The following is a 47,554-nucleotide window of genomic DNA, read 5'->3' as shown; positions in this document are numbered from 1 at the left end:
AGCTGGACCAGCGGATGGCGCACGTCGATCTGGTTCTCCAGGCGCGAACGACACAGCTCATCGGCAGGCAACTGCTCGGCAGCAGGACGGCGTGTCCGCATGGGCGAAAACTGCCAGAAACCAGGACGTAGCGTAACGAACACTGGCAATTCCAGCACACCGAAAACGCAGATGAAGCCTTGCAATGGATGTGGTCTGGGGGTTTTTCAGGGGCGACCAAATAAGCTCCACTGCGCCGATGAAATACCGGCCTTGGCTGCGGTATGGTCCGGATCGGCGTACTGCTGCTTTTCGGCCAGCGCTCGGATGACGTAGGTCAGTTGTCCGAAAGTCAGCTCGTGGATCTGGGTTTGGTAGCCCGGCATGATGACATCGCATGGTCGCCAGACGACGGCACTGGCGTGAAAAGAACGCGCACTGGTACAGCCGGAACCGACCGTCAAGCGCAAGAGTTGCGTGTGGCCCGTGCATGCTACGGCAAAACGATGCCCACGCTCGCTTGCACACTGCCGTGCGTGCGCGGCTTTCAGTGAGCATTTCAGCAGCAACGATGCAAAGTCGTTGGCGTAGGCAACAAGCAGTTCTCGCGGATGATGGTCATCGACGCTTTGCTGCCGAGGCGATATCGAAGACGCACTGGATGTTTCTGGCGCTCGCAATCTGCATGGAAAACACCGCAGCCGCAGCGCTTAACTCCAACGATGGCTTTACCCGCGCGTAGCCATCGCTGATCACCTTGTCGGGTGATGGCAGTGCGTTCTACATCCGTGCACTGACGCTGTGTGTCATGCCGGTTGGCATTGCCCATGTGTTGCGGTCAGGCGCAGGCATCGTGCCGACCGCTGGCGGTATGGATCCTGCATCGGCCGCAACTAGAGGCATGGCCGAGCCCGGACATGGCACTGCTCCTGGCCGGCGTGCATCTATGTGTTTTCCAGGATCCATCGCATTAGGCCGCAATGGCTGGCCCGGCCATACGGGGAAAACTCATGGATGTGACGAATCGCATCACCGGGCTCAACTAGACTGTGGTCACGGGAATGGCCCCGTGGAGAACATCACTTGAACGATCGCGTTCACGGAGAGCTACGGGCGCCTCATATCAGCGAGTCTCGCAGCCTGCCTGTCGAGAAGCATCGCTCGGACATCTTTTTTGCTGCGGTGGAGACCACGCGCATGCCGATGACGGTGACCGATCCGCATCTTCCGGATAATCCCATCGTGTTCGCCAACCGTGCGTTTCTGGAAATGACCGGGTATTCGGCCGAGGAGGTCATCGGCAACAACTGCCGCTTTCTGCAGGGTCCCGAGACCGACCCGGCCAGCATCAGCGATGTCCGTCAATCGATCGAAACCCGCAGCGAATTCGCCACCGAGGTGCTGAATTACCGCAAGGATGGCTCGTCGTTCTGGAATGCGTTGTTCGTCTCGCCGGTGTTCGACGACCATGGCAACCTGGTGTATTTCTTCGGGTCGCAGCTGGATGTGAGCCGGCGCCGCGATGCCGAAGATGCGTTGCGTCAGGCGCAGAAGATGGAAGCGCTGGGCCAGTTGACCGGCGGCATTGCGCACGATTTCAACAACCTGCTGCAGGTCATGTCCGGACATCTGGAAGTGATTCAGATGATGGCCAGTGCTGGTGCCGGTAACGCCGAGCGGATTGCCTTCAGTGCAGAACATGCGGCCGCAGCGGCGGCCAAGGCGGCCACCTTGACCCAGCAATTGCTGGCGTTTTCGCGCAAGCAGAAATTGCGCGGGCGGGTGGTCAACCTCAACGGGTTGGTGTCCGGCATGAACAATATGGCCGAGCGCGCGCTGGGCGGCGGCATCACGTTGCGTCAGTCGCTGGAAGAGGGGCTGTGGAATTGCCAGATCGACACCACGCAGGCCGAAGTGGCGCTGTTGAACGTGTTGATCAATGCACGCGACGCGATGGCGCAGGCCGAGCGCAAGGAAGTCACCGTGCAGACCCAGAACGTGGAGGTCACCACCCACGATCTGGCGATGTATCACCAGCTGGCACCGGGCCGATACGTGAGCATCGCCGTCAGCGACACGGGTTCGGGCATGCCGCCCGAGGTGGTCAGCCGGGTGATGGAGCCATTCTTCACCACCAAGGACGAAGGGCAGGGCACCGGCCTGGGCTTGTCGATGGGTATGGCTTCGTCAAACAGTCTGGCGGCACCGTGCGCATCTACAGCGAAGTGGGCGAAGGCACCACGGTACGGCTGTATTTTCCTGCATCCAGCAAATTCGAAAATGACTTGCAGGCAGCCAAAAGCCGCGCAATCGACAAGGGCGGCAACGAAACAATTCTTGTGGTGGAAGACAAGCAGGATGTGGCGGTAGTGGCGCGGATGTTTCTGGAAAATGCCGGTTACCGCATCCTGTCGGCGTCCAGCGGACGCGAGGCGGTGGAGGTATTGGGAAAGAATCCGGAGGTGGATGCACTGTTCACCGACCTGATCATGCCCGGCGGCATGAACGGTGTGATGCTTGCCCGTGAGGCGCGCCGCATGTTGCCGAAGATCAAGATCCTGCTCACCACCGGCTACGCCGACGCCAGCATTCAGCGCACCGATGTCGGTGGCGCCGAGTTCGATGTGGTCAACAAGCCCTATACGCAGAAGGAATTGCTCAAGCGCATCCGTATGCTGCTGGATGGGCCCACCGGTGTGGGTTGAGACGGGATGTTGCAGCGTGCAATGCCGCTGCTGCGGGCGGCATCGCATGGCGACTGACGTTGGATTTCAAGACTTCTTTCATCCGCCGCATCGATGCACGGACCGACCGTGGAACGTGAAGAATCCGGTTGATGCGCCTTGCAGTCGAGGCTGCCGCGGATTTGCCATTGGCTAGGTCGACTGCGCGGTGCGCAGCGTGTCGACAAAGCCACCGACGCCATCGCGGGCGGACAATACAGCGAACACTTCGCTCGATGGCCTGCCCCATCCCAGGTAATGCGTGCGGCAGGTTGATGCGCAACGGAGCATCCAGGAGCCGCAAACCGCAGGTGCGAAGCCCAACTCCCGAATCCCGGCGCTTACACTACTCCTCGCCAAGCGGCGCCACATACCCGTCGGGCTTGTCGGCATTGCGCTCAAACAGGAACTTCTGCAGCTCGGTTTCGAGAAAGGCGCGGTGCTTGGGGTCGCGCGGTGACAGCCGGTTTTCGTTGATGAGCATGGTCTGATGCGCCAGCCACGCTTGCCAGGCGGTCTTGCCGATGTGCGCGAAGATGCGCTGGCCGAGTTCGCCCGGATACGGCACGAAATCCAGGCCTTCGGCGTCGCTTTGCTGGTAGTGGCAGAACACGGTACGGGACATGCGGATTCCTTTGGGAGACACGCTTATAACGCGTCGAGCAACTTGCGGATCGGCGCCGGCAGACCCAGCGATGCAAGGTCGGTAGGCGCCACCCAGCGTAGATCGTCATTGTCGCGCACCGCGGCACGCAGTGCGACCTTGCGTAGGCGCAAGGGCTGCAGACGCAGGCGGTAATGGCTGAAGGTGTGCACGATCAACGGCATCTCTTCGGCACGCTCGTAGTCGCCTTCGATATGCGCCGCGAACCATGCGCGCATGCCGCTGTCGGTCTCGGCCTGCGGCAGCGTCCAGAGCGAAGCCCAGATGCCGGTGGGCGGGCGACGCTGTAGCAGGATGTGACCCTCGGCATTGCGCAGTAGCAGCGCGGTGGCTTCGCGTTCGGGCAGTTGTTTGCCGGGTTTAGGCGTAGGCAGTGCTTCGACCAGGCCGTCGCGGCGCGCGCTGCAATCGTGCTGCAGCGGGCACAGCACGCACGCGGGTTTGGCGCGCGTGCACAGCGTGGCGCCAAAATCCATCTGCGCTTGTGTGTAGTCGGCCAGCCGGCCGGGCGGGACGTGTGCGACATGCGCAGCGGCCAGTTGCCACAACTGTTTTTCGATCACCGGCAGGCCGGGATAGCCGCCGATACCGTGAAAGCGCGTGAGCACGCGTTTGACGTTGCCATCCATGATGGCGAAGGGATCATTCCAGGCTTGGCTCAGGATGGCGCCTGCAGTGCTCCGGCCGATGCCTGGCAACGCGAGCAGTGCATCGAAGTCGCGCGGTAATTGGCCACCATGCAGGGTGACGCATTGTTTGGCGGCAGCGTGCAGATTGCGTGCGCGGGCGTAGTAGCCCAGCCCGGCCCAATGCGCCATCACGGTGTCGTTGTCGGCTGCCGCCAGGTCGGCCAGCGCAGGGAAGCGCGCCACGAACTTGTGGAAGTACGGAATGACCACAGTGACCTGGGTCTGTTGCAGCATGATTTCCGACAGCCACACCCGATACGGCGCGCGCGGATGCTGCCAGGGCAGATCGTGACGGCCGTGGGCGTCGAACCAATGCAGCAGGCGGTCGACAAATGCGTCAGCGGAGGGTGTGGCGTGGTTGGCTGGCATGAGCGCTGTTGGCGATGAAGAGCGGCTAACAAAACGTAGCGAGCAGCTGTCAGGTGGGCATGGAGGGCGCGCTCAGAACCGGAGTGTACGACTGGTACATGCCGTTCCGAGCACCGGCCGCGCCCGCCTGGCGGCTGCGCAGTCGTTTTGTTAGCCGCGCTAAGGGCGATGGGGTCAGAACGGTGGACAGGATTTGCGGCGCGCGTCCTGTGCTGCGGTTACTCAGCGCAGCGGCAACGCGATGCCAGCCAAGTAACGTTCGCAGAAAAATCCTTCATCGCCGGGCCAATGCGGTGCGGCCGGCGCACGGTCGTACACCAACGAAGCATCGGCCCGACAGTGCTGTCGCAGGCAAGGATTGTGCGAACTCCAGCACCCGCCTTGCCTGCGACCAATCGTGTGACACCTGCCGCACCGTGCAACCTGCCTGTAGCGCCTGCGCGCACAGCCGCTGCAACTGCGGGCAGGCATCTTCCCATCAACCGCCCAATGCGTCCGGCAACAGTGCGTCGACGAAGGCAACCGGATCGAACACGCGCAGATCTTCCGGGCGTTCGCCGATGCCGGCAAAGCGGATCGGGATATTGAACTCGCGCGCCAATGCGAACACCACGCCGCCCTTGGCGGTGCCATCGAGCTTGGTCACGACCAGGCCAGTGACACCAACCGCGGCATGGAACTGTCGCAGCTGCGAAATGGCGTTCTGGCCGGTGGTGCCGTCGATGACCATCAAGACCTCGTGCGGCGCGGCAGCGTCGATCTTGCCGAGCACGCGGCGGATCTTGCCCAGCTCGTTCATCAGCCCGGTCTGGGTGTGCAGGCGGCCGGCGGTATCGGCGATCAACACGTCGGTGCCGCGTGCCTTGGCGGCCTGCAGCGCGTCGAACGCGACCGACGCGGCATCGGCGTTCTGCCCCTGCGCGATCACCGCCACGCCGTTGCGGTCGCCCCAGGCCTGCAACTGCGCTACGGCAGCGGCACGGAAAGTATCGCCCGCGGCCAGCATCAGGCTGTTGCCTTCGTCCTTGAAGCGCTTGGCCAGCTTGCCGATGGTGGTGGTCTTGCCGACGCCGTTGACGCCGACGGTGAGCACGACGAACGGCTTGCGCGCACGGTCGATGACCAGCGGCTTGGAGACCGGCTGCAGCAATGCGATGAGATCGGCGCGCAGTGCCTTGAACATCGCTTGCGCATCGACGAATTCGCGCGATTTCATGCGCTTGCGCAGGCCTTCGATCAGCGCGGTGGTAGCGCCGATGCCGACGTCGGCGGTGATCAACGCGGTTTCGATTTCATCCAGCAGATCGTCGTCGAGCTTGGGGTTGCGCGAGAACAGGCCGCCGAAGCTGCGGGCGAAGGTGCTGTTGCGCAACCGCTCGCGCCAGCCGGGTTTGCCTGCCGGCGCAGCCGGCATTGCGTCGTGCTGGCCGACGATGCTGTCGCTGTCTTGCGTGGTCGGCAGCGGCGTGTTGACGATGGCCGGTGCGGCGACCGTCGGCGCAGCGTTTGCAGGCGCTGCAGCAACCGGAGCTGCGGCAGCCGATGGAATAATAGGTGCAGGCGCTGCGACCGGAGGAGCGACGACTGGCGGCGCGGTGACCGGCGGTGCAGGCGCGGCGTCAGACGGCGTCGGTGTGGTCTGTGGCTGTCCCACTACTGGCGGCACCACCACAGTGACTGGCGTGCTCAGCGCACTGGCGGGAGTCGGGTCGGGCAGCGCCTGCAATGCGGTCGGCGGAGGCGCAGCCGGTGCTGCAGGTGTGCTCGGAACGGCAGCGATGCTCTGCGCTTGGCCAGTGCGCGCAGCAATCTCCTGCGCAAGCTGATCGGCGGGCGCGGCGGCAGGCGGCGTCGCAGCGACCGGTGCAGGCGCAGCAGCTTCGGTGCGCGCCGCAGCAGGAGTGCCTGGAGCGACAGCCGGCGCTGCGGCTGTGTCTATCCGTGGCTCGGCATGAGGCATCGCCTCGACCGGCGATGCCGGGGGGGCGGCAGACGGCGCGGTGGGGAATGCGGCTGCCAGTTCTTCCAGGCTATAGCGTGAGGTGCGCGAGCTCTCGGGCGTGGTTGGCTTGTTGCGGCGAAAAAAGCTGGCCATTGGCAACGCAAAAGGGGAAACCAGGAATTCTATCACCCGGGCCTTCCGACGCCTTGACGCGCCCTTAGCGCAGCGCGCTGGCTGAGCGCTGCGCATGCACCGCAACGCCACGTGCATGGCGAGTCGACTGCGCTCGCCAATGCGCGGCGGATCCTGCCGAATTCGGCATTTGTGCCGGCTATGTGTCAATGCGAACTTCTGTGCCTATAGCTGACCTTTCAGTGCACGGTAATCGCGTGGCGTCATGCCGACCGTGGCCTTGAACTGACGCGCAAAGGCGCTCTGGTCGGCAAAGCCGCACTGTTGCCCAATGCTGGCGATGCTGTCGTCGCCGTACAGCAGTCGCATCGCCGATTCAATACGCAACTTGGTCAACAGTTGTTGCGGGGTGACCTGAAACACGCGGCGGAAGTGGCGCTCCAACTGCGCCACCGATAGCCCCGCCAGGGCGGCCAGGCTTTGCACGCGCAGGTTGTCGCCGAAGTTGGCCTGCATGTGTTCCATCACCTGGCTCAAGCGTTCGTAAGCGGAGTGACGGCTGTCGGGCTGGCCCAGATCGCGCGAGATGCCGACCACGCCGATCACCTCATTGGCCTCGCACAACGGGCGTTTGAAGGTCAGGCACCAACCCGGCAGGCGGTTGGGATACAGATGCACTTCGAGCTGGTTATCGATGAGCTCGCCGCATAGCACGCGGCGGTCTTGCATCATGTAGCTGCCGCCCAGCGGCAAGGGGAAGACCTCCAGCGGCGAATGACCGATGATCTCGCTGCGTAGCTTGCTTCCCAGCCGGCGCACGAGGGTCAGGTTGCAGTGGGTGTAGCGGCCCTCACTGTCCTTGATGAAGAACACCACATCCGGCAGTGCGTCGAACAGCGTCTGCATTTCCAGAGCGGGCAGGTTGAGGTCCATCAGGGTCATGGTAGCGGTCACGATTAGACGGCTGCACGAATGTGCAACCCAGCGATGATCCTAGCGCAAACGCGCGGCGTTGATGGGGGTAAATTGTGCAGATTTCCGCATTTTGAATTCGCATTGGACGCTAGTCGTCCACGGGCCGGCAATGGGAGCATGCGTCATGCACATCATCGATGTCATCGACTCCCATACGGCCGGCGAGCCTACCCGTGTGGTCCTCTCCGGTTTCCCCGATCTGGGCGATGGCGACCTGGCGCAATGCCGCGATCGCTTCCGCAGCGAGTTCGACCAGTGGCGCAGCGCCATCGCCTGCGAACCGCGTGGGTCGGACACTATGGTGGGTGCCCTCTTGCTGCCGCCGCGCGACCAGAGCGCCTGCACAGGGGTGATCTTCTTCAACAACGTGGGCTACCTGGGCATGTGCGGGCACGGCACCATTGGAGTGGTACGCACGCTTGCCGAGCTGGGGCGCATCGCGCCGGGCCGACACCGGATCGAGACGCCGGTAGGCACCGTTGGAGTGGAGCTGGCCGACGACGGCACGGTGTCGGTGGATAATGTCGACAGCTATCGCTTCGCCAGCGGCGTGGAGGTCGAGGTGCCGGGGCATGGCCGGGTCCGTGGCGACGTGGCCTGGGGCGGCAACTGGTTCTTCATCAGCGAGCAAGCGCCCTGTGCGCTGGATCTGGCGCATCAGCGTGAGCTGACGGCCTATGCCGAAGCGATTCGGCTGGCGCTGGAAGCGGCCGGTATCACGGGTGAGGCCGGTGGCGAGATCGACCATATTGAAGTCAATGGCACCGCGCCCGATGGCAGCGGTGTGGCGCGCAATTTCGTGCTGTGCCCGGGTCTGGCCTATGACCGCTCGCCTTGCGGCACCGGCACCAGCGCCAAGCTGGCGTGTCTGTCGGCGGACGGCAAGCTGGGCGAAGGCGAGCGCTGGGTGCAGCAAGGCATTCTGGGCAGCGCCTTCGAAGGCAGTTATCGCCTGAGCGGACGTGGCATTGCCCCGCGGATCCGTGGGCAGGCGTACATCACCGCACGCGCGCAGTTGGTGATCGACCCGGCCGACCCGTTCGTCTGGGGCATCGTGGCCTGATGCAATCCGAGCAGCCCCCGCGGGTGCTCGTGTCGGCCACGCCGTCGGCCGATGCGGCGTCTGCTGCGATGGCCGGAGCGTCGTCGGGGCCTGCATTCGGCGTCGGTGCCGACTCCCGATCCGGCTTGGCAACGTCTGCCACTTCCACGCGACGCAGTTACGACCTGATCGTGATCGGCGCCGGCATCGTGGGCGCGGCCTGCGCCGAAGCCGCGGCGGGCGAAGGGCTGCGCGTGGCGATCGTCGAGCCGGGACCGATCGGCGGCGGTTCCACCGCAGCGGCGATGGGGCACCTGGTCGCGATGGACGACGACCCGGCCGAGCTGGCGTTGTCGGCGTATTCGCTTTACTTGTGGGAGCGCTTCGCCACGCTGAGCAACGCGGAATTCAGCCGCTGCGGCACGCTGTGGGTGGCCCGCGATGCGCACGAATTGGCGGCGGTACCGGCCAAGATCGCCCGCCTGGCGACGGCCGGCCTGCATGCCGAAGCGATCGATGCGGCGCAGCTGTACGCGCTGGAGCCGCAGCTGGTGCCCGGGCTGGCGGGCGGCATGCGCGTGCCTGACGAAGCAGTGGTGTACCCGCCACGGGTGGCGCGGCATTTGGTGGGCCTAGCCTGTACGTCCGGGGCGCGGTTATTTGCCGGCCGCAGCGTGGCCCAGCTGCAGGCACACGCGGTGCGTCTGGACGATGGGCAGGTGCTCTCGGGCCCGGTGTTGGTCGCCAGCGGCGTGTCCTTGCCGCAGTTGCTGCCCGAACTGGCGTTGCGCCCGCGCAAGGGCCACTTGGTCATCACCGACCGGCACCCGGGGTTGATCCGGCATCAGTTGCTGGAACTCGGTTATGCCGATTCGGCGCATGGTGCCGACGACACCAGCGTGGCCTTCAATGTGCAGCCGCGGCCGACCGGGCAGATGTTGATCGGCTCCTCGCGCCAATTCGGCGAGCACGATCGCGCGCTGTCGATGCCGGTGCTGCAGCAGATGTTGCAGCGCGCATTCGCGTATCTGCCGGTGCTGCGCGAGCTGCAGGCGATCCGCGTGTGGACCGGTTTGCGTCCCGCCACGCCCGATGGGCGCCCGTATCTAGGGGCGGTGCCCGGCCGTCGCGATGTGTGGGTGGCCGCCGGTCATGAGGGGCTGGGAGTCACCACGGCACTGGGGAGCGCACGGGTGATCGTGGACAGCCTGCTCGGGCGCACGCCGGCCATCGACCCGGCGCCGTATGCACCGGCGCGTGCCATGCACGGTGCGCCCGCATGAGCGCGAGGGTGCGTCTGCACGTGGATGCGCAACTGGTCGAAGTGCCGGCCGGTGCCAGCGTGGCGGCGGCCGTGGCGCAGGCCACGTTGCGGTTCCGCGAATCCAGCAGCGGGCAACCGCGCGCGCCCTTGTGCGGCATGGGCGTGTGCTTCGAATGCCGCGTGCGCATCGATGGCATCGGTCAGCAGCGCGCCTGCCTGGTGGACGCGCGCGATGGCATGCAGGTGCGCACCGATGGCTGAGCGCGTGCTGCATTTCGATGTGTTGGTCGTCGGCGCCGGCCCGGCCGGGCTGGCAGCGGCGCAGGCGGCGGCCAGCCAAGGTGTGCGCGTGGGCGTGGTGGACATGCAACCGCGTGCCGGCGGGCAGGTATGGCGCAGCGATGTGCAACACGGCGCGCCGGCCGATGCGCGCGTGCTGTTGCAGCAGGTGGCGGGCAACGCAGCGATCATGGTGTTGACGCGCACGCAGATTCTGCTCGCGCAACCGGACTGGTTACTGGCCGATGGCCCGGACGGCACGCTGCAACTGCATTACGCCGCGTTGGTGCTGGCTACCGGTGCGCGCGAACTGCTGCTGCCGTTTCCAGGGTGGACCTTGCCCGGCGTCACCGGGGCCGGCGCGGCGCAGGCGCTTGCGAAGCAGGGTTGGCCGCTGAGCGGCAAGCGCGTGCTGGTGGCTGGGAGCGGCCCCTTGCTGTTGGCCAGTGCGGCCACGTTGCAACAACATGGCGCGCAGCTACTCGGCATCCACGAGCAAACCTCGGCAGCGGCGTTGCGGCAGTTCGCGCTGCAATTGTGGCGCTGGCCGGGTAAGGCCGCACAGGCCGCGGCGTTGCGCTTTCAGCTGCGTGTAGTCGCGTATCGCGCCGGCAGCGTTGTGGTCGCCGCGCATGGCGACACGCAGCTGCGCGAAGTCGAACTCGAAGGTCCCACCGGCCGCACGCGGATCGCCTGCGATCACTTGGCGGTGGGCTACGGACTGGTACCCAACACCGAGCTTGCGCAATTGCTGGGTTGCCAGTTGCAGGCCTACGGTGCGCACCAGCAGGTGCAGGTCGATACGCTGCTGCGCACCAGCGTCACCCAGGTATTTGCCGCTGGCGAAGTTTGTGGCATCGGCGGGAGCGATTGCGCCTTGATTGAAGGTGCGATGGCCGGGCATATGGCCGCCGACGCCCCGGACGCTGCGCTGCGCCTGCAGCCACGCCGGCGCGCGGCGCGTGCGTTTGCCGATTTGCTGCAGCAGCAATTCGTGCTGGACCCGCGCATCCGCGCACTGGCGCAACCGGAGACGCTGATCTGCCGCTGCGAAGACGTGCCGCTGTGCGCACTGGACAACTTCCAGGACGCACGCGACGCCAAGCTCGCCTCGCGCTGCGGCATGGGCGCCTGCCAGGGCCGCATCTGCGGGACTGCGCTGGCCGAGCTTGGCCGTTGCCCGCCCACTCTTTCCACCGACGCCGGCCGCCGCCCGCCGTTGTTCCCGGTCCGCCTCGTGGCGCTGGCCGACTCGTTCACTTCCGACTCGCAAGGGAATCACCCATGAGCATTGCCACGTTCTGGCACGGCGTGTTGCCGGCCATCACCACCCCGTTCACCGCCAACGGCGAGATCGACCACGACTTCCTCGGCACGCACGCGAACCAGTTGGTGGATGCCGGTTGCACTGCGATCGTGCCGCTGGGCTCGTTGGGCGAGGCCGCCACCTTGAGCGTGGAGGACAAGCTGGCGATTCTGCGCACGCTGGTCACCGCCTTGAACGGCCGCGTGCCGGTGGTGCCGGGCATCGCCAGCCTCGCCACTGGCGAAGCAGTCGCGCTGGCCAAGGCGGCCAAGGACATCGGCTGCGGTGGCTTGATGGTGCTGCCGCCGTACGTGTATTCCACCGACTGGCGCGAGATGGGCGCGCATGTGCGCGCGGTGATCGCCGCGACCGATCTGCCGGTGATCCTGTACAACAACCCGGTGGCCTACAAGACCGATTTCGGTCCGGCGCAGATCGCCGAGCTGGCTGCCGAATTCCCGAACCTGCAGGCAGTGAAGGAATCCTCCGGCGATGTGCGCCGCTTCGCCGCGCTGCAGGAATTGCTGGGCGACCGCCTGGCGCTGCTGGTCGGCATGGACGATGCCATCGTCGAGGGCCTGAGCATGGGCGCCAAGGGCTGGATCGCCGGCCTGGTCAATGCATATCCGAAAGAATCGGTGCGCCTGTTCGAACTCGCTCGCGATGGCGGGTACCCGGCAGCCAAGGAGCTTTACCATTGGTTCCTGCCGCTGCTGCGCCTGGATACCGTGCCCACCTTCGTGCAGCTGATCAAATTGGTGCAGGCAAAGGTAGGCATGGGCAGCGAGCAGGTGCGTGCACCGCGGCTGGTGGTGGCCGGTGCAGAGCGCGATGCCGCGTTGAAGGTGATCGACCATGCCATTGCCACTGCGCCCAAGCTGTCGTGATGGTGCAATGACGCGGCCATCGCATGCTGTGCCTGCGGGTGCGCGCAGGATGCGGCTTCCACGAATTCGCGGCACGCGCCGTACCTGCGTGTGCTGCGATGCGTCCGCCGCTGCGGATGTGGCATCCAGTGCTGCATCCTCATCACCTTTCTGGTCGGCCGCTGGCGCACAGTGCGCAGGCCCTGCATCCCTGTCACCGAAGGTGCCGCAATGAACGATACGAACCACTCCAGTCCCACGACCACGGCAGAGATCCTGCTCGGTGGCCGATGGCAACGCAGCGGTGCCGCTACCGGCAGCTTCCGCGCCGCCAACCCGGCCACCGGCGAGCCGATCGGGCCGCATTTTCCGATCAGTGGTGCGGACGATGTGGAAGCGGCCGTCGTTGCGGCGCAGGCAGTGGCAGCGGAACTCGTGGCCGCGCCGGTCGAGCGCATCGCTGCCTTTCTGGAAAGCTACGCCGACGCGCTGGATGCCGATGCCGACGCCCTGGTTGCACTGGCGCATGCCGAGACGGCGTTGCCGGCGCCCACCCGCCTGCGTGGCAACGAACTGCCGCGCACCAGCGGGCAACTGCGTCAGGCCGCAAACGCGGTGCGGAGTTATAGCTGGACCCAGCCCATCATCGACAGCGCGGCCGATCTGCGTTCGCACCTGGCGCCGCTGGGCAAGCCGGTGCTGGTGTTCGGGCCGAACAATTTTCCGTTCGCCTTCAATGCGATTGCCGGTAGCGATTTCGCCTCGGCGATTGCCGCGCGCAATCCGGTCATCGCCAAGGCGCATCCGCTGCATCCGGTCACCAGCCAGCGCATGGCGCAGTTGGCACATCGCGCGCTGGTCGGGTCCGGTCTTCCTGCGGCAGCCGTGCAGCTGCTGTATCACTTCGACAATACGATCGGCGTGCGGCTCGCTGGCGATGCGCGACTCGGCGCGATCGGCTTTACCGGCAGCCGTGCCGGCGGGCTGACGCTGAAGGCAGCGGCAGATGTGGCCGGCGTGCCGTTCTATGCCGAGCTGTCCAGCGTCAACCCGGTGTTCCTGTTGCCCGGCGCGCTGGCCGAACGCGGCGATGCGCTTGCGCAGGAATTCTTCGCATCCTGCACGCTCGGTAGCGGCCAGTTTTGCACCAATCCCGGCGTGGTCGTGGTGCCGCATGGCGTGGCCGGCGATGCGTTTGTGGCAGCCACCAGGGCGCATTTCGAAGCGGCCATGCCGATGGTGCTGTTCTCCGCGTCCGGCGTGCATGGTGTGCAACGTGGTGTGGCGGACTTGCGTGCTGCCGGTGCCGGCATGCTGGCCGGCGGTCACACCGGCGAAGATGGCTACCGCTATGCACCCACCTTGTTGAGCGTGGATGCGCAGGCCTTCATCGCCAACCCGCAGGCGTTGCAGGCCGAAGCCTTCGGCCCGGTGAGCCTGCTGGTGCGCGCAGCCGATGTGGCGCAAATGGCAGAGGTGGCTGCCGCGTTCGAAGGCAACCTCACCGGCACGCTGTACCGCGCCGCCGACGGCAGCGACGATGCGGCATGGCAGGCCATCGCCCCGGTGCTGCGCGCGCGGGTAGGGCGGTTGATCAATAGCAAGATGCCAACCGGCGTAGCAGTGAGCGCCGCGCAGAACCATGGCGGCCCGTTCCCGAGCACGGGGCATCCGGGATTCACTGCGGTGGGTATGCCCGGTGCCATCCGCCGTTTTGCCGCCCTGCACAGTTACGACGCGGTACCCGATGCGCTGCTGCCTGCTGAATTACGTCAACGCAATCCAGGCGGCGTGGCGCGTTTGGTCGATGGGCAGTGGAGCACCGCCGATCTTGGAGCGGGCGCATGAGCAGCCAGATCGGCGGGCTGTCGCTGGAGCAGGCGCGCGCGCAGCTGGCACCGTGGACCCAACGCGCCGCGCCGATCGCCGCGGGCGAATACGAGCGCCGCATCGAGCGCGCACGTCGTTTGATGCGCGCGCATGGCGTGGATGCGCTGTTGATCGGCGCCGGCACCTCGCTGCGCTATTTCACCGGCGTGCCATGGGGGGCGAGCGAACGTCTGGTAGCGTTGCTGCTGATGCTGGACGGCGACCCGGTATTGATCTGCCCCGCATTCGAAGAAGGCTCGCTGGATGCGGTGCTGAAGATCCCGGTGGCTAAATACCTGTGGGAAGAACACGACGACCCGTACGTACTGGTGGTGCAGGCCATGAACGAGCGCCATGCGCATGCCTTGGCGCTGGACCCGGGCATTGCATTCGCCGTGCACACCGGTCTGCGCGCCCATCTGGGCAAGGCGATTCGCGATGCCGGCGTCATCATCGATGGCTGCCGCATGTGCAAGTCGCCGGCCGAGCTGGCATTGATGCAGCAGGCCTGCGAGATGACCTTGCTGGTGCAGCGGCTGGCTGCGGGCATCGCGTACGAGGGCATCGGCACCGATCAACTGGTGCGCTTCATCGATGAGGCGCATCGCGCGCTGGGCGCGGATAACGGTTCGACCTTCTGCATCGTGCAGTACGGCCATGCCACCGCGTTTCCGCACGGCATTCCCGGTGTGCAGCACCTGCGCGAAGGCGAGCTGGTGCTGATCGATACCGGCTGCACCGTGCAGGGCTACCACTCCGACATCACCCGCACCTGGATCTATGGTGCCCCCAATGATGCGCAGCGGCGCATCTGGGACCTGGAACAGGCCGCGCAGGCGGCGGCGTTTGCGGCGATACGCCCCGGCGTGGCGTGCGAGGCGGTGGATCAGGCGGCACGCACCGTATTGGAAGCTGCCGGGCTCGGCCCCGACTATCGGTTGCCCGGCCTGCCGCATCGCACCGGTCACGGTTGCGGGTTAGCGATTCACGAGGCGCCGTATCTGGTGCGCGGCAATGCGCTGCCGCTGCAGCCGGGCATGTGCGCCAGCAACGAGCCGATGATCGTGGTGCCGGAGCAGTTCGGTGTGCGCTTGGAAGACCATTTCTACGTCACCGATGCCGGCGCGCAGTGGTTCACGCCGCCGTCGGTGGCGATCGATCAACCGTTTGCCTGAATCTGCAAGGGTTCACGCGCGCGTAGGAGCGCACCCGGGCGCGACGGACATTCCCGAGTAACGCCATTCGCGCTCAGGCGCGCTCCGACCGCTGTTCTTGCATCTAGGAGTGAATGCATGAAGCACCTGCGTCCTGTCGCCATCGGTCCGGTTGTCGCCGGTTTACTCGCAGCCGCGTTGTTCACCGCCTGCAAGCCGGTGCCGCCTGCAGCGGAGCAGGCGGCTACACCTGCCTCCGCCTCGACCGGCGAGCAGGCTGCCAAGGCCTTCGACACGCTGCTGGACAAGCAGTGGCAGTACCAACTGCAGCACAACCCGGAGTTCGCCAGCATCATCGGCGACAAGCGTTACAACGACCGCTGGAGCGATGACTCGCTGGAAGCCGTGCAAGCAGATCGCACCGCAACGGCCGACCTGCTCAAGCAGTTCGAAGCAGTGGATGCCAAGACGCTGGACGAACAGCGCCAGCTCAGCCTGCAGATGATGCTGGGCCAGTTGCGCGACACGCTGGAAGGCATCGATCTGAAGACCTATGCGATGCCGCTGGAACCGATTGGCGGCATACAGCTGGCGCTGGCCGGGTATGGCGACGCATTCCCGTTCGAAAACGCCAAGGACTATCAGGATTACATCAAGCGCCTGCAGACCATTCCGACGGTGATCGACCAGGTGATCGCGGTGTCGCGCCAAGGTGCCAAGGATGGCCTCACCCAGCCGCGGTATCTGCTGGAGCGCCTGCCCGAGCAGATCGACAAGATTGCCGCGTTGACCGGCGAGTCAGATCGTCCCTCCGACTGAGCCTGACTGAGGCAATAGCTCCATCAACCATGCGAGCTCCTCTTCGTTGAATGCCGGGAAATCATCCGCTGCCCCTGCGAAGGGGGCCGCATCTTGTTCCCACATCACGGTGCTGGACGCTGCCAGGTCGGCAGCGATGGGCGTACCAGGATCCGGGAGGCCGCCCCCGATCCTGGTACGCGGGCGTTTTACCCTCCAGCTGAGGGGCAAATGCAGCGCATCGTGCTGTTCGGGAACGCGCACCTCGAAAGATTGCTGTGTGGAGGGGCCGGTGACAGCACGATCCGATCGGGACCGTTTACGGCTGCTTGCCCGCGTCTGATCTCCCTCGTGCATTGGGCTGGGCGCATCAAGGTCACGCTCCAGCGAATCGGCGAATGCATGCAAAGACGCCTGATCCGGCGTTTGAGCTGAAGTAGGGGACGGTTTGGCCCTTTTCATCCCTGATGCCTGGAGGATACGGTCCCAACGCTGCGAGGCTGGGGGGAGTGTTCCGCAGCGGGCTTCGAATTCGGTGACGCCCACTCTGCGAAAGAGCTGTACCAACCCGTGCCTGCTCATCCCGAACTGCGTCATGGCGTCATCGAATGCTTGCGCTGGGTGGGAGTGGCTCTGGAAAAAACCAAGCACGCGCACCACGTGCGCGAGGTCGGCAACGCGATGGGACGTGCGTTCGGGGAGGTCGGCAACGCGATGGGACGTGCGTTCGGGAATGCGGCGATTGATTCTTTTGATCAATTCCGGCGCGTGCGGCAATCCCTTTTTCACTGCATCCAGGGCAGGACGTCCGCCGAGGCAGGCCAAGGCGACGAGGTGGTCGTTGGTCAACGCGGCCAACGCCGGATCAGGGCGAGATAACTGGGCAACAATGCTCTCCAGCGCCTGCTTGCCGCCGCCATTGCTGGCGATGGCCACCACCTGGTCCGGGGTCAGGCCATGGTCCTGGCACAGCACCGGCAACAGCCGCTGCACCGTCTCCAGCGCCTGCTTGCCGCCAATATTGCTGGCGATGGCCACCACCTGGTCCGGGGTCAGGCCATGGTCCTGGCACAGCACCGGCAACAGCCGCTGCACCGTCTCCAGCGCCTGCTTGCCGCCGTTATTGTTGGCGATGGCCACCACCTGGGCCGGGGTCAGGCCATGGTCCTGGCACAGCACCGGCAACAGCCGCTGCACCGTCTCCAGCGCCTGCTTGCCGCCAATATTGCTGGCGATGGCCACCACCTGGTCCGGGGTCAGGCCATGGTCCTGGCACAGCACCGGCAACAGCCGCTGCACCGTCTCCAGCGCCTGCTTGCCGCCGTTATTGTTGGCGATGGCCACCACCTGGTCCGGGGTCAGGCCATGGTCCTGGCACAGCACCGGCAACAGCCGCTGCACCGTCTCCAGCGCCTGCTTGCCGCCAATATTGCTGGCGATGGCCACCACCTGGTCCGGGGTCAGGCCATGGTCCTGGCACAGCACCGGCAACAGCCGCTGCACCGTCTCCAGCGCCTGCTTGCCGCCAATATTGCTGGCGATGGCCACCACCTGGTCCGGGGTCAGGCCATGGTCCTGGCACAGCACCGGCAACAGCCGCTGCACCGTCTCCAGCGCCTGCTTGCCGCCATCGTGGCTGGCGATGGCCACCACCTGGTCCGGGGTCAGGCCATGGTCCTGGCACAGCACCGGCAACAGCCGCTGCACCGTCTCCAGCGCCTGCTTGCCGCCGCTACTGCTGGCGATGGCCACGACCTGGTCCGGGGTCAGGCCATGGTCCTGGCACAGCACCGGCAACAGCCGCTGCACCGTCTCCAGCGCCTGCTTGCCGCCGCCATTGCTGGCGATGGCCACCACCTGGTCCGGGGTCAGGCCATGGTCCTGGCACAGCACCGGCAACAGCCGCTGCACCGTCTCCAGCGCCTGCTTGCCGCCACTATTGCTGGCGATGGCCACCACTTGGGCCGGGGTCAGGCCATGGTCCTGGCACAGCACCGGCAACAGCCGCTGCACCGTCTCCAGCGCCTGCTTGCCGCCATCGTGGCTGGCGATGGCCACCACTTGGTCTGGGGTCAGGCCATGGGCCTGGCACAGCACCGGCAACAGCCGCTGCACCGTCTCCAGCGCCTGCTTGCCGCCGTTATTGCTGGCGATGGCCACCACTTGGGCCGGGGTCAGGCCATGGTCCTGGCACAGCACCGGCAACAGCCGCTGCACCGTCTCCAGCGCCTGCTTGCCGCCATCGTGGCTGGCGATGGCCACCACTTGGTCTGGGGTCAGGCCATGGGCCTGGCACAGCACCGGCAACAGCCGCTGCACCGTCTCCAGCGCCTGCTTGCCGCCACTATTGCTGGCGATGGCCACCACCTGGTCCGGGGTCAGGCCATGGTCCTGGCACAGCACCGGCAACAGCCGCTGCACCGTCTCCAGCGCCTGCTTGCCGCCAATATTGCTGGCGATGGCCACCACCTGGTCCGGGATCAGGCCATGGTCCTGGCACAGCACCGGCAACAGCCGCTGCACCGTCTCCAGCGCCTGCTTGCCGCCAATATTGCTGGCGATGGCCACCACCTGGTCCGGGGTCAGGCCATGGTCCTGGCACAGCACCGGCAACAGCCGCTGCACCGTCTCCAGCGCCTGCTTGCCGCCGCCATGGCTGGCGATGGCCACCACCTGGTCCGGGGTCAGGCCATGGTCCTGGCACAGCACCGGCAACAGCCGCTGCACCGTCTCCAGCGCCTGCTTGCCGCCAATATTGCTGGCGATGGCCACCACCTGGTCCGGGGTCAGGCCATGGGCCTGGCACAGCACCGGCAACAGCCGTTGCACCGTCTCCAGCGCCTGCTTGCCGCCATTGCTGGCGATGGCCACGACCTGGTCCGGGGTTAGGCCATGGTCCTGGCACAGCACCGGCAACAGCCGCTGCACCGTCTCCAGCGCCTGCTTGCCGCCAATATTGCTGGCGATGGCCACCACTTGGTCCGGGGTCAGGTTCAGGGGGGCACCCGTCAGTGCATTGCGCCATGCATGCACTGCCTCCACTGCGGTCACGCCTCCACGTTTTGCAATCTTGAGAAGTTGGCCTGTGTCCAACTGTAACGGCGGACCTCTCAACTCCCTCGCCTCCGTGAGCAAGGCCTCCAGGGCGCGTGCGCCGGACCACTGTTTGCCGACGCCAACGATGTCTTCGTGTGTCGCCTCTGGCAACGCCCTGATTATGTCCTGATACGTGACAGCAACGGTCCCTAACGCTGCCGGGTGTTGGCTGAGCGCAACGATGTGCGCGTGTGTAAACCCATGGCCCACCAGTGCCTCGTGGTGCTGCGCCACTGTCGAACGCACCTTCGGTTTGATCTTCTCTTGCTGCTGCTGACTGTAGCCGAGCGTGCGTAGATCCACCTGCGCGGCCGGCGAAGCGTCGGAGGGTTGCGCCGCACGCCGTCGCGGGGCCGGCTTGGCGCGCGGCGGCCGCGCGGCAGTGACAGCGACACGCACGGTGGGTGGCGGGTCATCGGCTGCACGCAGACCCGATTGCACCTCATCGCACTCTGCTGGGGCAGCCGCTGTATGCGGCGTGCCGACGGCAGGCATCGAATCAAGAAGCGATGTATCAAGAAGCGACGGATCGAACTGACGGAGCAGATCGCTGAAGCTGCCCGCCGAGAACGCAGGCGAGGGCGCAGGGGGAGATGGCAGCCGGGTCCGGGACATCGTCCGCCGAGCGGGCAAGCCATCCAGGGGGCCGCCAGCAGGCGGAGCCCCCCCCCGATCTGCAGTCGGCTGAACCCTATCCGGTTGGGGTCCGGGCAGAAGCTCGCGGGCAGGACTTGGCGTGCGCGAACGAATGGGATCCATCAAAGCCCGTTCGCCTCGCCGTTGAAAAAGCGCGGCGCCGCGGTGCCGGCCGATCAACGCGATGTGCTGCGCAAACAACTGCTCGCAGCGATCGACCAGCAGGTGCGCCCTGCCTACGGCAAGCTGGCCGCGTTCGTGCGCGAGGAATACGCCGCGCAAGGGCGCGCGCAGGAAGGCCTGTGGTCGCTGCCCGATGGCGAGCGCCGTTATCGCTATGCCATCCATACCCAGACCACCACCGATATGGCGCCGGAGGACATCCACCAGATCGGTTTGAAGGAGGTCGCGCGCATCGAAGGCGAGATGACGGTGATCGCCAAGGCACAGGGTTTTGCCGATCTGGCGAGCTTCCGCAAGTCAGTGGAGACTGACACGCGCCACTTCGCCACCTCGGGCGAGCAGATTCTGCAGCAGTACCGCCAGTACATCGCGGCGATGGAACCGGAGCTGCCCAAGCTGTTCGGTCATCTGCCCAACACCCCGCTGGACGTGCAGGCGATGCCGGCGTTCCGGCGCACCGCACCGGGCGCCGAATACTGGCAGAGCAATCCGAAAGGCACCAAGCCAGCAATCGTGAAGGTCAACACCAGCGACTTCGCCAGCCGCACGCTGATCAATATCGAAACCACGGCCTATCACGAAGGCGTGCCGGGCCATCACCTGCAGATTTCGCTCGCGCAGACGCTGCCGTTGCCGCCGTTCCGCCAGCAGGCCGGCTACAACGCCTATATCGAAGGCTGGGCGCTGTATGCCGAGCGCCTCGGCAAGGAGATCGGTTTCTTCAAGGATCCGTACAACGATTACGGGCGTCTGTCTGGAGAATTGCTGCGCGCCAATCGGCTGGTGCTCGATACCGGTGTGCATTACAAGCACTGGAATCGCCAGCAAATGGTGGATTTCTTCCACGCGCATCCGTCAGACGACGAGCCCAGCATCCAGTCCGAAACCGACCGCTACATCGTGTGGCCGGGCCAGGCGCTGGGCTACAAGCTCGGCCAGCTGCAGATCCTGGCATTGCGTGCGGAAGCGGAAAAAGAACTTGGCGAGCGCTTCGATGTGCGCGCCTTCCATGATGCGGTGCTCGGCGGCGGTGCGATGCCGCTGGCGATGCTGCAGCAACGCGTGCGGCAGTGGATTGCGCAGGCCAAGACGACACCGGAGGCAAACAAATGACGAAGGGCAGCGTATTACGTGCGAGCGCATTGAGTCTGTTGATCGCAGCCAGCCTGAGCGGTCTGGCCCTGCCGGCGCAGGCAGCCGACGCCGCTGTGGCGGCCACGCAGGCCAGCGCAGCGGCACGCTTCAAGGCCTTGTACACGCGCGAATGGCGCTGGCGGCAAGCCCAGGCGTCCGGCGCGGTGGATGAGGACAATCAGGCCACGCAGGAGCAGCAATCCGATCATCTGCCCAAGGTCGATGTCGCCACGCAGAATCTGCGCACGGCGTATTGGCAACAGGCGTTGACCGCACTGGATGCCATTCCGCAGGCGCAGTTGTCCGCCGAAGATCAGGTGAGTTACCAGGTGTATCGGCAACAGTTGCAGGTGTTGCTGGATCAGCAGCATTTTCGCGCCTGGGAAATGCCGTTCAACAGCGACTCGGCGTTCTGGAGCGATCTGGGGTTCAGCGCCGAGGCCAAGCTGCGCACGCGCGAGGATTACCAGCGTTATCTGAAGATGTTGGCCGACATCCCGCGCTATTTCACCGAACACACCGACAATATGCGCGCTGGGTTGGCGCGCGGTTTCAGCCAGCCTCGGGTCACGATGACCGGCCGCGACCAATCCATCGCCGATGTGGCGCAGGCCAACGGTGAGGCCAATCCGTTCTACGCGCCGTTCAAGCAAATGCCGGCGACGCTGCCGGCCGATGTGCAGGCGCAACTGCGCCGGCAAGCGGTCAGGGCCATCGATACGCAGGTGGTGCCGGCGTACGCCAGGTTGCTGGACTTCATCCGCAATGAGTACCAGCCGCGTGCGCGCACAACGCTGGCCGCCGAAGCTTTGCCGGACGGGCAGGCGTATTACCGCGCGCAGATTCGCGAGTTCACCACGCTGGATTTGAGCCCCGATCAGATCCATCAGATCGGCTTGCAGGAAGTGGCCAAGCTCCGCAAGCAGATGGACCAGACCATCGCGGCCAGCGGCTTCAAGCCGCCGGCCGGCCAGGCGGTGTTTCCGGCGTTTCTGCATTTCCTGCGTACCGACCCGCAGTTCTACGCCAAGACCCCGGAAGAGTTGCTCAAGCAGGCGGCCTGGATCGCCAAGCGTGTGGACGCCAAGGTGGGCGATTACATCGGCCGGCTGCCGCGCCGACGTTTTGCGATCGAACCGGTGCCGCCGGAGCTGGCACCGTTCTACACCGGTGGCCGCGGTGGGCCGGGCATCTATTTGGTCAACACCTACAACCTGCCGTCGCGGCCGCTGTACAACCTCACCGCGCTGACCTTGCATGAGTCCTCGCCAGGCCACGCATTGCAGATGCCGCTGGCGGCAGAGGCGCAAGGCTTGCCGGAGTTCCGTCGTTACGGCTTTATCTCTGCCTACGGCGAGGGTTGGGCGCTGTATTCGGAGTATCTGGGCCAGGAAATGGGCATGTACGACACGCCCTACGACCGCTTCGGTTACCTGACGTACCAGATGTGGCGCGCCTGCCGGCTGGTGATCGATACCGGCATCCATCACAAGGGCTGGACACGCGAACAGGCCCAGGCCTACCTGCGCGACAACACCGCGTTGAGCGAGCACGAAGTGACCACCGAGGTGGACCGCTATATCGCCTGGCCGGGCCAGGCGCTGTCCTACTACCTGGGCGAGCTGAAAATGCTTGAGCTGCGCCACAAGGCAGAAACTGCACTCGGCGAGAGGTTCGACCTGCGTCACTTCCACGATGCGCTGCTGCAGACCGGTTCGGTGCCGTTGCCGGTGCTGGAAGCACGCATCGACCGCTTTATCGCCGATGGTGGCGTGTCGCCGTATCCAAATGACGACGCCGCAGATGCATCGGCAGAGGCGAACGCGTCTGCCAGCGACTGACACCTGCCGGCACATCATGGCTTTCCTGCAGTAACTGCGCTTTCCACTCTTCGGGGCGACGGATGACCACACACGCTGCAACCACGCAAGGCAAGTTCCACAAGCGGCTGAGTCTGACCGACCTGACCTTTATCGGGCTGGGTTCGATCTTCGGCTCCGGGTGGTTGTTTTCGGCCAGCCACGTGTCCTCGATTGCAGGGCCGGCCGGCATCGTGTCCTGGATCCTCGGCGGCATCGCGGTGCTGCTGCTCGGGCTGGTGTATTGCGAACTCGGTGCGGCGTTACCGCGTGCGGGCGGGGTGGTGCGCTACCCGGAGTATTCGCATGGCGCCTTGCTCGGCGCGCTGACCGGCTTCATCACGCTGATCGCGTTTTCCAGCTTGATTGCGATCGAAGTGGAAGCGGCGCGGCAATACGCAGCAGCGTGGTTCCCGTCGTTGAGTCAAGCAAATAGTACGCACCCCAGCGTGTGGGGCTGGCTGGTGCAGTTGGCCTTGCTGGTGCTGTTTTTCCTGCTCAACTATTTCAGCGTCAAGACGTTCGCGTTGGCGAACAACATCGTCAGCATCTTCAAGTTTTTGGTGCCTATCCTGGTGATCGTACTGCTGATGCGGCATTTCAATGCAGATAATCTCACCGTGCATGGGGTCGCACCCTCGGGCATGGCCGGCGTGGAAGCGGCGATCTCGGCCGGCGGCATCATCTTCGCGTACCTGGGGCTGACCCCGATCGTGTCGGTGGCCAGCGAAGTACGCGATCCACAGCGCAATATTCCCATTGCGCTGATCCTGTCGGTGGCGCTGTCAACGGTGATTTACGTGCTGCTGCAGCTGGCGTTTCTGGGCAGCATTCCTGCCGGGCAAATCGCACAAGGTTGGACTGGCATCGACAAGGCCTTCTCGCTGCCGTACCACGACATCGCCTTGGCCTTGGGCATGGCGTGGCTGGCCACGCTGGTGATCTGCGATGCGGTGGTCTCGCCCAGCGGCACCGGCAATATCTACATGAATGCCACGCCGCGCGTGGTGTACGGCTGGGCGCGGAGCGGTGGGTTTTTGCCGGGCTTGACGCGGGTGCACCCGGTGTCGGGCATCCCGCGTCCTGCGTTGTGGTTGAGCCTGGGCTTGTCGATCTTCTGGACGCTGCCGTTCCCTTCGTGGGAAACGCTGATCGGCGTGGTGTCGGCCGCCTTGGTGCTGAGCTACGCGGTGGCGCCGGTCGCGGTGGCGGCGTTGCGCCGCAGTGCGCCGGCGTTGCCACGGCCATTTTTCGTGCGCGGCCTGACGGTGTTGGGGCCGCTGTCGTTCATGGTGGCGGCGTTGATCGTGTATTGGTCCACCTGGCCGACCTTGTCGTGGCTGCTCGGCTTGCAGGTGCTCGCATTCGCGCTGTACGTGCTGTATCGCTTGCCCTCGCGTGAGGGGCGCACCCGATTGTTGCGGCAGGTGTGCGCGTCGTTGTGGCTGATCGTGTTCTTCGTGCTGGTGATGCTGGTGTCGTGGGCCGGCACGTTTGGCGGACACGGCTGGATCGCGTACCCGTTCGATACGCTGAGCGTGGCAGCGATTGCGTTCTTCATTTACCACTGGGGCGCGCGCAGCGGGTTGCGCAGCGACGAGCTGGCGCTGGAGGAAGACGATGGTGAGTGATGCGCGCCGCAGCGCATCTGCGTTGTGCCGGTGGCGTGCGCTGGTTGCGTGCATCGTGGTGTGGTCGGGTGTGGCACAGGCTGCGCCTAGCGTTGCCGATTACCAACGCTCGCTGGGCCTCCGCGAACAGTGGATCACGCTGACAGAGAATGTCGCCTGGCCGGCGCAGTGGCAGGACGACGGCAGGTTCTATTACCGCAAGACAGTGCCGGGCGGCTTCGTATTCGTCAGTGCCGATGTGGCCACGCTGCAGAAGCAGCCGGCCTTCGATCAGGCACGGGTGGCACAGGGCCTGAGTGCAGCAACCGGTAAGACCTATGCGCCGCTGCGGCTGCCGTTCGAGCGGTTTTTCTTTTCAAAAGAGGGCGAACGCAGCGACGGTGCGATTATCTTTGCACTGTACGATGCGGCCTGGCGCTGCACGCTGACCACTTACCACTGCGCGCCCGATGCACGGCCGCAGGCGCAGTCACGTCCACGCGGTTTCGGCGTGGTGCGCGACCCGCTGGTGCCGGCCGACACCACGCCGTCTCGCTCGCCGGATGCCAGGTGGGAGGTGCTGGCCGATGGTTGGAACCTGATGCTGCGCCGTGTCGCCGATGGGCAGGTAACCCGGCTCAGTAGCGACGGCCGTGCCGATGATTATTTCGACCTGGAGAGTGTTGCCTGGTCGCCGGATTCGCAGCAGCTGGCGGTCTATCGCGTGCGCCCCGGGCTGGCCCGCCGTGTCACCCGCGTGGAGGCCGCACCGGCCGGTGGCGGACAACCGGTGGTGCACACCCAGCTATATCCCAAGCCAGGCGATGCGGTGGATGTGGAGCGGCCAGTGCTGTTCGCGCTGGACGGCACACGGCGCGATGTGGAAACGGACATGTTCGACAACCCGTATTCGCTGTCGCCGCTGCAGTGGCGCAGCGATGGGCGCAGTGTGGCGTTCGAGTACGTGCAACGCGGCTTCCAGCGTATGCGCGTGATTGCGGTGGATGCCCGCAGCGGGCGCGCGCATGTGGCAGTTGGCGAAGACGCCCGCACGTTCGTCTATGCCGACCGCAGTTTTCGCCACGACGTGGATGGGCGCGGCGATGAGGTGCTGTGGATTTCCGAACGCGATGGCTGGCGGCACCTGTATCTGTTCGATGGGCGTAACGGCCAGCTGAAACGCCAGCTCACCCGCGGGCCGTGGGTGGTACGCGATGTACTGCGCGTGGACGATATGCAGCGCCGCATCTGGTTCACCGCCAGCGGGATGGATGCGGGTAAAGACCCGTACTATCGGCAGCTGTACAGCGTGGATTTCGATGGCCGCCGGTTGGTGCGCCTGACCCACACCGATGCCGACCATGATGTAGCGATTGCCGATGACGGCCAGCATTACGTCGATGTCTATTCGCGTCCGGATCTGCCGCCGGTGATGGAGCTGCACGCCATCGACGGGCAACTGCTGCACACCGTGGAGCGCGGCAACATCGACAAGCTGCAGGCCGCCGGCTGGCGTGCGCCGGAGACCTTCATGGCCAAGGGTCGCGACGGCAGCACCGACATCTGGGGCATGGTGGTACGCCCGCGCGATTACGACCCGCGCAAACGCTACCCGGTGATCGAAAACATCTACGCCGGGCCGCACGATGCCTTCGTGCCCAAGACGTTCTGGCCGTTCGGTTATCACTCCGGTGGCGACAAGCAGATCGGCATGCAGGCGCAGGCCGATCTGGGTTTCATCGTGGTGATGATCGACGGCATGGGCACCGCCAATCGCTCCAAGGCGTTTCACGATGTTGCGTGGAAGAACCTGGGCGATTCCGGCTTTGCCGATCGCATCGCCTGGCATCGTGCACTGGCGGCCAAGGATCCGTCTTACGACATCAGCCGCGTGGGCATCTATGGTGCGTCGGCGGGGGGGCAGAGCACGCTGGGAGCGCTCGAACGTCATCCGGAGTTCTACAAGGTGGGCGTGGCGTTTGTGGGGTGCTACGACAACCGCATGGACAAGATCAGCTGGAACGAGCAGTGGATGGGCTGGCCGGTGGACGCGAGCTACGTGGAGGCGTCCGGCGTGGTCAATGCGAGCAAGCTGCAAGGCGACCTGCTGCTGATTGTCGGCGAGCAGGACAGCAATGTGGATCCAGCGTCCACCGCGCAGGTGGTCGATGCCTTGATCAAGGCCGGCAAGGAGTTCGATCTGCTCAATGTGCCAGGTGGCGAGCATACGGTGGGCCGCTCCAGCGGGCCGATCGATTACGTGCAACGCCGCCAGTACGACTTCTTCGTGCGCCATCTGCGCAACGAGCCCACGCCGCACTGGAATTCCCTGCCGTCGGAGGCGCAATGATGCGTTTGTTTGCTCGATTCAAGCCACAACGGCGCGGCCGGGTTGCCGGCTTTTTGTGGTTCGTCGCGCTGCTGTCGGGCAACATGCCGCTGCTTGCCATCGCAGAAGAACTGCCATGCGTCGTCACCCAGAACGGGCGCCATGCGGTCTTCGTCGATGGTGCGCCGTGCACCAGCTTGGCCGCGCAACTGCACAACTCCAGCGCATGGCCAGCGGTGTTGCCGCAAGCCCTCGACGACGTGGTGGCTCTGCATGCCAATACGCTGGAAGCACCGGTGTATTGAGCGCAATTCGAGCCGGAACAGGGGCGCTTCGACACCACGAACGTGGACGTGCTGATTGCCGGGGCCCGCAGGCGCGGCCTTGCTGTGGTTCGGCAGCTGGAAGAACGGCCAGATGCATGACGTGCCGGAATGGATCAAGCGCAACGAGGCGACGTACCCGCGCATGCGCGACGCCAACGGCGAGCCGGTGGATGTGTTGTCGCCACAGCCAACATGCAGGCCGATGCGCGCGCGTTCACTGCGTTGATGCAGCATCTGTGCAAGGTCGATGGCGACCGCCACACCGTGATTCTGGTGCAGGTGGAAAACGAGCCGGGCGCGGTCGGCACCGTGCGCGACCACGGCCCGGCCGGCGAGGCGGCGCTCGCACAACCGGTGCCGGCCGAGATTGCGCGCGCGGTGGGTAAACCGCAGGGCAGCTGGCAACAGGGGTTCGGCGCCGAGGCTGCGTAAGCCTTCAATGCACATGCAACCGCCGCGTACATCGAGCAGAGGTGGCCGCCGCCGGCAAGCGTGTGAACCCATTGCCGCTCTACGTCAACACCTGGTTGCGCTACAAGGGCAAGCGGTATCCGGGCATGGACTATCCGTCCGGCGGCACCACGGTGAACATGGTCGCGCTGTTGCGCGCGGCCACGCCGTCGATCGATTTCATCGGCACCGACATCGACACCAACGATTACAACGAAGACACCAAGGTCATCGGCCAATACGCGCGACCGGACAACCCGGCCTGGGTGTCGGAAACAGGCTTCGGCGCCGCCACCGCACCGTCCCTGTTTCATGTACTGGGGCAGGGCGGCGTCGGCTTTTCGGTATTCGGAATGGATGGCAACCCCGATAGCGAGGCCAACCGCGCAGCAAGTGCGGCCCATGCGGCAAACTTCAAACTGCTCGGCCCGATGCAGCGGATTCTGGCGCAGGCCGCCTTCGCCGGCCGTCTGCAGGCGGTCGCCGAGCAATCCGGCGCGCCGCAGCGCACGCTGCGTTTCGGCGAATGGGAGGCCAAGGTCTCGTTCGGCGCGCCCATGTGGGGCGATGCGCCGCCCATTCTGCCCGGCAACGACGACCACGCCGGCCGGTGACTGGTGGCGCAGCTTGGGCCGGAGGAATTTCTGGTGACCGGCATGGCCGCACGCATTGAATTTTCCCGCAACGCGGCCGATACCCGTCATGGACAACTGTTGCGGGTGGAGCAGGGGCGGTATGGCGACGGGCGCTGGCAGGTGCAAAAGCAGCTCAACGGCGACCAGACCGATGACGGGCTCAACTTCGGGCGTGCGCCTGCGGACGGCAATGTGCCTGTGGTGTTGCCGGTTCGGGTGGGTACTCACTGCGCCGTGCTGATCGTGTTGTTGCCGCCTTCCGCCTGTTGTCTGCAATGGGTTGAGCCTTGTTCGAAACCACTCACCGCCACACCGGAGTCACCATGAGCATCAGCAGCATCGCAAGTTCCGGAATGCAGGTCGCCGCGCTGCGTCAGCAGGTAGCCGCCAGTAATGTGGCCCGTCTGCCGGTGGACGGCAGCCAACGTCAGTCTGTCGCGGCTAGTACGCAGGCCAATGGCGGCGTGGCAGCGAACGTGGTGAATGTCAGTGCCGACCCGTCTGCGCCAGCGACCGATCTGGTCGAAGGTGTATCGGCACGCAACGATTTCCAGGCAAATGCCAATGTGTTGCGTCGCTCCGACGAGATGCTGGGTAGCTTGTTGGACGTGTTGACCTAGCCGGTTCGGCCTACACGACGACGGTCTTCGACCTGTTGCATTGGATGCATGGCGCGTTCCGCAAGCGATCAGTGCACAGCGCCCCCACTCTGCCGGTTTGCTGCAGGGGTCTTGCCCACCCACCATCGCAGGACACGCTTTTCCCGACGGTCCCCGGGTCTGGCCGATTGCCGCGATGGCTGCCGGCACGCTCTCCTTTGCCGCGCTCAGCTGGGTCGCAACACCTCGGCCAAGCGCGCACCATCGGGCGCACCCAACCCAGTATTGGCATCCCAGCCGGTACAGGCGCGGAAGCCGGCGTTGTCGCCTGCCACGATGTCGCGGAATGCGCCCGGCTGGCCGTACAGGCGCGGCAGCACGAAATGGGGCTGCATGCGGTTTGCGCCGTAGATGCGCGCAAGCAGGGCCGCCCATAATGGTGCAGCGGCACTGGTGCCGCCCATCACTGCCGGCTGCCCGTTGATCGACAGGTAGTAGCCGGTCTGCGCATCGGCGTTGGCCGCCACATCGGGAACACCACGCATGCGCAGCTGGCGTGACTGCTGCTGTGCATCGGTCAGACGCAGATCCTTCTGCCAGGCTGGTCGTGCAAAGAACCTGCTTTCTCCACCGCCGCCGTTCGCCCATGCCTGCTCGTTGGCGCTGTCCGCCGTCACCTGGAGCCGAGTGCCGCCGCAGGCGAGCACGAACGGGCTGGATGCGGGAAAGCAGACATTCAATCCTGGCTGCCCGTCGCCGGCGCCGTCGTCGCCCGCGGCAATGCACACGGTGATGCCCATCAATGCAGCGGCCTGAAACGCACAGTCGTAGGCCTGGCGCGATTGCGGCGTCCATTGCGATTCGGTGAAGCCCCAGCTGATCACGATGATTCCCGGGGCATGCTCGGTGTCGTGGATGGCGGCGTTGATCGCTTCCAGAAAGCCGTTGTCGGTGTTGGGTGCGAAATACACCACCAGTTTGGCGCCCGGTACGAGCGCCCCGGCGATCTGGATATCCATCTGCGCTTCGACATCGGCATTTGCCGTACCGTGACTGACGGTGTTGGTGGCGCCGGGCAACAGCACATCCACCAGCGTCGGCATGGGGATGCGCAGCTGCGCGAAATAGGCGGCCATCTGCTCGCGTGCATAGCCGCCGCCCAGCACGATGATGCCGATGCATTGCCCGTGACCGTCGTGCTCGGGAAAGCCGTACAACTGCGCCAGCTGCGGTGGCGTGTACTGCATGATGGGGCCATCTTCCGGCGATGCCGGCGTGGGCGGCGGCGTCGCGGTCGGCAGGGATGCGCTTGCGTCAGGCACGCTGGGCAGCGTCTGCGCCTGCGGGCGCGCGTCCAGCCCCAGCACGGCGGTGACGATACCGGTGAGTGCCTGCGGAATCGATACAGGGCCGGTGCGGCCGCGATAGCGCGATGTGCCGTGCACGTATTCGCGCAGGCAGACATGGAACGCGGCCTCGCATTGCTGCACAGTGCCTTCAAGAATGACGTTGCCACTGTCTGCATGCGAATGTTCGACCGCCAGACCATAGCTGGCGGCAAAATCGGCAACGGCCTGCAGATCTGCCGCGCTGGCGGCGAAGCGTTCGCTGAACGCCGCGCGCGTCAATGCAACCGGTAGCGTGTTGGGCTGCAGCTGCAGCAGTGCATCGGCAGCGGCATTCAACGCCGGCATCCGCACCGCGAGCAGGACACGCAGGCGTTCGTCCTGCGGCGGTTTGCCGGCCTCCAGGATGGAGGGGACGGTGTGGCGCTCACTGCCAGCGAGGACTGTGTGCATGCGGGGAGACTTCCATTTAGGTGAGTGAGCCGAGGTGGGTTGGTGCATGTCGGAATGTAGCCGTTGCATGCTGCATGAACACTGCAACAAGCACCGCTGCCAGCGCACGGCCTTCTGCATTCAATGCCATGTGCGGGTGATAGGTGCAGCCGGTGCCACGTGCGATGGACTGCAATGCGAAGCGCTGAGGCATCGATTGGTGGGCCACCGGTCAATGACACCCAACGGCAGTGGGGTGCCGCAGGATCAGCATTGCCCGCTTCCGCCTCAGATCCTGCGACAGGGTGTCGCGTGGCTTGCAGCGCTGCCGGCCCTGGCGCATCCACGGCCGCCGCGAGTACACCGTTCAGCTGCCCACGCACAGTAGCGATGTGCAGATTTCCGCATGGGTGTCTGACCGCTGTCACAAGACGCGGTGCGTGAAGGCGCGCACGATGGGCCACGATCATTCGAGGGCGCAACGATGGACCGTAGAACCTTTTTGCGTCAGGGTATGGCCGCCACTGCGGCTGTTGGTGCGGGTGCCGTCCTGGCAATGCCGGCCACAACTGCCGCAGCAGCGGCGCTGCCTGCGCCAGTGCTTCCCCGGCTGGAACCGCTGCCTTCGGCCGCGCATGTCGGCATCAGGCTGTGCAGCTTTACTCACCTGCAACAGCACTGGACGGTCTACGAGCATCTGGACGACGCGCAAGGCCAGCTCACGGTGTGGAGCGACAGCGGCATGCTGCGGCTGGACAAGCGTACCGAGCCGGCGTATCCGGCCGAGGGCAAGCCATACTTCGGGTTGCCGCTGGCCGAGGTGGCGATGGCCGACGCCGACCTGCTGGCCGACCGCCTGCTGCGCGACGGCGACCCGGATGAGGCGCAGGTGCGCGATGTGGCGCCGCCGCCGGCTTCCTTGCTCGACCCCAAGGACAACGGCGGCCGTTGGCCTTGGACCACTTTCGTCGGCACGCGCGAAAGCCTGGACACCATGCCGATCCTGCCCAATGGCCGCAGCCGCACTTCGCGGCCGGAACACGCGTTTGCCGAACTTGGCGAAACGGCGCTGATCAAACGCCGCGAAGAAGGCGTGCTCGGCGGCTGGATGCCGGCGGTGCGCAAGGTGATGCGCTGCGAGGGCGAGCCGGACAGCTGGTACGACGTGTTGGTGTTTGCCGATGTGCGGGCACGCGATCGCTTCGTGGTGCAGACCTGGCACCGCACGATGAAGGTCAAGGCCGGCGCCATCGTCGCGGTGCACTACACGCACAGCTACCCCGAATTTGCGCCATCGCGCAGCGCCGCCACGGCCGAACAGTTCTACGCGGCGTTGATCGATTTCGCGGCGTACTGGCAGCAGGCGCTGGACGGCACCGTGCAGGCGCAGCTCCCCGATGCCAGCTGGAACGACATGGCGCAGTTCGCGTTCGCGCGTGAGCTGGTGGTACGTCCCGGCGGCGATTACCCCAAGTACGGCGCGGTGGAACGCGACTATTACGGCAACGAATACGACGGTTTCCAGGACACTTTCACCAGTTCTTTCTACGCCAATCTGGAGTGGGGCCGCTTCGCACAGGCTGCGGCGGTACTCGACAATTACTTCGATGAGTTCGTGCAGGACGATGGCCTGCCGAACATGCGTGGGCCGGAAGTGGGGCAATTCGGGCTGACCTTGTCGTTGCTGGCGCGGTATCTGCGTTACACCGGCGATGCGCCACGGCTGCGTCGCTTGCTGCCCAAGATTACCGCTACCGCGCAGGTGTTGTGCGCCTTGCACGACCAGGCGCTGGCATTGCCGCGCACCGCACACGGCTATGGCCTGCTGCACGGCTGGAACGAATCCGATGCCTGCCTGTTTCCCGATCCATCGCTGTGGTGGAAGCCGTATTACGCCAACAGCGCGTTGACCATCCGCGGCTGGGAAGACATTGCACAGGGATGGAGCACGCTCGGTGGCGATGCTGGCCAGGCCACCCAGTGGCAGCGCCGCGCGAAGCAACTGCGTGCGCGGCTGGAAGCCAGCCTGCGTGCCAATGTGCGTCGCGATCTCTCGCCGCCGTATGTGGGGCCGTTGCCCGGCACCAAACTGACCTTCCGCCAATCGCTGCTGCAGGAAAAGACCAGCGAACAGCAATGGCCGCACCGTGCGTATGCCGAGCTGCTGCAGGCCGATGTGTTGCCGGACGACCTGGCCCACCTGGTGATCGATTGCGTGCGCGGCCATGGCGGCACCAGCATTGGCGTGGTCGCCAATATCGCGCCGCCGGAGCCGGGTAGCCGCGACCTGCTCGGTTTTATTTCCTACGGCTATGCGCAACAACTGCTGCGTCTGGATCGCATCGAAGAATATCTGCTGTTCGTCTACGCGCACCGCTATCAGGTGCACACGCGCGGCAGCTGGACCGCCGGCGAAGTCAGTGGCATCACCGGTGGCATGCCGTTGTTTTGCATGCCTGCGCAGATGAGCATCCCGCTGCTGCTGCGCTGGATGCTGGTCAGCGACGACAGCGCGGGCGAGCAGTTGTTCCTTGCCCGCGCGGTACCGCGCGCATGGCTGGGCAGCGGTGCGCCGGTGGGCATCACCGCTGCGCCCACGCGCTGGGGCAAGGTCACCGTGACGCTGCGCACCGACGTTGCGGCGCGGTGCATCCGTGCCGATGTGCAGTTGCCCGAGCGCGCACCCAGGCGCACCTGGCTGACGCTGCGTGCTCCGGCAGGCACACGCCTGAAGCGCGTGCTGGTCGATGGCAAGCCGGTGCGACCGCAGGGCCCGCATGCTGATCGCGTCGCCCTGCCAAGCGCTGCTGCGTTGGTGCAAGTGCAGGCGTGGTACGTGTGAGCGTCGCTGCACGATGATCAAGCGTCGCTGATGCACGGCTGCATCGCACAAGATGCGGTCGCTGTGGTGCTGCAGACATCGCGCACCACAGTGCCACAACGTCGCTCGGCCGCAATGCTGCGTTCGTTCACAAGAGACCAGGACACATCGGATGACCGCACCGGCGTGTCACTGCTCAGGCAATGCAGGCATACCCGGAAGCAGGCAAAAGTACGCGATTTTCCGCATGCGTTTCGACTAAATTCGTCAAGACGGCGCGGCGGTGTTGCCGCAAGATTTTTTTAACGTAACGCATTTATGCTAGGTTACGTTAAAAAAATCTTGCGGCATGCGCTCTCAGGGGAGAGCGGTGCCGTTGCAGTTGCCGTCCTTGCATTCGTCGACACCTGTCGTTGAACCGACAGGTCGATGCAGTCGCTGTCGTGATCGATCTCCCATCTGTCCGCTGTTCCGGCGCGGCTTGGCCGTGCGCGGTTGCGCATGAAGGTGGGCCGTTCCCTGTGTCAGCACAAGGATTTCCGATGTCGCCCAGCCGCACTGTTGTTCTTGCCCAACGACTTGCCTTACAGAGCACTACGCTCGCTACAGCGCTGATGTTCGCGCTGGCAGTCACCGCGATGCCAGCTGCCGCGCAGCAGCGCAGCGATGACGCAGACGATGCCACTCAAACGTTGGATCAGGTCAACGTCACCGGCACCCATTTGCGCCGCGTCGATGCCGAAACCGCCAGTCCGGTGGTGGTGATCGACCGCCAGCGTATCGAAGACAGCGGGCAGAGCACGCTGGGGCAACTGCTGCAGCGCTTGCCGATGATGGCCGGCTTCCAGACCGGGCCTGCGCTCAATTCCAACTTCAGTCATGGCCGCGCGCTGGTGTCGCTACGCAATCTCGGACCAGAGCGCACGCTGGTGCTTGTCAACGGCCATCGCATGGCGGGGCCTGCCAGCAGCGTGGCATCAGCACCTGGCGTGGACGTCAACGCCATCCCCGCAGCGATGGTGGAGCGGGTGGAAGTGCTCACCGACGGCGCCTCGTCGGTGTACGGCTCCGATGCAATCGGCGGCGTGGTCAATGTCATTCTCAAGGACAGGTACGACGGTTTTGCTGCCACCGTGGACTACGCGCAAAGCTCGCATGGCGATGCCAATCGGCGCACGCTCGGGCTGGAATGGGGCAAGACCTGGGACCGCGGCGGTCTGATCCTGGGGCTTAGTCGCAACTCGATGAACCCGGTGTTCAATCGCGACCGCAGTTATGCGGCCAAGGCGGTGAAATATCTCGACGGACAGGTCGGCGAGATCCGCGGCGCCAACACCCGAGCCTTCCTGACCGACGGGCGCGTGCTGACACCGGTGGGTGGCGTCGCGCCGGGACCGGTCGGCGAAGATGCCTTCCGCCCCTACAATCGCGCCACCGACAGCTACAACGTCTACGACACGCAGTATCTGATTACCCCAATCCAGCGGACCAACGCTTCGCTGCACGGCAGTTTCGACGTGACCCAGGCGGTGCAGGCTTATGTGGATGTCTTCTGGACGCGCAGCAAGACGGTCTCGCGGCTGGATGCTTACGACCTGGAAATGCAGGACGCGGTGAACAACTACTACAACCCGTTCGGCGATCAACTGGACGCCTACTATGTGCGTTCCCCGCAGGCCAATACCCGCGTCTACACCTCCACCATGTTCCAGACCAATATCGTTGCCGGCCTGCGTGGGCGCCTTGCCGATAGCAGCTGGCAGTGGGATGCGGCCGCCGGCTATGCGAACTACAAGGACACCTTGGTACGTAACGGGTTCTCGGTGACATCCAAATTGAACAATGCGGTTGGCGCGTCGTTCCTGGACAACGATGGAGTGGTCAAGTGCGGCGCGCCCGGGGCGGTGATTGCCGGCTGCACGCCGATCAACGTCTTCAATCCCAATGATCCGGCCACCATCGCCGCATTGCGAGGCACCCAGCTGGCGGTGGATCTGATCGACAAGAGCCAGATGCGTTTTGTCGAGATCAGCGCCAACGGCGACCTGTTTAAACTGCCAGCCGGCGCGGTGCAGGCCGCGGTCGGCCTGGTGTATCGCACCAACAAGTTCGTACAGGGCACGACGAGTGATGTGGCCGCCGCCGATGCCGACGGCAATTGCGACTACAACGACGGCTGCATCCTCAAACAGGGGCGCGACGAGGCGGTAAGAGAGGCCTATGCAGAACTGCTGGTGCCGCTGCTGAAGGACGTGCCGTTTGCTGAGGTCTTGAATCTGAATCTCGGCTCGCGGTATTCCACGTACGACGCTTGGGGCAACACCACCAACAGCAAAGTCGCGATCGAATGGCGGCCGATTGCGAATCTATTGGTACGCGCCACCGGCTCGCAGGTCTTCCGTGCGCCGGCGTTGGGCGATTTGTATGGCTCGCCCTACAACACTGTGTTCGACACTACCGCCGATTTTCAGGACCCGTGTACGGGCTTCACCGGTGCGCCAAACCCGGCCTGCGCGAACGTGCCCAACGATGGCAGCTTCACCAATACCGCACAGTTCAATGTGGTTACCTCCGGCGCCAACAATGTGGGATTCAAGCTCAAGCCGGAGCGTGGCCGCTCCTACAATGTCGGGTTGGTCTATGACCCGGATCGGGTGCGTGGGTTATCGCTCAATGTGGATAGCTGGCGAGTCGTGCTGGACGACATGCTGAGCGGTGTCGGCGTGCAACAAGTGGTCAATGATTGCTTCGACGGCAGTGAATCTGCGTTTTGCCCACTGATTCAACGCGATACCGCAGGCCAACTGACGCGCGTGTCGGTGCCGTTCGCGTACAACAGTGGGAAGGTCGATACTCGCGGCTACGATGCAGGCATCCATTACACGCTGGCCAATACCGCTTGGGGCGCGTTTGCGGCGGAGGTGGATGCCACGTTCTTTTCCAGCTATCGCTTTGCGGGCGATGCGCATAACTACGTTGGCGAAAATTCCAGCTGGGGCAACATGCCACGCTGGCGCGCAGTCGCCAATCTGGCATGGGACAAAGGCCCGTGGCATGCGAGCTGGAACACACGTTACTTGGGCCGTACCGTCAACGGCAGCCAGTATGAGAATTTTTGCGCCGACACCAATGCCGATGGCAGTTGCGCCTATTTCCGGATCGGCTCGGTGGTGTATCACGACGCTTCGCTGAGCCGGAAGATTGCATCGCTGCATAGCACGCTTGCCGTAGGTGTCGACAATCTGGGCGACCGTAAGCCACCACGGTTCTACAGGTACTCCAATGCGGCCAATACCGAAGCGAGCACTTACGACACCCTGGGGCGGTATTTCTGGAGCCGCCTGCGAGTGGAGTTTTAGACGCGGCTGACAAAACAGAGCGAGCAGTCGGCGTGCGGATGTCGACGGCACGCGGAGATGTTCGCTTTGCGTCGCTTTACTTCGTGTTGAGCTATGTGCTCACAGCGTAAACAACTATGGTGAGTAGCGCTGCGTTACATGGGGTGCCATGCAGCGGGCAGTACCGCCGTTGTCTATCGTCGATGCGCGCCAGCCGCCGCATCGATCGCGCTGTCTTGCACGCTAATGGGATGGATGCATGAGGGAGTTACGCTGGACGTCGTTTTGGGCTCGGCACCGGCACCGGCGCTGGTTGCGCTTGACCCGGCGCACCGGCGCTGCTGCGCTGTTGTGGACATGCATCATGCTTGGCTGGTCACTTGCGGTCGCACAGGAAGCGCCGGTCGCCCAGCCCAACGCGATGATCGGCGAGCCGCTGTTCCGTGGCCTGGACCACCCGATACCCGACAGCGCGGTGCCGTTTGCGCCGGGCGGGCAACTGGCACGGATCTACGCTGCCGATGTTGCGCATGGCGCAGGTCAGGCGCCGGGCAATGATTTCTGGATCGACCGCATGCTGGCGCGCGAGGGAACCGGCGGTGGCTTCGACGATCGCAACGACTGGCTGTTTACCCGTGGTCGCGCTGCGTATCTGACGTATCACGCGCCTGATGCGCCGGGATTCGTCGGGCAGGTGGCGTATTGGCATTCCACCGATTACGACGCGTTGTTCCACATCTACACCACGCTGGGCAAGCGTCATGTTCAATGGAAGGAGCGTTCGCTGCAGCGGCGGCAGACACCGAGTTATTTCACGACGGTGTTCGAAGATGCCGGCGCAGGCGTGCGCATGCGGCTGGTCAAGTACATCACCGAACAGAACGTGGCGGTGGCCAGTGTCGTGCTGTCCAGTCTGGATGGCGGGGCGCACACGGTATCCCTACAAGCAGTCTCCCCGATTGCCCAGCATGCCGATGGCAAGGAGCTGACCGGCGCATTCGACGCCTACAACCACATCACGACGGTATTTCCGCGTTTATCCGGCGATGGATTCCATGTCGAGGGGCAACGCCTGGTTCGCGAGGTGGACATTCCCGCCAGCGGCGAAACCGCGGCAATCAAGTTGCAGCTTGGCATGCTGACCCGCGAGTTACCCGAAGCGCGCGCCGAGTACACGCGCATTGCCTCGCAAACGCCGCAGCAGGCCTACCAGCAGCATGTGGCCAGCTACAACCACTGGTGGGTGGACAACCTGCCGTACCTGGACACGCCTGACGAGAACATCAGCAAGAGCCTGTTCTACCGTTGGTGGGTACTGCGCTTCAACTTTCTCGATGCCAACGTCCCCGGCAACGACTATCAGTTTCCGGTCGCCATCGAGGGCGTGCTCGGCTACGACAATGCCATCGTGCTGACGGCCGGGATGTTCCTGGACGATCTGAAGTACCTGCGCAATCCGCTGTACGCCTATGGCACCTGGCTCAGCGCGGGCGAAACCGCGGGCGGCGGCAAGTACACCGACAACCCGGGCTCGCCGGAGAACTGGTCCAATTCCTACGCGCAATACATCACGGCCGCCGCATGGCGGTCGATGCAGATCCACGGGGGGCCGGCGGCGCTGGTGGGCAAGTTGGCACGCTATGGCAGCGGTGACGTGGATGGTGTGTTGGCCGCCTACGATCTCAATCACAACGGCTTGATCGAATACGACTGGGCAGCGATGACCGGTAACGACGCCGATGCGGTGTCGTTCGATTGGGCCGCTCAACACGGCCAGATCCGCATGGACCGCACCGAGAGCGCCTATGTCTATGCCAATGCGCAGGCGGCAGCGCAGGCCGCGGTGCTCGCAGGCGATACCGCCACTGCGCAGCGCATGCAGGCCACCGCGCGCCGCATCCGCAAGGCCACGCTTGAGGTGTTATGGCAGGATCACAGCGACACGCCCGATTCGGTCGGGCTCTATGGCGATCTGCTCAAGCATCGCCAGGCCGACGGTCCGCGGCTAGCGGTCGATTGGAAGGAAACCAACAACTACTATCCCTTCAGCGTGGGCTTGATGCCCAAGCACGGCGATAGCGACTACGACCCCAAGTATGTGCGCGCATTGCGGCTGTTCGCCGACGCAGCGCAATACCCGTTGTTTCCGTTCTACACCGCCAACCAGGTGGACATGCAGGCGCGCGGCAGCGGCACCGATGTGGGCAGCAATAATTTTTCCACCATCAATGCAACCGTGGCGTTTCGCCTGTTGGGCTCGGCCTTGCGCGATTATCCCAGCCCATATTTGAACGCGCAGAGCTATCGCAAATTGCTGTACTGGAACGCGTGGGCGCCCTTTATCAATGGCGACAACCGCTATCCGGACCAGAACGAATTCTGGGCCAAGGGCAGTGCCAGGAACGGCGGCAAGATCGGCTACCGCTCGTGGATCCACCATACCCAGCTGGGCGCGACCAACTTCACCATGATCGAGGATGCGATGGGCTTTCGCCCGCGCAGCGACGGCAAGATCGAGCTGTATCCTATCGATATCGGCTGGGATCATTTCGCCGCTGACAATCTGCGCTATCGCGACCGCAATCTGAGCATCGCCTGGGATCGCGATGGCAGCCACTACGGCGGACGGATCCCCAAGGGCTATAGCGTCTATCTGGATGGCCGCTTGGCGTTTCGCGTGGATCGGCTGGCACACGTGATCTACGACCCGGCCAGCGGGCAGGTGAGCCCAGCGCCGGATGCGGTCAATCGCAATGGTGCCGCGCAAGTGCTCCAAGCCCATCCTGCTGCAGTGGCCTCGATGACGCAGGTGTCGTTCGCCGCCGGCACGCGGATCGCGCAGATCCTGGCCAAGGCCGGTGTGGATGTGACCCTGCCACCAGCGCGTAGCCGCAACCTGGCGCAGGGCGCGCGTGTCAGCGCCAGTTTTGCTGCTGCTGGTTTGCCAGCAACGGCTGCGGTGGACGGCAGTACCGCCAGTACGCCGTTCTGGGGCACCGCAGGCTCGCCGTCCGCCAGCGACTGGATCGCACTGGACCTGGGCGGCATGCGGACGCTGGATCAGGTGGTGCTGTACTTCTATCGCAGCTCCTCGCCGGGCGGCGATCAGAACGGCTTTCCGTCCGGAACGCAGCCTGGCTACGCAGCACCGTGGGTCTACGCCGTGCAATATCAGGACGGCAGCGGGGCGTGGAAGACCATTCCCGGGCAGGTGCGCGATGCCACGATGGCTGAAGGCAATCGCAATCGGGTGCGCTTTCCCGCAATCCAGACCGCAGCGCTACGCGTGGTGGTGACCCATGCCGGCACGGCGCGCACGGGCATCAAGGAAATCCAGGTGTTCGACAGCGGCTTGCCGGCGCCGGCGTTCGCGGGCAACACGCCGCCGCAGGTGCAGGCGTGGCAGTTGGACACTCTCGGTGCCGATGGTGCGGTGGTGGTGCAGGCACGCGTCGGCGATGACGGCTTGCCCAATGGCTCGCTGCAGGTGCACTGGCGTGTGCAGCAGGCACCGGAAGGCGGCGATGCGGTGTTTGCCGATGCCGCTGCGCTGCAGACGTCGGTGCGTTTCACCCGTGCCGGGCAGTACACCTTGCGTCTGGTTGCCAACGACGGGGCGCTGATGGGGCATGCCGACGTGCAGGTCAACGCCCCGGCCTCTCGCCCGCTACAGAGCATCCCGTTGCAGGCCATGGCCAGTGTCAGTGCGCAACTCACAGGCATGCAGTACCGCGTGCAGGCCTTGAACGATGGGTTTATCCCAAAGGCAGGCAGTTTTCCCAGTGGCAGCCTGCGCTGGGGCAGTTACGGGCTCGACCAGCCGGCAACAGTGTGGTTGCAGTATCAGTGGCCACGACCTGTGCGGCTGTCGTCCAGTGCGCTCTATCTGTGGAACGACCAGCCCAACGGTGGGGTGGCCGCGCCTGCCAGCTGGAAGTTGCAGATGCTGCAGGACGGACGTTGGCAGGACATCGTCAGCAAGAGCGGGTACCCGATTGCCGCGGCGGCAACCGGCGCCGCAAGCACCGCCAGCTTTGCGCCGGTGGTGACCAACGGACTGCGCGTGGTGTTAACGACTCAGACCACGTCCGACGGGCACGCCGCCATTGGCGTAGACGAATGGCAGGCACTGTCTGAGCTGCCCAAGCAGATGGAGGCGATCGATCTGCGCACTGCTCCCGGGCAGACGCCGTCGCTGCCACAGGAGATCACCGCATTCTTTGCCGATGGCAGCGTGCTGCCGGTGGCGGTGCAGTGGTCCGATCTGGCCGCCAGCCGCCTGGGCCACGAAGGGGCGGTGGAACTGCAAGGCTTGGTGGAAGGCGCGATTCCCGTCAAGGCCACCATCTGGGTACGCGCAACGCCGCCCGGGCAGATCAATACCGTGCAGCCATTGCCGACGGTGACTGCGGTGGTCGGGCATGCACCGACGCTACCGGGTTTTGTCACGGTGCAATACAACGACGGTTCGCGTGAACGCTTGCCGGTGCAATGGCCCACGCTGGAAGCCGCGCGCTACGCACAGCCTGGCGAGATCCAGCTCACCGGCACTGCGCAAGGGCGTGCACCCGCCGGGAAAGTCTCGGTGCCGCTGGTATTGCAGATCCAGGCGGCTGCACCATGATGCGTCTGTTCTCCCGCGTGGTCGTACTGGCCTGCGGGTTGTCGCTGGCCAGCGCTCCGGCCTGTGCCGTGCAGCCGCCGCAGGGAACGCAGCTGCACGCACCCGGCAATCCCATCCTTGCCGACGGCAGCGAATATTCCGCCGACCCCGCGCCACTGGTGGCCGATGGCAAGCTGTACATCATTGCCGGCCGCGATACCGCTGCTCCCAATCTCAACGCGTTCGTCATGCCTGGCTGGCAACTGTTCGTCAGCAGCGATCCGGCTAGCGGTGAATGGACCCACTACCGCGATGTGCTGCGGCCCCAGCAAGTCTTTGCCTGGGCAGACAAGGGTCATGCCTACGCGTCCCAGATCGTGCAAGGCCCAGATGGGCGTTACTACCTGTATGCGCCAGTGCAGCAGCGCGATTCGCCCAACGCCGATCCTTTCGCGATCGGCGTGGCCGTGGCCGATAGCCCACTTGGCCCGTGGGCCGATGCACACCCGCAAGGTCCGGTGGTCTCACAGTCGGTGCCGGGCCGCAACGACATTCAGAACATCGACCCGACCGTGATGGTCGACGACGACGGAAGGGTGTATCTGTATTGGGGCACCTTCGGCGCGCTGTATGGCGTGGAGCTGCAGCACGACATGGTGTCCTTCAAGGGAAGGCCTGTTCTCGTTGACACGCTGGATGGCTATTTTGAAGCGCCCTGGCTGTTCAAGCGCAACGGCACCTACTACCTGGCGTACGCGGCTAACAACGCCGGTCGTCTTTCACCATGCACGCCCACGCTGTATCACGCGTGCATCGCCTATGCGAGCGCGCCAACACCGCTTGGCCCGTGGACGTATCGCGGCATCGTATTACCGCCGGTGTCCTCGACTACCTCGCATCCGGGCATCGTCGAATTTCAACGGCAGTGGTATCTGGTGTATCACACCGCCGACGCGCAGGGCGGCGGGCATTTCCGCCGCAGCGTGGCGATCGACCGGCTGGAATGGGACGACAGCACTCAACCGGCCAGCATCCGCACCGTCGTGCCGACGCGGCGCCCCATGCCGCCGGTGCCGCCCAAACGCAATCAAGCGCCGTCGGCCTACGCAACCGCGTCCAATGGGCCCGATATCCCGGTGCAGTACTGGATCGCCGCGCTCAACGACGGCATCGTCAAAGCCAATCCATTGCCGCCGGAGATGTGGGGCAGCTGGACGGAGAACAATCCACCGCAGCAATGGCTGCAATACAGCTGGGCGCAACCGATCACCCTGGATCGCACGCGCATCGTGTTCTGGGCCGACCACCCTGCAGGTGCCGACGTCGGCGTGGCGCCGCCAGCGCGCTGGCATCTGGAGTACCGGCACGCTGGGCGATGGCAGCCGGTGCAGCCGAGCGATGGCTATGGCACGCGCATCGATCACGATGAAGCGGTGTCGTTCGCGCCGGTGACGACGCGCTGCGTGCGTGTTGTGATGGATGCCTCTGGCAACGCGTCCAGCTACGCTGCGCTGGCGGTGCAGGAGTGGGAAGTGTTGGCACCGCAGCCACAACGCGTGCCACATGCCACTGCCGCCGACAGCAAGCGTTGCGATGCGCCGTGAAGCAGCTGCCAAAGCGTCAGCTGCGGCAGTCGAACGGTTGCTGAGGGCGCGTAGGCATCGGAGTGCACTGGCGGTATATGACGTTTTGGGGCTCAGATGCCGCACGCGCGCACGCACGTGCTTCGCGAACGCGCACCGGGTGTTCAGGCGTGCTTATGCGCTTCACGCCACATAGCCAGCAGAGGCTCCGGATGCAGATAGTCAGCGCACCAGCGCTGCCTGGCGACCCGCCGCAACATGCATCGAGTGTGTCTGCCGCAGCCATTGCAGCCAGGGGCTCGGCCATCGTCCCTCAACGCCAAGCTGTGTTCCACACTTTCCATGAGGTCGCAGGTGCCACATATCCCCGCCATGCGCTTACCCACCATCGCAGCGTGGTGCTTGTCTCTCGCACTCATGCCGCTCCTGTCAGCGACTGCAGCGCCGCTGGCAGCGCCCACGCCAGCGCAGTACGCGCAGGCAATGGGTTTGTCCGATCATTACGCCTCGCTGGTGGACCGGCAGCCCACGGCACCGGTGTGGGTGGATGCCGGGCATTTTCTGTATCGGCGTGAAGTGGCACGCAGCAACCAGCTGCCGGCGATCGAATACCGCTTGGTGGAAGCCGCCAGCGGCCGCAACACATTGGCCTTCGATCACGCGCGGCTGGCCGCAGCCTTGACGCAAGCCGGTGCCAAGGCGGTCGATGCAGGGCGCCTGCAGCTGGAGAAGCCCGTCCTGAAACAGCAGCGCCTGAGCTTCCAGTTGGCGAAGCTGGGCTGGCAATGCGATCTGCTGCGCGATCGCTGCGCACAGTTGCCCGAACGCGATGTGCCGGCCGAATCGATGGACATGCGCCTGCCGCTCAAGCAGGGCGAACGCCAGGCCATCGTGTCGCCGGATGGTCGCTGGCGCGCCTGGGTGGAACGGGCCAATCTGATCATCGCGCCTGTCGGAAGTAACGAGCGCAGCGTGCTCAGCCATGATGGCAGTGCAGAGGATTACTACGCGCTCGACAGCGTGGTGTGGTCGCCGGATTCGCAGCATCTGGCGGCGTATCGGGTCAAGGCGCCACCGCCGCGCATGGTGTATTACATCGAATCGGCGCCGGCCGATCAGGTGCAGCCGAAATTGCATCAGCAGGTCTACCCCAAGCCGGGCGATGCGTTGCCGGTGATGCAGCCGGTGTTGTTCGACGTCGCCACGCACGCAGCGTATTCGGTAGCGATGACCCTGCTGCCCAATGCCTTCACCTTGAGCGAGATGGTCTGGTGGAAGGACAGTCGCGGGCTCACCTTCGAATACAACGCACGCGGCCACCAGCTGTACCGGGTGATTGAAGTCGATGCACGCACCGCCGCCGCGCGCACGCTGATCGAAGAAACTTCGCCTACGTTTATCGAATACTCCGAGCTCAGTGGCGTGCATGAAAACGGCGGTAAGCACGCACGCCAGGATCTGGACGATGGCGCGCAGATCGTGTGGGCATCCGAGCGCGATGGCTGGGAGCATCTGTATCTGTACGACGGCCGCAGCGGCGAGGTGATCCGCCAGATCACCCGTGGCGACTGGGTAGTGCGCAAGCTCGATCGCATCGACGAAGCCGCAGGGCAGGTGTACTTCACTGCCTCCGGCATGCAGCCCGGCGAAGACCCCTATGACCGCCACGCCTATCGCATCGGCCTGGACGGCAGCGGGCTCACCGCACTGACGCCGGTTGCTGCCGATCATGAGGTGCGCTATTCGCCGGATGGAAAGTGGATGCTGGACCTGTACTCGCGGGTGGATCTGGGCCCGGTACTGGAGCTGCGGCGCAGCGCAGATGGCAGCCTGGCACGCACCGTGGAGCGCACCGACCTGAGCCGCCTGCTGGCGGCAGGGTGGCAGGCGCCGCTGCCGTTCCATACCACCGGGCGCGATGGCAAGACCGACATCTGGGGCGTCATCTATCGCCCGCTGCAGCTCGATCCGCAGCAGCACTACCGCGTCATTGAAGACATCTATGCCGGTCCGCAGGGCTCATTCGTCCCCAAGAGTTTCAGCACCGCCACACCATCGCTCACCGGGCTGGGTTTTGCGGTGGCATCCATCGATGGCATGGGCACCAACAACCGATCGCGCGCCTTCCACGATGTGGCCTGGCGCAATCTCAAGGACGCAGGGTTGCCGGACCGGATCGTCTGGCACAAAGCTGCTGCCGCGCACTACCCGTGGTATGACATCCACGGCGGTGTCGGTGTGTACGGCACCTCGGCAGGCGGTCAGAACGCACTGGGGGCGCTGCTGTTTCATCCGGAGTTCTATGTGGCGGGCGTGGCCAATTCCGGTTGTCACGACAACCGCATGGACAAGATCTGGTGGAACGAGCAGTGGATGGGCTGGCCGGTAGGCCCGTGGTACGCCGAATCGTCGAACGTGGAGCACGCCGCACGTCTGCAGGGGCATCTGTTGCTGGTTACCGGCGACATGGATATGAATGTCGACCCTGCCAGCACCTTCCAGGTGGCCGACCGCTTGATCAAGGCCGGCAAGGATTTCGATCTGCTGGTCGTGCCCGGCGGTGATCACGGTGCCGGCGGCGTCTACGGCAAACGCCGTGTGCTGGATTTCTTCCTGCGCTGGATGCAGCAAGCGCCAACGCCGGAGTGGAATCGCACCGCAGCAGCACCGGTCGCAGCGTCGCCGTGATGCGCGCGCGTCGCGGCTCGCGTGCTTTGATTTGATCGCATGCGCAACGCATCGAGCACGATGCCCGGCCTGCGTGCCGGTTCTCGTCATCTTCATCTGCACCCCAGTCGCCGCACAGCAGTGCGCATGCGTGCGGGCGCAAGCGCGGTCACACCACAACGCATGATCGTTCAGTTGCAAAACATGCTGTTTTCCGCATGCGCTGTCGCCAAATGCGACAAGACGCAGCGTCTACGCACAGGCACATTGTGACCAACTGCTGAAACTGGAGCGCACGGGCGCATCCAGTGCGAAACCCACTTCCTTTCCGACAACAGGCATTGCTGCGCGGCCGTTCGGTCGCCTGTGTCGCAGGTTGTCTGCGTGTCTGCACCACGGCCGCGGCCCGTGGTTGGCTGCAGCATGCCTCGCCATCTAGGTCGACCTGCGCCGCTGTATGCCGGCACGGGCGTGTGTTGCCCATCGTTTTGTCTGTCATACCACGCAGGAGCACTGCATGCCGATGTTGCCGTTCTCCCGCACCACCGGCACGACCACGCAGCCGTTACCGAGCAGGCTCGCCACCGCGTTGTTGCTGGCGCTGTCGGCAGGTGCGGCAGCGCCGGTGTCTGCGCAACAGGCCACCGGTGGCGATGCAACGCAGACGCTGGGCAGCGTGGTGGTCACCGGCTCGCGCTTGCGCCGCGTGGATACCGAAACTGCCAACCCTGTGGTCATCGTCAGCCAGCAACAGATCGCCGCCACCGGCAAGGCGACCGTGGGCGATTTGTTGCAGGAATTGCCATCCATCGCCGGCAACGCCACCAACCCGTATACCAACAACGGCGGCGGTACCTGGGCTTCGGCCATCTCGCTGCGTGGCCTGGGCGACAAACGCACGCTGGTGCTGGTTGACGGCATTCGCCTGGCTTACAACGACGTCAATGCCATTCCTTCGAGCATGATCGAACGCATCGAGGTGCTCAGCGATGGCGCCTCTGCGGTCTACGGCTCCTATGCGATCGGCGGCGTGGTCAACTTCATCCTGCGCTCGCGCTTCGATGGCGTGCAGTTCAGCAGCGACGTCGGCACCAGCAGTGAGGGCGACGGCAACCGACGCAACCTCACGCTGACCACCGGCAAGACCTGGGAGCGCGGCAGCCTGATCGGCAGCCTGTCGTATCACAACATCGATGCGGTGTCGGCAGCGGCGCGCCATGACTCCAAGGATGCGCTCGCGCTGACCAATGGCCAACCGGTGAAGCAGGGCTCCTCCGCCACGCCCACCGGCACGGTCAATTTCAACGACGGGTCGGATCAATCTCAGCTGCTCGCGCCATCCAATGGCTGCGGGCGCGCCACCCTCAGCAGCGGGGTCAGCGGGCGCGCCGGCCCGAACGATTTCCACTGTTACAGCGCCAGCGCGGACTCCTACAACTACGGGTCTGTCAAGCCAACTGTGTAAGCAGGTTTTTCATAGCGCATTCATCGGCACGCGTTCTTCGCCGAACATCACCTGGAAGCTTTGCAGAGCCGGTTTCCAGTGATGGATGGACCGCCAGTTCTTCGATGCCTCGCGCACGGCCAAAAACAACGATTTGAGCGCCGAATCGTCGTTGGGGAAAATACGCCGGTTGCGGGTGAGCTTGCGCATGACCATGTTCAACGATTCGATGGCATTGGTGGTGTAGATCACCTTGCGGATCTGCGGCACGAACTGCAAGAACGGGATGATGTTGTCCCAGTTGCCCCGCCACAAGCGGACCACCGCACGGTATTTGTCGCCCCACTGCGTGTCCAGCGCCTCCAGTTCCGCCGCCGCTTCTTCCGCCGTGGCCGACTGATAGATGCGCTTG

General features: G+C 64.7%; 23 protein-coding genes, 1 other RNA gene and 7 pseudogenes. 21 read left to right on the top strand and 10 right to left on the bottom strand.

What is annotated here, in order from left to right; translation table 11 throughout:
• Positions 1-143: pseudogene (locus WJW29_RS05575) on the bottom strand (IS5/IS1182 family transposase); the annotation flags it as partial.
• A 69-nt stretch (positions 144-212) separates the two neighbouring features.
• A pseudogene (locus WJW29_RS05570) lies at positions 213-365 on the bottom strand (SAM-dependent methyltransferase); the annotation flags it as partial.
• A 697-nt stretch (positions 366-1,062) separates the two neighbouring features.
• Between WJW29_RS05570 and WJW29_RS05565 the strand changes: the two are divergent.
• Positions 1,063-2,684: pseudogene (locus tag WJW29_RS05565) on the top strand (hybrid sensor histidine kinase/response regulator).
• 364 nt (positions 2,685-3,048) lie between these two features.
• On the opposite strand, the gene WJW29_RS05560 reads toward WJW29_RS05565, so the two are convergent.
• From WJW29_RS05560 to WJW29_RS05540, 5 genes are all read right to left on the bottom strand, one after another.
• Complete coding sequence (locus WJW29_RS05560) at positions 3,049-3,327, bottom strand: oxidative damage protection protein (RefSeq protein ID WP_011409017.1); 279 nt, start codon at positions 3,325-3,327, stop codon at positions 3,049-3,051.
• A 23-nt stretch (positions 3,328-3,350) separates the two neighbouring features.
• Positions 3,351-4,424: an A/G-specific adenine glycosylase gene (gene mutY, locus WJW29_RS05555; RefSeq protein WP_011259671.1), complete on the bottom strand. Its 1,074-nt coding sequence runs from the start codon at positions 4,422-4,424 to the stop codon at positions 3,351-3,353.
• Between the two features lie 23 nt (positions 4,425-4,447).
• Positions 4,448-4,524: non-coding RNA, sX9 sRNA (locus WJW29_RS05550), on the bottom strand.
• Positions 4,525-4,902: 378 nt separating this feature from the next.
• Positions 4,903-6,519: a signal recognition particle-docking protein FtsY gene (ftsY, locus tag WJW29_RS05545; protein WP_027703321.1), complete on the bottom strand. Its 1,617-nt coding sequence runs from the start codon at positions 6,517-6,519 to the stop codon at positions 4,903-4,905.
• 204 nt (positions 6,520-6,723) lie between these two features.
• Entirely contained in the window at positions 6,724-7,440 is a 717-nt protein-coding gene (locus tag WJW29_RS05540) for an AraC family transcriptional regulator (RefSeq protein WP_011409015.1), read from the bottom strand.
• A 157-nt stretch (positions 7,441-7,597) separates the two neighbouring features.
• Between WJW29_RS05540 and WJW29_RS05535 the strand changes: the two genes are divergently transcribed.
• From WJW29_RS05535 to WJW29_RS05500, 8 genes and pseudogenes are all read left to right on the top strand, one after another.
• Positions 7,598-8,536 (top strand): proline racemase family protein, encoded by a 939-nt coding sequence (locus WJW29_RS05535; protein ID WP_011409014.1) that lies wholly within the window; start codon positions 7,598-7,600, stop codon positions 8,534-8,536.
• Positions 8,536-9,798 (top strand): FAD-dependent oxidoreductase, encoded by a 1,263-nt coding sequence (locus WJW29_RS05530; RefSeq protein ID WP_011259667.1) that lies wholly within the window; start codon positions 8,536-8,538, stop codon positions 9,796-9,798. Before WJW29_RS05535 ends, WJW29_RS05530 begins: the two co-directional genes overlap by 1 nt.
• Positions 9,795-10,040: a 2Fe-2S iron-sulfur cluster-binding protein gene (locus WJW29_RS05525; RefSeq protein WP_011259666.1), complete on the top strand. Its 246-nt coding sequence runs from the start codon at positions 9,795-9,797 to the stop codon at positions 10,038-10,040. Before WJW29_RS05530 ends, WJW29_RS05525 begins: the two co-directional genes overlap by 4 nt.
• Positions 10,033-11,346, top strand: coding sequence for an FAD/NAD(P)-binding oxidoreductase (locus tag WJW29_RS05520; RefSeq protein ID WP_012445437.1), 1,314 nt, complete (start codon positions 10,033-10,035; stop codon positions 11,344-11,346). The genes WJW29_RS05525 and WJW29_RS05520 overlap by 8 nt, the downstream gene beginning before the upstream one ends.
• Positions 11,343-12,251 (top strand): dihydrodipicolinate synthase family protein, encoded by a 909-nt coding sequence (locus WJW29_RS05515; protein WP_011259664.1) that lies wholly within the window; start codon positions 11,343-11,345, stop codon positions 12,249-12,251. The genes WJW29_RS05520 and WJW29_RS05515 overlap by 4 nt, the downstream gene beginning before the upstream one ends.
• Before the next feature lie 210 nt (positions 12,252-12,461).
• A complete protein-coding gene (locus WJW29_RS05510; protein ID WP_011259663.1) occupies positions 12,462-14,078 on the top strand; it encodes an aldehyde dehydrogenase family protein in 1,617 nt (538 codons plus the stop codon).
• On the top strand, positions 14,075-15,274 hold the full coding sequence (locus tag WJW29_RS05505) for a Xaa-Pro peptidase family protein (RefSeq protein ID WP_113084338.1): 1,200 nt from the start codon (positions 14,075-14,077) through the stop codon (positions 15,272-15,274). The genes WJW29_RS05510 and WJW29_RS05505 overlap by 4 nt, the downstream gene beginning before the upstream one ends.
• Before the next feature lie 117 nt (positions 15,275-15,391).
• Positions 15,392-16,051: pseudogene (locus WJW29_RS05500) on the top strand (DUF885 family protein); the annotation flags it as partial.
• Here WJW29_RS05500 and avrBs3 read toward each other — a convergent pair.
• Positions 16,052-19,906 (bottom strand): type III secretion system effector avirulence protein AvrBs3, encoded by a 3,855-nt coding sequence (gene avrBs3 / locus WJW29_RS05495; protein WP_133265099.1) that lies wholly within the window; start codon positions 19,904-19,906, stop codon positions 16,052-16,054. It lies immediately after the preceding pseudogene.
• Between avrBs3 and WJW29_RS05490 the strand changes: the two are divergent.
• The 6 genes and pseudogenes from WJW29_RS05490 to WJW29_RS05465 all read left to right on the top strand — a co-directional run.
• A pseudogene (locus WJW29_RS05490) lies at positions 19,907-21,079 on the top strand (DUF885 family protein); the annotation flags it as partial.
• The gene (locus tag WJW29_RS05485; protein ID WP_011409010.1) at positions 21,076-22,941 is read left to right on the top strand and encodes a DUF885 family protein; all 1,866 of its coding nucleotides are present in this window, start codon (positions 21,076-21,078) and stop codon (positions 22,939-22,941) included. The pseudogene WJW29_RS05490 and the gene WJW29_RS05485, both read left to right, overlap by 4 nt.
• Before the next feature lie 62 nt (positions 22,942-23,003).
• Positions 23,004-24,590 carry an APC family permease gene (locus WJW29_RS05480; protein WP_011259659.1) on the top strand — a complete coding sequence of 529 codons (1,587 nt, stop codon included), beginning with the start codon at positions 23,004-23,006 and terminating at the stop codon, positions 24,588-24,590.
• Positions 24,580-26,919 carry a S9 family peptidase gene (locus tag WJW29_RS05475; protein WP_011259658.1) on the top strand — a complete coding sequence of 780 codons (2,340 nt, stop codon included), beginning with the start codon at positions 24,580-24,582 and terminating at the stop codon, positions 26,917-26,919. The genes WJW29_RS05480 and WJW29_RS05475 overlap by 11 nt, the downstream gene beginning before the upstream one ends.
• Positions 26,919-28,636 (top strand): annotated as a pseudogene (locus WJW29_RS05470) (DUF5597 domain-containing protein). The gene WJW29_RS05475 and the pseudogene WJW29_RS05470 overlap by 1 nt, the downstream one beginning before the upstream one ends.
• Entirely contained in the window at positions 28,633-28,929 is a 297-nt protein-coding gene (locus tag WJW29_RS05465) for a hypothetical protein (RefSeq protein ID WP_011409006.1), read from the top strand. Before WJW29_RS05470 ends, WJW29_RS05465 begins: the two are co-directional and overlap by 4 nt.
• 206 nt (positions 28,930-29,135) lie before the next feature.
• Here WJW29_RS05465 and WJW29_RS05460 read toward each other — a convergent pair whose 3' ends face one another.
• Positions 29,136-30,707, bottom strand: a complete 1,572-nt coding sequence (locus tag WJW29_RS05460) for a S53 family peptidase (RefSeq protein WP_011259652.1) — start codon at positions 30,705-30,707, stop codon at positions 29,136-29,138.
• 463 nt (positions 30,708-31,170) lie between these two features.
• Between WJW29_RS05460 and WJW29_RS05455 the strand changes: the two genes are divergently transcribed.
• The 6 genes and pseudogenes from WJW29_RS05455 to WJW29_RS05430 all read left to right on the top strand — a co-directional run.
• Positions 31,171-33,528, top strand: coding sequence for a hypothetical protein (locus WJW29_RS05455; RefSeq protein WP_041182200.1), 2,358 nt, complete (start codon positions 31,171-31,173; stop codon positions 33,526-33,528).
• A 521-nt stretch (positions 33,529-34,049) separates the two neighbouring features.
• Positions 34,050-36,866, top strand: a complete 2,817-nt coding sequence (locus WJW29_RS05450; RefSeq protein WP_041182199.1) for a TonB-dependent receptor — start codon at positions 34,050-34,052, stop codon at positions 36,864-36,866.
• Positions 36,867-37,104: 238 nt separating this feature from the next.
• Positions 37,105-41,469: an Ig-like domain-containing protein gene (locus WJW29_RS05445; protein WP_011409002.1), complete on the top strand. Its 4,365-nt coding sequence runs from the start codon at positions 37,105-37,107 to the stop codon at positions 41,467-41,469.
• Positions 41,466-43,052, top strand: coding sequence for a family 43 glycosylhydrolase (locus tag WJW29_RS05440; protein WP_033013184.1), 1,587 nt, complete (start codon positions 41,466-41,468; stop codon positions 43,050-43,052). The genes WJW29_RS05445 and WJW29_RS05440 overlap by 4 nt, the downstream gene beginning before the upstream one ends.
• Before the next feature lie 321 nt (positions 43,053-43,373).
• Complete coding sequence (locus tag WJW29_RS05435; RefSeq protein WP_011259647.1) at positions 43,374-45,719, top strand: S9 family peptidase; 2,346 nt, start codon at positions 43,374-43,376, stop codon at positions 45,717-45,719.
• 496 nt (positions 45,720-46,215) lie between these two features.
• Positions 46,216-47,139 (top strand): annotated as a pseudogene (locus WJW29_RS05430) (TonB-dependent receptor plug domain-containing protein); the annotation flags it as partial.
• Positions 47,140-47,172: 33 nt separating this feature from the next.
• Here the strand turns inward: WJW29_RS05430 and WJW29_RS05425 are convergent.
• A partial coding sequence (locus WJW29_RS05425; RefSeq protein ID WP_181689904.1) for a transposase occupies positions 47,173-47,554 on the bottom strand: 382 nt, incomplete at its 5' end.

This window comes from Xanthomonas sp. JL1, assembly GCF_038405005.1.
Note: the sequence above shows the minus strand (reverse complement) of the source record. Positions and strands in the feature narration are given on the sequence as shown.

What these genes read in the sequence shown, in the direction of transcription:
- WJW29_RS05560 (WP_011409017.1), bottom strand. Translation starts at nt 3,327, where the DNA reads ATGTCCCGTACCGTGTTCTGCCACTACCAGCAAAGCGACGCCGAAGGC.
- mutY (WP_011259671.1), bottom strand. Translation starts at nt 4,424, where the DNA reads ATGCCAGCCAACCACGCCACACCCTCCGCTGACGCATTTGTCGACCGC.
- ftsY (WP_027703321.1), bottom strand. Translation starts at nt 6,519, where the DNA reads ATGGCCAGCTTTTTTCGCCGCAACAAGCCAACCACGCCCGAGAGCTCG.
- WJW29_RS05540 (WP_011409015.1), bottom strand. Translation starts at nt 7,440, where the DNA reads ATGACCCTGATGGACCTCAACCTGCCCGCTCTGGAAATGCAGACGCTG.
- WJW29_RS05535 (WP_011409014.1), top strand. Translation starts at nt 7,598, where the DNA reads ATGCACATCATCGATGTCATCGACTCCCATACGGCCGGCGAGCCTACC.
- WJW29_RS05530 (WP_011259667.1), top strand. Translation starts at nt 8,536, where the DNA reads ATGCAATCCGAGCAGCCCCCGCGGGTGCTCGTGTCGGCCACGCCGTCG.
- WJW29_RS05525 (WP_011259666.1), top strand. Translation starts at nt 9,795, where the DNA reads ATGAGCGCGAGGGTGCGTCTGCACGTGGATGCGCAACTGGTCGAAGTG.
- WJW29_RS05520 (WP_012445437.1), top strand. Translation starts at nt 10,033, where the DNA reads ATGGCTGAGCGCGTGCTGCATTTCGATGTGTTGGTCGTCGGCGCCGGC.
- WJW29_RS05515 (WP_011259664.1), top strand. Translation starts at nt 11,343, where the DNA reads ATGAGCATTGCCACGTTCTGGCACGGCGTGTTGCCGGCCATCACCACC.
- WJW29_RS05510 (WP_011259663.1), top strand. Translation starts at nt 12,462, where the DNA reads ATGAACGATACGAACCACTCCAGTCCCACGACCACGGCAGAGATCCTG.
- WJW29_RS05505 (WP_113084338.1), top strand. Translation starts at nt 14,075, where the DNA reads ATGAGCAGCCAGATCGGCGGGCTGTCGCTGGAGCAGGCGCGCGCGCAG.
- avrBs3 (WP_133265099.1), bottom strand. Translation starts at nt 19,906, where the DNA reads ATGGATCCCATTCGTTCGCGCACGCCAAGTCCTGCCCGCGAGCTTCTG.
- WJW29_RS05485 (WP_011409010.1), top strand. Translation starts at nt 21,076, where the DNA reads ATGACGAAGGGCAGCGTATTACGTGCGAGCGCATTGAGTCTGTTGATC.
- WJW29_RS05480 (WP_011259659.1), top strand. Translation starts at nt 23,004, where the DNA reads ATGACCACACACGCTGCAACCACGCAAGGCAAGTTCCACAAGCGGCTG.
- WJW29_RS05475 (WP_011259658.1), top strand. Translation starts at nt 24,580, where the DNA reads ATGGTGAGTGATGCGCGCCGCAGCGCATCTGCGTTGTGCCGGTGGCGT.
- WJW29_RS05465 (WP_011409006.1), top strand. Translation starts at nt 28,633, where the DNA reads ATGAGCATCAGCAGCATCGCAAGTTCCGGAATGCAGGTCGCCGCGCTG.
- WJW29_RS05460 (WP_011259652.1), bottom strand. Translation starts at nt 30,707, where the DNA reads ATGCACACAGTCCTCGCTGGCAGTGAGCGCCACACCGTCCCCTCCATC.
- WJW29_RS05455 (WP_041182200.1), top strand. Translation starts at nt 31,171, where the DNA reads ATGGACCGTAGAACCTTTTTGCGTCAGGGTATGGCCGCCACTGCGGCT.
- WJW29_RS05450 (WP_041182199.1), top strand. Translation starts at nt 34,050, where the DNA reads ATGTCGCCCAGCCGCACTGTTGTTCTTGCCCAACGACTTGCCTTACAG.
- WJW29_RS05445 (WP_011409002.1), top strand. Translation starts at nt 37,105, where the DNA reads ATGAGGGAGTTACGCTGGACGTCGTTTTGGGCTCGGCACCGGCACCGG.
- WJW29_RS05440 (WP_033013184.1), top strand. Translation starts at nt 41,466, where the DNA reads ATGATGCGTCTGTTCTCCCGCGTGGTCGTACTGGCCTGCGGGTTGTCG.
- WJW29_RS05435 (WP_011259647.1), top strand. Translation starts at nt 43,374, where the DNA reads ATGAGGTCGCAGGTGCCACATATCCCCGCCATGCGCTTACCCACCATC.